This is a genomic window from Nodularia sp. LEGE 04288 (genome assembly GCF_963896525.1).
Classification (GTDB): domain Bacteria; phylum Cyanobacteriota; class Cyanobacteriia; order Cyanobacteriales; family Nostocaceae; genus Nodularia.
Window position 1 is genome coordinate 1 of record NZ_CAWQOY010000138.1, and the last position, 57,671, is coordinate 57,671.

At 40.5% G+C, this 57,671-nt stretch carries 50 protein-coding genes and 2 pseudogenes (1 of these 52 running past the window's edge); 30 read left to right on the plus strand and 22 right to left on the minus strand.

The features are described from left to right. Positions 1-95: 95 nt before the first annotated feature. From AACX33_RS19195 to AACX33_RS19215, 5 genes are all read right to left on the minus strand, one after another. Positions 96-629, minus strand: coding sequence for a hypothetical protein (locus tag AACX33_RS19195; RefSeq protein ID WP_227788699.1), 534 nt, complete (start codon positions 627-629; stop codon positions 96-98). 132 nt (positions 630-761) lie between these two features. Continuing rightward, positions 762-1,562 (minus strand): DUF2207 domain-containing protein, encoded by an 801-nt coding sequence (locus tag AACX33_RS19200; protein ID WP_227788700.1) that lies wholly within the window; start codon positions 1,560-1,562, stop codon positions 762-764. A 5-nt stretch (positions 1,563-1,567) separates the two neighbouring features. Next, positions 1,568-2,338 carry a mobilization protein gene (locus AACX33_RS19205; RefSeq protein WP_227788701.1) on the minus strand — a complete coding sequence of 257 codons (771 nt, stop codon included), beginning with the start codon at positions 2,336-2,338 and terminating at the stop codon, positions 1,568-1,570. A gap of 46 nt (positions 2,339-2,384) precedes the next feature. Further along, entirely contained in the window at positions 2,385-2,948 is a 564-nt protein-coding gene (locus AACX33_RS19210) for a hypothetical protein (protein ID WP_227788702.1), read from the minus strand. Next, positions 2,945-4,195, minus strand: a complete 1,251-nt coding sequence (locus tag AACX33_RS19215) for a ParM/StbA family protein (RefSeq protein WP_227788703.1) — start codon at positions 4,193-4,195, stop codon at positions 2,945-2,947. Before AACX33_RS19215 ends, AACX33_RS19210 begins: the two co-directional genes overlap by 4 nt. 971 nt (positions 4,196-5,166) lie before the next feature. On the opposite strand from AACX33_RS19215, the gene AACX33_RS19220 reads away from it, so the two are divergent. Together AACX33_RS19220 and AACX33_RS19225 are read left to right on the plus strand one after the other, a co-directional pair. Then, positions 5,167-5,523, plus strand: a complete 357-nt coding sequence (locus AACX33_RS19220; protein ID WP_445253334.1) for a plasmid mobilization protein — start codon at positions 5,167-5,169, stop codon at positions 5,521-5,523. 72 nt (positions 5,524-5,595) lie between these two features. After that, positions 5,596-7,104, plus strand: coding sequence for a relaxase/mobilization nuclease domain-containing protein (locus AACX33_RS19225; protein WP_227788705.1), 1,509 nt, complete (start codon positions 5,596-5,598; stop codon positions 7,102-7,104). A 56-nt stretch (positions 7,105-7,160) separates the two neighbouring features. Here the strand turns inward: AACX33_RS19225 and AACX33_RS19230 are convergent, their stop codons facing one another. Further along, on the minus strand, positions 7,161-7,841 hold the full coding sequence (locus tag AACX33_RS19230) for a hypothetical protein (RefSeq protein ID WP_227788706.1): 681 nt from the start codon (positions 7,839-7,841) through the stop codon (positions 7,161-7,163). A 302-nt stretch (positions 7,842-8,143) separates the two neighbouring features. Between AACX33_RS19230 and AACX33_RS19235 the strand changes: the two genes are divergently transcribed. Both AACX33_RS19235 and AACX33_RS19240 read left to right on the plus strand, forming a co-directional pair. Continuing rightward, positions 8,144-9,475, plus strand: a complete 1,332-nt coding sequence (locus AACX33_RS19235; RefSeq protein ID WP_227788707.1) for a hypothetical protein — start codon at positions 8,144-8,146, stop codon at positions 9,473-9,475. A 107-nt stretch (positions 9,476-9,582) separates the two neighbouring features. Next, positions 9,583-10,053: an EVE domain-containing protein gene (locus tag AACX33_RS19240; RefSeq protein WP_275973762.1), complete on the plus strand. Its 471-nt coding sequence runs from the start codon at positions 9,583-9,585 to the stop codon at positions 10,051-10,053. Positions 10,054-10,088: 35 nt separating this feature from the next. On the opposite strand, the gene AACX33_RS19245 is transcribed toward AACX33_RS19240, so the two are convergent. Then, entirely contained in the window at positions 10,089-14,684 is a 4,596-nt protein-coding gene (locus AACX33_RS19245; protein ID WP_227788806.1) for a DEAD/DEAH box helicase, read from the minus strand. A gap of 338 nt (positions 14,685-15,022) precedes the next feature. Between AACX33_RS19245 and AACX33_RS19250 the strand changes: the two genes are divergently transcribed. Further along, positions 15,023-15,214: a type II toxin-antitoxin system HicB family antitoxin gene (locus AACX33_RS19250; RefSeq protein WP_227788709.1), complete on the plus strand. Its 192-nt coding sequence runs from the start codon at positions 15,023-15,025 to the stop codon at positions 15,212-15,214. Positions 15,215-15,469: 255 nt separating this feature from the next. On the opposite strand, the gene AACX33_RS19255 is transcribed toward AACX33_RS19250, so the two are convergent. Then, positions 15,470-16,090, minus strand: coding sequence for an endonuclease domain-containing protein (locus AACX33_RS19255; protein ID WP_227788710.1), 621 nt, complete (start codon positions 16,088-16,090; stop codon positions 15,470-15,472). A gap of 336 nt (positions 16,091-16,426) precedes the next feature. Here AACX33_RS19255 and AACX33_RS19260 point away from each other — a divergent pair, with 336 nt between their 5' ends. The 7 genes from AACX33_RS19260 to AACX33_RS19290 all read left to right on the plus strand — a co-directional run bounded on the left by AACX33_RS19260 (position 16,427) and on the right by AACX33_RS19290 (position 21,516). Continuing rightward, positions 16,427-17,038 carry a siphovirus Gp157 family protein gene (locus AACX33_RS19260; RefSeq protein WP_227788711.1) on the plus strand — a complete coding sequence of 204 codons (612 nt, stop codon included), beginning with the start codon at positions 16,427-16,429 and terminating at the stop codon, positions 17,036-17,038. Positions 17,039-17,157: 119 nt separating this feature from the next. Continuing rightward, positions 17,158-17,832 (plus strand): hypothetical protein, encoded by a 675-nt coding sequence (locus tag AACX33_RS19265; RefSeq protein ID WP_227788712.1) that lies wholly within the window; start codon positions 17,158-17,160, stop codon positions 17,830-17,832. Between the two features lie 5 nt (positions 17,833-17,837). Then, entirely contained in the window at positions 17,838-18,275 is a 438-nt protein-coding gene (locus AACX33_RS19270; RefSeq protein WP_227788713.1) for a hypothetical protein, read from the plus strand. A 24-nt stretch (positions 18,276-18,299) separates the two neighbouring features. After that, positions 18,300-19,127 (plus strand): hypothetical protein, encoded by an 828-nt coding sequence (locus tag AACX33_RS19275; protein ID WP_227788714.1) that lies wholly within the window; start codon positions 18,300-18,302, stop codon positions 19,125-19,127. Then, a complete protein-coding gene (locus AACX33_RS19280) occupies positions 19,100-19,858 on the plus strand; it encodes a prokaryotic E2 ligase family D protein (RefSeq protein WP_227788715.1) in 759 nt (252 codons plus the stop codon). Before AACX33_RS19275 ends, AACX33_RS19280 begins: the two co-directional genes overlap by 28 nt. Next, a complete protein-coding gene (locus AACX33_RS19285; RefSeq protein WP_227788716.1) occupies positions 19,842-20,534 on the plus strand; it encodes a hypothetical protein in 693 nt (230 codons plus the stop codon). The genes AACX33_RS19280 and AACX33_RS19285 overlap by 17 nt, the downstream gene beginning before the upstream one ends. A gap of 130 nt (positions 20,535-20,664) precedes the next feature. Then, positions 20,665-21,516 carry a ThiF family adenylyltransferase gene (locus AACX33_RS19290; RefSeq protein ID WP_227788717.1) on the plus strand — a complete coding sequence of 284 codons (852 nt, stop codon included), beginning with the start codon at positions 20,665-20,667 and terminating at the stop codon, positions 21,514-21,516. 15 nt (positions 21,517-21,531) lie between these two features. On the opposite strand, the gene AACX33_RS19295 is transcribed toward AACX33_RS19290, so the two are convergent. Further along, entirely contained in the window at positions 21,532-22,245 is a 714-nt protein-coding gene (locus AACX33_RS19295; protein ID WP_227788718.1) for a response regulator, read from the minus strand. A gap of 440 nt (positions 22,246-22,685) precedes the next feature. Between AACX33_RS19295 and AACX33_RS19300 the strand changes: the two genes are divergently transcribed. From AACX33_RS19300 to AACX33_RS19320, 5 genes are all read left to right on the plus strand, one after another. After that, positions 22,686-23,810 carry a sensor histidine kinase gene (locus AACX33_RS19300; protein ID WP_227788719.1) on the plus strand — a complete coding sequence of 375 codons (1,125 nt, stop codon included), beginning with the start codon at positions 22,686-22,688 and terminating at the stop codon, positions 23,808-23,810. 487 nt (positions 23,811-24,297) lie between these two features. Next, the gene (locus AACX33_RS19305) at positions 24,298-27,672 is read left to right on the plus strand and encodes a hypothetical protein (RefSeq protein ID WP_227788720.1); all 3,375 of its coding nucleotides are present in this window, start codon (positions 24,298-24,300) and stop codon (positions 27,670-27,672) included. Positions 27,673-27,782: 110 nt separating this feature from the next. Next, entirely contained in the window at positions 27,783-27,929 is a 147-nt protein-coding gene (locus AACX33_RS19310; RefSeq protein WP_227788721.1) for a hypothetical protein, read from the plus strand. A 5-nt stretch (positions 27,930-27,934) separates the two neighbouring features. Further along, positions 27,935-28,630: a helix-turn-helix domain-containing transcriptional regulator gene (locus tag AACX33_RS19315; RefSeq protein WP_227788722.1), complete on the plus strand. Its 696-nt coding sequence runs from the start codon at positions 27,935-27,937 to the stop codon at positions 28,628-28,630. Between the two features lie 46 nt (positions 28,631-28,676). Beyond that, the gene (locus tag AACX33_RS19320; protein WP_227788723.1) at positions 28,677-29,186 is read left to right on the plus strand and encodes a hypothetical protein; all 510 of its coding nucleotides are present in this window, start codon (positions 28,677-28,679) and stop codon (positions 29,184-29,186) included. Here the strand turns inward: AACX33_RS19320 and AACX33_RS19325 are convergent. Beyond that, positions 29,163-29,348 (minus strand): hypothetical protein, encoded by a 186-nt coding sequence (locus tag AACX33_RS19325; protein WP_227788724.1) that lies wholly within the window; start codon positions 29,346-29,348, stop codon positions 29,163-29,165. The two genes, AACX33_RS19320 and AACX33_RS19325, sit on opposite strands and share 24 nt — an antisense overlap. Before the next feature lie 463 nt (positions 29,349-29,811). Here AACX33_RS19325 and AACX33_RS19330 point away from each other — a divergent pair, with 463 nt between their 5' ends. From AACX33_RS19330 to AACX33_RS19345, 4 genes are all read left to right on the plus strand, one after another. Next, positions 29,812-31,833: a hypothetical protein gene (locus AACX33_RS19330; RefSeq protein ID WP_227788725.1), complete on the plus strand. Its 2,022-nt coding sequence runs from the start codon at positions 29,812-29,814 to the stop codon at positions 31,831-31,833. Positions 31,834-32,080: 247 nt separating this feature from the next. Next, a complete protein-coding gene (locus tag AACX33_RS19335; RefSeq protein ID WP_227788726.1) occupies positions 32,081-32,641 on the plus strand; it encodes a hypothetical protein in 561 nt (186 codons plus the stop codon). A gap of 300 nt (positions 32,642-32,941) precedes the next feature. Continuing rightward, on the plus strand, positions 32,942-36,295 hold the full coding sequence (locus AACX33_RS19340; protein WP_227788727.1) for a hypothetical protein: 3,354 nt from the start codon (positions 32,942-32,944) through the stop codon (positions 36,293-36,295). A gap of 248 nt (positions 36,296-36,543) precedes the next feature. Then, a complete protein-coding gene (locus AACX33_RS19345; RefSeq protein ID WP_227788728.1) occupies positions 36,544-37,344 on the plus strand; it encodes a hypothetical protein in 801 nt (266 codons plus the stop codon). A gap of 77 nt (positions 37,345-37,421) precedes the next feature. Here the strand turns inward: AACX33_RS19345 and AACX33_RS19350 are convergent, their stop codons facing one another. Further along, positions 37,422-38,858, minus strand: a complete 1,437-nt coding sequence (locus AACX33_RS19350; RefSeq protein ID WP_227788729.1) for a hypothetical protein — start codon at positions 38,856-38,858, stop codon at positions 37,422-37,424. Positions 38,859-39,486: 628 nt separating this feature from the next. Here AACX33_RS19350 and AACX33_RS19355 point away from each other — a divergent pair. Together AACX33_RS19355 and AACX33_RS19360 are read left to right on the plus strand one after the other, a co-directional pair. After that, complete coding sequence (locus AACX33_RS19355; protein ID WP_227788730.1) at positions 39,487-40,830, plus strand: TrbI/VirB10 family protein; 1,344 nt, start codon at positions 39,487-39,489, stop codon at positions 40,828-40,830. Then, positions 40,827-41,420 carry a hypothetical protein gene (locus AACX33_RS19360; protein WP_227788731.1) on the plus strand — a complete coding sequence of 198 codons (594 nt, stop codon included), beginning with the start codon at positions 40,827-40,829 and terminating at the stop codon, positions 41,418-41,420. Before AACX33_RS19355 ends, AACX33_RS19360 begins: the two co-directional genes overlap by 4 nt. Here the strand turns inward: AACX33_RS19360 and AACX33_RS19365 are convergent. Then, positions 41,419-41,727: pseudogene (locus tag AACX33_RS19365) on the minus strand (Uma2 family endonuclease); the annotation flags it as partial. The gene AACX33_RS19360 and the pseudogene AACX33_RS19365 overlap by 2 nt on opposite strands. Positions 41,728-42,149: 422 nt before the next feature. Further along, on the minus strand, positions 42,150-44,924 hold the full coding sequence (locus AACX33_RS19370) for a hybrid sensor histidine kinase/response regulator (RefSeq protein WP_227788732.1): 2,775 nt from the start codon (positions 44,922-44,924) through the stop codon (positions 42,150-42,152). 404 nt (positions 44,925-45,328) lie between these two features. Here AACX33_RS19370 and AACX33_RS19375 point away from each other — a divergent pair, with 404 nt between their 5' ends. Together AACX33_RS19375 and AACX33_RS19380 are read left to right on the plus strand one after the other, a co-directional pair. After that, positions 45,329-46,702, plus strand: coding sequence for an ATP-dependent DNA helicase (locus AACX33_RS19375; RefSeq protein WP_227788733.1), 1,374 nt, complete (start codon positions 45,329-45,331; stop codon positions 46,700-46,702). A gap of 87 nt (positions 46,703-46,789) precedes the next feature. After that, positions 46,790-46,918: pseudogene (locus AACX33_RS19380) on the plus strand (formylglycine-generating enzyme family protein); the annotation flags it as partial. A gap of 45 nt (positions 46,919-46,963) precedes the next feature. Here AACX33_RS19380 and AACX33_RS19385 read toward each other — a convergent pair. From AACX33_RS19385 to AACX33_RS19405, 5 genes are all read right to left on the minus strand, one after another. Then, positions 46,964-47,272, minus strand: a complete 309-nt coding sequence (locus AACX33_RS19385) for a HigA family addiction module antitoxin (RefSeq protein ID WP_445253335.1) — start codon at positions 47,270-47,272, stop codon at positions 46,964-46,966. Between the two features lie 14 nt (positions 47,273-47,286). Then, positions 47,287-47,571 (minus strand): type II toxin-antitoxin system RelE/ParE family toxin, encoded by a 285-nt coding sequence (locus AACX33_RS19390; protein WP_227788735.1) that lies wholly within the window; start codon positions 47,569-47,571, stop codon positions 47,287-47,289. A gap of 92 nt (positions 47,572-47,663) precedes the next feature. Continuing rightward, a complete protein-coding gene (locus AACX33_RS19395; RefSeq protein ID WP_227788736.1) occupies positions 47,664-47,864 on the minus strand; it encodes a hypothetical protein in 201 nt (66 codons plus the stop codon). Then, positions 47,854-48,300 carry a hypothetical protein gene (locus AACX33_RS19400; protein ID WP_227788737.1) on the minus strand — a complete coding sequence of 149 codons (447 nt, stop codon included), beginning with the start codon at positions 48,298-48,300 and terminating at the stop codon, positions 47,854-47,856. Before AACX33_RS19400 ends, AACX33_RS19395 begins: the two co-directional genes overlap by 11 nt. After that, the gene (locus tag AACX33_RS19405) at positions 48,297-49,112 is read right to left on the minus strand and encodes a MarR family transcriptional regulator (protein WP_227788738.1); all 816 of its coding nucleotides are present in this window, start codon (positions 49,110-49,112) and stop codon (positions 48,297-48,299) included. Before AACX33_RS19405 ends, AACX33_RS19400 begins: the two co-directional genes overlap by 4 nt. A 456-nt stretch (positions 49,113-49,568) precedes the next feature. Here AACX33_RS19405 and AACX33_RS19410 point away from each other — a divergent pair, with 456 nt between their 5' ends. The 5 genes from AACX33_RS19410 to holA all read left to right on the plus strand — a co-directional run bounded on the left by AACX33_RS19410 (position 49,569) and on the right by holA (position 54,739). Further along, positions 49,569-50,000, plus strand: a complete 432-nt coding sequence (locus AACX33_RS19410) for a hypothetical protein (protein WP_227788739.1) — start codon at positions 49,569-49,571, stop codon at positions 49,998-50,000. A gap of 304 nt (positions 50,001-50,304) precedes the next feature. After that, positions 50,305-51,765, plus strand: coding sequence for a DNA polymerase III subunit beta (gene dnaN / locus AACX33_RS19415; protein ID WP_227788740.1), 1,461 nt, complete (start codon positions 50,305-50,307; stop codon positions 51,763-51,765). A 234-nt stretch (positions 51,766-51,999) separates the two neighbouring features. Beyond that, positions 52,000-52,245 (plus strand): hypothetical protein, encoded by a 246-nt coding sequence (locus AACX33_RS19420; RefSeq protein WP_227788741.1) that lies wholly within the window; start codon positions 52,000-52,002, stop codon positions 52,243-52,245. Positions 52,246-52,278: 33 nt separating this feature from the next. Continuing rightward, positions 52,279-53,781: a DNA polymerase III subunit gamma/tau gene (gene dnaX / locus AACX33_RS19425; RefSeq protein WP_227788742.1), complete on the plus strand. Its 1,503-nt coding sequence runs from the start codon at positions 52,279-52,281 to the stop codon at positions 53,779-53,781. A gap of 4 nt (positions 53,782-53,785) precedes the next feature. After that, on the plus strand, positions 53,786-54,739 hold the full coding sequence (gene holA / locus AACX33_RS19430) for a DNA polymerase III subunit delta (protein ID WP_227788743.1): 954 nt from the start codon (positions 53,786-53,788) through the stop codon (positions 54,737-54,739). A 105-nt stretch (positions 54,740-54,844) separates the two neighbouring features. Here the strand turns inward: holA and AACX33_RS19435 are convergent, their stop codons facing one another. From AACX33_RS19435 to AACX33_RS19450, 4 genes are all read right to left on the minus strand, one after another. Next, a complete protein-coding gene (locus AACX33_RS19435) occupies positions 54,845-55,129 on the minus strand; it encodes a hypothetical protein (RefSeq protein WP_227788744.1) in 285 nt (94 codons plus the stop codon). 20 nt (positions 55,130-55,149) lie between these two features. Then, the gene (locus tag AACX33_RS19440) at positions 55,150-56,043 is read right to left on the minus strand and encodes a nucleoside triphosphate pyrophosphohydrolase family protein (RefSeq protein ID WP_227788745.1); all 894 of its coding nucleotides are present in this window, start codon (positions 56,041-56,043) and stop codon (positions 55,150-55,152) included. 19 nt (positions 56,044-56,062) lie between these two features. After that, on the minus strand, positions 56,063-57,184 hold the full coding sequence (locus tag AACX33_RS19445) for a nucleotide kinase domain-containing protein (RefSeq protein ID WP_339407013.1): 1,122 nt from the start codon (positions 57,182-57,184) through the stop codon (positions 56,063-56,065). A 109-nt stretch (positions 57,185-57,293) separates the two neighbouring features. Continuing rightward, a protein-coding gene (locus AACX33_RS19450; RefSeq protein WP_227788747.1) for a hypothetical protein crosses the window boundary here: on the minus strand, positions 57,294-57,671 show its 3' end. It continues 429 nt past the right edge of the window; only the last 378 of its 807 coding nucleotides appear in the window; its start codon lies beyond the right edge, outside the window — the gene reads right to left on this strand; its stop codon occupies positions 57,294-57,296.

Consider the following 57,671-nt stretch of genomic DNA (forward strand, 5'->3'; position numbering starts at 1 on the left):
CACCCACCCTTACCCGAAGGACACTAAAATAAGGGTACGTGACCTTTTTTTTTGTGAATTTGGAATTGATTTGACCTATCGTACAACAAAAAACTTTAATTTACAGGCGCAGGTTCGCAGCCCATCCCGCCAAAGGTGGCAATTCTCCGACTGGTAAGCCGATTGGTCATTAACTCATAAATCTGCTGGTTGGAAAGTTGCGTTTGTTTGATTTCAATGGTTGGTGTAGAACCGCGATTAACCTGAATAATTGTGTCAGCCCAATAAAACTGTGCCTGGGAAGGTTGCGAGTAAACAGGATAACAGCCTTGAGAAGCGATCGCAACTTTATGATCTACAGCAGAAACAGATGGTAGAGAAATACCTGTACGCACTAATTTCGCTTCTTTTACTGGCCCCCACAAGCGCAGATTTTGGTTGATACAGCGTTGCTCATCTCGAATGGGAGCAATAATATCACCACAGACTTTCACCTCAACATTATACATTGGGGGGTAATTAGGTATAGATGAAGCTTGAGCAATATTGCTTTCACTATTGCCACTTGTATCTATGGTAGTATGAGTACAAGCTGCTACCATAACTCCAGTTGTCATCAGCCAAAACCAGTTAAGTTTGCAGTTAAACATACGCTCAACCTCTGAAATTTAAAATTTGACAATTAATCGTACTTTTCTAGGAAAATGCCTTTGATTGGTCAGCACACTTTGTTCGTGTAATCCCTTGCATTGCTGGCTGTGGATGAAGAATACAATTGTCTTCTATTGCCTGGGTAGTGTTGTAAACTTACGTTGATTTGGAGGCTGTACCCAAATAGTGCAAAAACCAGATGCGGCTTTTTTGCTGCTCGCTCCGATTTCCAAAGTTACACCCAGACGCTGGACTTCTTTGCTACAGGCAAGTTGACCACGATGATCTCGACTCAACAAATCTCGATTCCAGTCCATGAGATGTTGAGCAAACTTACCTTCGTTGCTGGTAGCCCATTTCAGAGCCTCAGCTTGTGCTTGAGTCAGCTGACGTGGCCCAGCCGGATCTAAATTGCTCGATTGATACCAAAGCATTCCCCCGACACTGAAAACTCCACCAACTGCTGCCGTGATCAATAACAGAACACCAGCCGCAATGAGCGAAGGAACAGAATGTATCGCCCGCTCAAATTCTGTGTGCTTAATTAATGTTGTCACTGCATGAGCGATCGCTTTCTGCTGACCTTTGACTGCTGCTTTTTCATAACTTTGTAGATGATCATAAAGCTGGGTTTGCCATTGGTCAAACATTGCCTCCATTTCTTTAGGATTATCTTCCAATAGCGCCTGTAACCTACCTGTAGCCACCATCATCAAAAAAGTTGGATCATCAGGGTCAACTCCAGTTTGAACGACTATTTCCCAAACCCTAGCTTTGAACGCATCATCTTTACCTCGAATTGCTAAATCTAGAAGAGTTGGGTAAGGAATCCGATTTAACCCTTTGCCTCTAGCGGCGACTGAATCCAAAAACTGATCATCCAAATCGAGTTCTTCAGTGTGAGAATTATGCATACTTACAGAAGATGTCAATGAGATTAGTTCCGAGTAGCAACTTTGCTATTGATAGTAGCATCATCAGTTGTTTTAGCAGGTGGAGTAATTGAAGCAACAGGAGGATGCCAAACTTTAGCTTTCTCAATTTCCTCAAAAGCTCTTTTCAGGAAACTATGCAATCTTTGTTTGCCTAATACACCTAATTCACTATAATTCTTAGCTTCCGAAAAGTTGATGTGGTTCGCATCTAGGATATCCCGTTCTCGATAGCTGAACTTGGGAAAGTCGATTACTGCTACTTTATAAGCCTTGATTAAATCTTGTAAATTATCCCGCCCATCTACGTGTTTCCAGTCATCGCATAAACCACAGTTGCGGACGAATATATGCTTAATTTTCTTTTCAAAGTGTTCTAGCGATCGCATAAATAATTGGACGCTATCATAACCGCCACTACAAACAAACCATTTGTATATTTTTACCTTATTTTTGCCAGTAATCTCTAGGATTTGATTACGGTCAATCCAATCTGTTACGGCTGGGTAGACTTGAGCAGGTAAATTGACAATCACCGAATTTTGTAGTGCTAAATTGAAAATTTCATCAGCATCATAAGCTTTACGCTCTGATTCACTAAAAACTGCGGTTTTATGATTTCCTGGGTAGAATATGCCCACATCTGGATTACTGGGGTCGGCTTCTACCAATTCATAAGATAGTTTATGATCAATGCAATACTGCACCATGACTCTGGCAAACAAAGACTTGCCCACTCCTCCCTTTTCACCATCTATAAAGTGAATTGCTGCCATTTTTTTTACTTCCTTGTAGTTTCACTAACTGTGGATTAATTAATACTTAAATATCTTCAAACATATCGTCTGTATGATCATGAAAAGACCCTGTACCAGGAATGAACGCATCATAATCAATTTTTGGTTGTGGTTGGCTATGACTATTGTTATTGCTAATATTTTGACTTTGGTTGCTAAAATTATCATTTGCATGGCTAGTGAAATTACCAGCATCTAAACCGAACAGAGCAGCCAAGGCTTGAGGATTACTTATGTTACTAAGAGGTACAGGCAAAATATCAGTTGATTTGTGTGGTAGTCCTAATTCCATCCGTAAATAAGCCAAGTGTTGTTCGAGGGAATGACAACAAATTAACCCTATGCGACGCAGTTCTGAATCAGTAATATCTACACTTGCATTTGCTTGTGCTTTGTAGGCTAAAGGTAACCAACACATTCGTAATGCTTGTAAGACCATTTCTTTGCTAGAACGCTCGCCATATCCCTGTTGCAGATATGCCATTAGCTTCCCATCAATAGTATTTGAATAAGGGTGGTAACAAAATCTAAAAACTTGACGCGGTTTACCATTGTGATGATTTTTGGGCTGTTTTTTATTGGTAGTCATGCTATTTTCTCCATTTGCGCTCTAAACCGCATAAACAAACCAAAAGCATCAATTAACCTAAAGGATAAAGCTTCTTGATCTCGAAAACTATGGTAACAATCATTACTACCATTTTGAAAAACCTTTTGTACCTGTTGCTGTAAGTCAGTACCCCAGTACGTGGAAATTTCTGGAAAACAGTCTTGTAGCTCTTGTTCTAAGTACAACGCTGCACCACCACTCAAAATCACCTCGTTCACCGCAGGTAAAGTTGATTCCAGCCAATCGTAAAGCCTAGACCAATACTCAGCTTTAGCCGTAGTAATGGCATTAACAATCATCTGCAATTCGTAATCAATGTTTTTTGGGTCTCGGCTTTTGACCAACGCGCGAATTGCTGGGTTATCCACGGTGATATCTGAACCAGCTGCATAGATGGCAGAGGTCAAAGCAGTGGCATCCTGCCCAGATGTACGTTCAATTACGCGCTTGACCATTTGGTGAAAGCCTAACCCATTGGTGTAACCCGCCGTCATCTTGCCCCGTTCAAATAATAAGACACTGGTATTACGATGCCCAAACATTAGTACGGCAATGGTTTGGGTATTGAACCATTCTTTACCATTCTGGCGTTGACGAATCATTGCTAATCCCGCACCTTCAGGCAGACACTCGAATCGCTCCAGTTTCACCCGCAACCTTTGACCCCGAAACTTAAAATCCTTGAGTGCATTCCGCAACTGTTGCTCAAATGCTTGGCGATTTTGATATTCACCATAGGGCAGTAGTGAGGTCAGTGATAGTGAAAACTTGTTGGGCAATTGATTCTGTTGAGCGATGGGCATTCGCGTAGCGTGTCCGCAGGACTTAGCCCCGCCTCCGGCGATTGCACTTTGCGTTTTACCCGAAGCGATCGCACTCCGCGCACACCCGCAGGCGATCGCACCAATCACTGCCAAAACTTTGTGAATTGAAGTTTCGTACTTGAGTTTATCGAGTCTGGCGGATGCAGAAAACTGTCGTGCTAAGAATCCTACCACTGTACATTGTGTATGATCATCTGCGGCACAAGACACCCAGGCTTCATCTGCTGGTTGAGAAGATTCCAGACCCTTGCGACTTGACATATAAGCGTCAATCGAACTTTGAGGCAACTTCAGCATCTCTGGTTCCATTGTCATTAGGCGTGGCTGGCCTTCAGTTGCTAGTTCGTAAACAATCTTGGTCAAGGAAGCCCCAGGGTCAAAGCTGACTATCAGGTTTGACATGACTCTAATTGTGTTATGCGTAAAAGCTGTTTTTAACTTAAATGCAAATATTGCCTGTGAACATCTTTCTACTGTCTATTTTTTTTGAGGCAAATTTTAGCCAGTTGGATATTTTTTTTCCATTGCTGTTGATCAAGTCATTACTTTTTTGCTCAGAAATTTACTTGCCAAAAGTGTGCCAATTTAGATCCAATTGCGATCCAACTCAGATCCAATTCAAATCCAATTCAGATCCAATTGCGATCCAATTCAGATCCAATTCTCTAGCCTACGTAGCTTATGTAACATTTTTATTCTCAATAAACGCTAATTATTGATAAAAAATGTGTAAATTCAGATCCAATTGCGATCCAATCCAGATCCAATTCAGATCCAATTCAGATCCAATTCAGATCCATTGCCGATTCGTCCGGCGCTTAATTTGAGAATGCAAAATCAGTTTTGGTGGGTAGCAAGCTATGTTGCTATCCGGATATTTTGTCTAGGGAGAAAAAAGTACCCCCCAAGTGCGGCAACAAACTTGCCCTCTGTTCACGGTTCCCCTATCTCAGTATGTCAATCAATTTTGGATTTACGTTAGCGAAGCGTACGCAGCGCCGCGAGTATTTTGGATTTTGGATTTACTCCACTCTAAATTTTATAGCTCTGAGGATTTTAGATTGGCGTTAGCGAAGCGTATGCAGCGCTGCGAGTATTTTGGATTAATTCCGCCCTGAAGGGGCGGGGCTTGTACCGAAAATTCCCAATCCAAAATCTAAAATCCAAAATCTAAAATTTTTCGGTCAACCATCGTGACAGAGGGGAAGTTGATCTAAAAACGATATGTCATCCGGTGCATCCTTTCAAAAAGGAAATTCGGCAAGTGGGAAACTCAATATCTTTTAAAAATTTTGCTCAACAATGTCCCAATGGTTAATCAAAAATCTTAATGCTTCCGTCAAACTAGAAAAAGTTGAGAAGCAACAGATGCAATGGGACAGAAGCGTTCTTGCAAAATAGAAATAATGCTGACTCCAGAAGAACGGCAAGCAGCATTACAAATGGCACGAGAAAATGGTCTGACCATCAGTGAACTGTTTCGTAGCAAAACTTTGAAGAACAAATTGCCCAGGCGTGTTACCAGAGTGGCAGGTCAAACTTATTGGGAATTGGGTAAAATAGGTAATAATCTCAACCAAATAGCTAAAGCAATTAATACAACGGTACTCATGGGAGAGCCAGTAGTCGTGGATAGAGGATTGTTAGAACAAGTGAAAAACTTGGTCAAGCAAGTGCGGCGAGAAATTGCTGACATCGATTTTAACAATGATATACAGGACGAAGTATAAAGTACCGGACACAAGCCTTGTCCCTACGGACATTGCACGAAGGCTGCGGAGAGGGTTTCCTGGAAGATGAAAATGATTGGCAAGCACGTCAAAGGTAAAAGTTTCCGAGAACTGTTAGACTACCTTTTTGGTAAAGAGGGAGCCAGATATATTGGTGGGAACATGGAAGGAACCAACCCACGTGAATTAGCAACTGAGTTTGGTCTATCGAGAAAATTAAACCCAAAGGTGAGTAGGGCTGTTTACCATGCGTCCCTCAGTTTGCCCCACCATGAGAATTTGGATGATGACACTTGGCACGAAATCGCTCAGAAGTATTTGCAAGCAATGGGTTTTAAGATGAATCAATATATAGTGGTGCGTCATGTTGATCGGGAACATGACCACGCACATATTGCTGCGAGTCGGATTCAATTGGATGGGACTACGGTTTCTGATAGCTGGGACAACCGCAGAAGTGAAGTCATCATCCGCAAGCTGGAGAAAGAATACAATTTACAATCTGTGCCAGCCAGTTGGGAGAAAGATAAACACAGTCCAAGCACTGGTGAACGCAGGCAATTGGCTAGAACTGGAGAAGAAAGTGTTAGAGTTAAACTTCAGCGATCGCTTGACGAAGCAACCCAAGACCATCCCATCATGCCAGAGTTAATTGGGCAATTACAACAGCAAGGGATCAATGTCCGCGTTGGCTATACTCGCACAGGCAAAGTCAAAGGCATTAGTTACCAACTTGATAGCGTGGCTTTCAGTGGTACGCATTTAGGCAAGGCGTATACTTTTGCAGGTTTACAAAAGCATCGAGGTGTCAGTTATATTCCCCAGCGGGATGACCAGCTAATCCAGAAACTTATAGAACATAATGCTGGAAATGCCATACCAGACATCTCCACAAAACGAGACGATGAACCTATCCAAACATTGATAGAGCAAAATACTGAAAATGCCACACCAACAGTCAAGCCAATACATTTATCACCTGCACCAGAACCAGCAAACTGGGAACCAATACGCCTCAAGTTAAACCAGCAGTACAATTTACCCAATTCTCTGCTCACAAAACTGTATCAACAGGGTTGGCTCTATGGCAGTCAAACAGGTCAAGCAGTATTTGTAGAACGTACACTTGATGATGTTCCCACTCAAACCAAGCAGTTAGAAATAACAGGTGACTTCACCGCTATTCCTCTCAATTCTGAACTGAGCAAAAATGGTAGTTTTTGGGTAGCTACGGATACCATAGTTAAAAGAGCGGTACTACTGAGTAACCCAATTGAAGTTCTCTCTGTAATTGCCTTAGAATCGACTATTGACAAACAAAAGCGTAAACCCACATTGTATTGGAGTGTAGGCGAAAGTCAAGAATTACCTCTAGACTTTTTGCGTTCCCTTGATACAGTGATCATCGCTTTTAAAGACCATGAGCAAAATCAGGATTTGGTCTCTGGCATACTGGCTGAATTACCCCAAGCTCAAAGAGTTTCGCCTGGTCAAGCAGGTGGTTGGAATAAGATGCTAATTGACAGCAAGCCGCAACCTGAGCATAGCCCAATCACACAGCTTCAAGGGTGGGAACTTTAGTTAGAACCTAACTAATTAATTTTATCGCCATCTGCAAAATACTTAGTCGTCTTTCATCAGATTGATAGCCCTAATACCTGCAAAATTTCTCTCACTGGTGTTTTTTGTTCCTCTAACTTTTGCACTCGTTGAAGTAACCGCTTAGGAATATACTTAGATGATTTTATCAAGCGATGGGCTACGCCCCGCCGGAGGCGATCGCCTTGAGTCCAAATCTCAAAATGATAGTAAGCCTGGGGGTAATCCTTGCCATTTTTGGTAATCACCCGCCAGTAGATGTTGCCACTGCCCTCTCCTTTATGTCGCCGCATTTTACTAGGGCTGTTTTCGGTATCCCCTAGTAAATTACTAGGGCTATTATTACTGGGGGATATTTCCGTTTTACTAGGGTTATTCTGACTAGGGCTGTTTCCGATATCCCCTAGTAAATTACTAGGGCTATTGTTACTGGGGGATATTTCCGTTTTACTAGGGTTATTCTGACTAGGGCTGTTTTCGGTATCCCCTGATAAATTACTAGGGTCTACAGAAATGCCCAAAATCAGGAGAATTTCTTTAACTGGACGTTTAGCAGCCTCAGCTTGTTGAATATCCCCTAGTAAATGCTTGGGTATATATTTGGTTCTCTTGCGACCCTTTTCCTGCCAATGGTAGTAAGCTTGCGGGTAGTCTTTCCCGTTTTTGGTGATCTTCCGCCAATAAATATATCCGTTACCCTCGCCCTTGTGTCTTCGCATTTTACTAGGGGATATCTTCAAATTACTAGGGTTTATCTAAATTATCCCCTAGTAATTTACTAGGGTTGGCGGCAACATCCATTATGAGCGACACCAGTAAACTATAAACTTTTTATACGCTACTGGACGACAGTTGATTTAAATTTTAATTGTCATTTTCCTTAAGTATGTTCCGTGTAAACCTAAAAATTAATCACTTATGCAATTCTGCTCCTACCTTGTTTATACAGGAAACCTGTAGTTCATTTAAACACAGCAGCTAACGCCACAGAGAGAAGAACAAATCTTCAGGCGTAGCTGCCATGATCTTCAATCCCAGACAAACAACAATTAAATTTCTGAGACAAATAGGCTTGATTACAGGTAGTAAAATCTGGCTGAGGATTTCCTGGGACTTGCCTACAGAACTAATACCTGAAAGTTGGAATTGCTACTGGCGCAATGGCCAACTGATTTACTCTCAGTATATTCTCTGTGGTAAAATCACTCACCAAGGATTTCAACTTTATTGCTGCACCTATGGCGGACGAGATAAACAAGGTAACACTTGCTGGCGATTGACACCTAAACATTATACTGATGGTTGGGCATTGGCATTTAAAATGTCAACTTTGGGTGCTACCGTCAGTTTCTACCCCAATCAACCAGACAAGGGCATTAGTAATCACCACGTCAGCCAATGTCAGTGTTTGTTCTACGAAATTGATGATTTAGCACTGAATGAACAGCGACAAGCTGTAAACCGACTCAAGGATGAAATCAACTTGGAACCCGCCGCAGTCGTTTACACAGGTGGGAAATCCCTGCACGTTTACTTAAGATGCAGCCATCCTTTGAAACCTGCTCAATGGCTGTGTCTCAACCGCAAACTCACGATTATCCAAAATGCCGACCCCGCAATTTGTAACTTGGCTCGTTCCATGAGATTACCGGGGATGGTTCGCAGACAGGTAGTAAATGGAGTCTTGAGTGCGACGATTCCCATTACTTTGGAGCAGTGGTCAGACTGTCAGTACAGTTGGGAAGAACTAGAAAGCTCGTTGGATTCTACAGGCTTATTTCCCTACAAACTGTCAGAACAACGTTGGCGTAAGTGGGTGCAGCTTCTCCACCAAGGTAAAAACGGAGAAGTTACCCACCCACAAACAGCGTTACTGCAACCTTCTGTAACTCTTTCTCGCTCTACCTTACATTGCCGACGCGAGAGAGTAACAAAGACTACAACCAGAGATAATTGCTCATCTCTCAAACAATTACGCGCTAGCGGAATGTCTGTTCCTTTGTGTGTTTGTTTAACAAAGAGCGATCGCACTCTTCTCGTTCACGGAGAATTTGAAGGCAACCGAAACAATGCTGGCTACAAGTTAGCACGGAATCTTCTAGGTACATCGGCTTTGCTGAATCAACAGAGTATTGTGTATCATCCCGAACCACGCCTACTATTTGACCGATATTGCGATCGCTGCACACCTCCACTTGAGATCACAGAAGCAAATACAATTTGGCATAGTGCGAATCAAACCACAGCCTTTGCTAGTCGTGACTTTAGCTCTATGGTTCAAAGCATCCGCAAGTGGAAATTACAGCGTAAATCCAAAAAAACCGTATGTAAGCAAACCAAAAAAATTAGTTAAAGCGAGCTTGATCAAAGTTTTTTCTGGTGTGGTGTGCATAATTCACCACCAGAAAAAGTCAAAATGAAGGAAGATGAAAAAGCGTTTATATATCCAATACCGTTGCCATGAATTATTGGCTCATGAAATCAGAACCATTAGTCTATAGCATCGCTGACCTTCAACGGCAGAGCGAGACTATTTGGGATGGCGTTCGCAATTATCAAGCTCGCAATTATTTGCGTCAAATGCTCCCTGGAGATTTAGCTTTTTTCTATCACTCTAACACCAATCCTCCCGGCATTGTGGGGTTAATGCGTGTAGTAAAAACAGGTATTGCTGACCCGACCCAGTTTGAGCCAAAAAGCAAATACTTTGACCCGAAATCAAGTCCTGAATCACCGCGTTGGCAAACAGTTGTAGTAGAATTTGTGGAAACTTTTGACCACGCTATTAGTCTGTCAACGCTCAGAGAAAAGTTCACCCCTGAAGAACTAATGGTGGTCAGACCAGGAAATCGCTTATCGGTGATTCCCCTTCCTGAAGCGGTGGCAATGAAAATTCAGGGAATGAAAACCTTTGATTGGGGAAAAATGTAGAAGATGGGTTCGGAACGAATTTGAGTTTTAACAAGTCACACATAAACTTTTGATGAAACTATTTTATTTTCAGTTTCAAGTGTGAAGTCATAAGTGTTTAAAAAATCAGACTGCCAATTTTCAGGTTTCTGGCACACTGCAAGCGGAAAACCTGCTAAATCAAACCATTGAATATTATCGCCAATTTCTACAGGTACTACTTTCCAATTTTTAGTTGGAGCTTTATTAAAATCTATAAGTAAATTAACATTCACTTGATTAGGAGGTTTTAGCTTTGGCGAATATCGTTTTTCAAGATTGGAGAATGATTGTTCTACCCAATTTTTGATATTTACCGCATTAAGATATTCATCTGGTTCTGTTTCTCTTTCGCTAATGTACAAATAGTAAGTTTGCGCCAATTCTTCAGCTTGTTTACGAGTTATTACCTCTTCCACTTTAGCAAGTAAGTATGCGGCTACTGGCTCTAATGTTCCCCATACAATAAGTTCTTTCATCCAAAAAACAATCCAAGGTAGCCCAGTTTGTGACCAGTTTTCAAGGGATGATTCAACTAACTCACCACCAAAAGCTTCATCTATTGCTAGTGCAATAACACTTCCTAATCCCCAGTTAAATCTATATCCAAAATTTTGACTAATATATGAATGCCAATTTGAAATTTGAGTCGGCTTTGGTTTTTTATTTACTGTATTAGGTTCAAACCACCAGCGTAATATCTCATCCCAAGAAACATTTCTTGGTGGGTCACTCAGTCGAAATTTAGATATACTGGTTAAATTACTAACTATATCTTGAACATAGTTAAAACGTTTTTCTGCTGTCCAAATAGCATAATCTCCACCCATAGATAGTTGTTTTTTAATGCTAGGATAGAGATTTAAAAGCTCATTTCCAGCACGTGGTGGTAGACTAGTGCGATACAAGCGCCGACGCTGTGAAACATCTTTATAAATTTCTGTTTTCAGCGCGATACCTCGCCTAATAAATAAATTTTCTAGTTTTTCTTGTTCCCTACTTGCATAATATGCAAAGCTTCGTTGCCAAATTTTTTGCAGTTGTTCTTCCAATTCATTAGAGCTTAAATCTTTTGCTGCTAAATTTTCAATTTCAACAATTACAGATAGTAAAAACATATCCAGGGAATCAAGAGTTTCAATGGCTGATGATTCCAGTTCTGAGAAATTATTCTCAGGAGATAGTGGGGCAGTTTTTTCCAGCCAGGTTAAAAAATTATCCTGTCTATTAGAACTAGAAATTATTTGCCATTGTTCTTCCAAACATATTAGTAATTCAGCGAGAGGACTTACAGGATTTACATTTAGGCTTGTTGCTTGTGTTTGATTCTCTAATTGTCCTATCAAAGATATGTATCTTTCACGTGCTTTTTTATCGCTCCAATCTGTTGATTGATTACTAAGTAACACCAAACTACGTCCTTCTGTGCCAAATCCAGGTCTTCCAGAACGGCCAACTAAATTACCAAATTCACGAATATTTAGTTCTCCTGTACCACGTCTTAAACTTGGAATTAATACTGTTTCAAAAGGAAGATTAACCCCTTCGGAAAGAGTTGATGTTGCCAAAACTAAATGTACAATTTTTTCATTGATGACATCAATAAGTAATCGAGCCATTAAACCTGGCATTTTTCCATGATGTACTATAATTCCTTTCTCTAACAGCTTATACTCGCGGGATTGAATACCAAAATAATCCTCACAGGAACGTAAACACTTTTGCAAAATCTCAACTTTTTCTGGCTCTACGGGTTCTTGAAAAAATGAAGGTATTTCTAATTCTATTTGTGACCATGTTTGCAATAATTTCAGAAAATCTTCTGCATAACCACCCGGTTGCTGTGTGACTGAAATAAGAACAGCACGTCTTTGTCCTTTTTCATCTGGTGCAGCTAAGTGCATAGCAGCCCAAAACAAATAAGGGCGTAAACGCTTTTCTGGTCCACCTATTTCCAATTGCGGTGCAGAGGGATGTTTTGGAAATGGATCTATAATAAAAGCTGTATCAGCTTGTCCACCTTCCTCAAATGCTAATCTTTTGCCATCAAGTAAGTCATAGTATATTCTAAATCCTCTTCCTGGTAGACATTCAAGACGGCCTATTAATTGGCGTGTACTTCTGTAATATGTTTTCGCTGGAGTTGCATTAGTTTGGTTTTCTATCCAATTTGCTAATGCACTTTCTGTTTCTGAAGCAACGGCTGATAGTGCAATAATTCGACTATTATTTTGTTCAACATAAGTAAATAATCTGGCACTTAATGACTCTAAGCGTAAGGATCTATTTTCTGCTTTTTGTAAAGAATTTTTATTACCATCAAATTGAACTGCATGGGCTTCATCTATAACAATCAGAGAAATTCTACGAATGAATAGAGGTCCCAAAAATTTCATCAAAGCTTCTGCTTTTTCATAAGTGCAAATTAAAACTGTTGGCTTGTCTGATGTCAACCATACATCTGTTGGACCCCAGTCAGTCCCTCCATATAAACCTGTAACTATGACATCTTTATGAGTAGTCTGCTTTAAAACACGAGACAAACTGGATTCAACTTCTGTAGCAAGCGCCCTGCTTGGAACTAAGTAAATAACTAAAGGAGCATAGCTACTTAGATTGTTAGAATTTGTAGTTTCAAAAAATAGACTTTGCAGAATAGCAATTTCAGCTATCGTTGTTTTTCCTGAACCTGTAGGAGTACAAAGTGCAAATGACTCTGCTCTTGCGAGTCTTTCAATTCCAGAAATTTGAGAAGGCCATGCTAAAGCTTTACGGTTTTGATATTTTTGGCGTAAATAACGTTCTAAAGAATTTAGACCATTTTGGGTAATCATCTGAGAAAGTGCTTCTAAATGATGTCGTAAAGAAGTTTGTACATATACAGAAGCAACTTCAGCACACAATTTACCTAAAAGCCAAGAATAATTGTCATGTCCGTGAAGAAGTACCTTAGCAATATCAGAAAGCTTTTCAATAGCTTTTTCTAATCTAGGTTCGTTTCCCCAGCGCATTTTTGCACATAAAATTCCTAAAGAACTAGCAGTTTCTTTAACAATCAACTTGTTAAATCTATCAGCAACTGTATCAGTTTCATCCCAAAGAAGACTGGGTTCAATTTGTAAATTTGATGATGTTGCAGTTGCCCAATATTCTGTTAGTTGTTGTAATAAACTAGGAAAATCTCCTTTTAGTAAAGAACCTAGAATTTCCGACTCTATTCCCTCAGTTGTATCTTCATTAAGTAAACCTGCCGCTCTAGCAGGATAACCAGCAAGTTCATACACTGCTGCTGCAAGTAAACGAATTGGTAAAAGATCCGGGTTTAGTTGGGGATGAGATAGCCATTCAAGCAACTCACCAGCCCGTAACATTGCATTACGCCAGTTGGTATTTCCATCTTCTCGTAAGATAAATGCAGCATCAATTAGGCGCATAGCATCATTTAATCGTTCACTTGCTTCATCTTCCCGCCATCCTTTTAATCCCTCTCCTCCTGCGCGAAGTCTAGTATGTTGACTATAAAGTTTTGCAATACTTGGTGTTAGCCTGCCACCTGCTAGACTATTTTGTAGTTCTGTAGCTAAACTAATGACTTCGTTACTTGGTTGAGTCATGTCATCTTGCAGAACTTCTCCCTCTATTATGACATCAGAATTTACTATTGCAGCATCTAAATCATCTGGTTGTTGAACTGTATGGGTAGAAATATTTACTGAAGGAGTTGCACTGGCTGACTGAATATAAACAGTATTAATAAGATTTTCAACGTTATGAAGATGGATCTCAACTGCTTCGAGTCTTCTTTTTGCTGTATATTTTTCGTGTGGCTTGTTGGGAGACATCCATGTTGGATTTTGGATAGGATGTTGTCCACAAATATAACTAACTAAATCGTAACGATCATAATTTTTATCAACCTTCCCTAGCCACAAAATCCTTAAAGAATTAATCCATTCAGATGAAAATAAATTATCATCATCTTGCAATATTTCAATAATTTGTGGAATATCAATTGGTTTGATATTGTCCGTATTGGCTTTTTCATGCGCCTCAGATATCATCTTTTGATAATGATTGGTTGTGCATTTTGCTTCACCAACTAGAGAAGCAATAATTACTCCTTCACTATTACGCCGAAATGCAAGACAGTCATCCCCAGTACGTCCATGTCTTCTTTTTGCAATCTCTTCAGTTTGATTTAGATATTCTAAATGCTGAAACTCAACTAAATGGAATCGAAAAAGGAAAGCAGGAACTTCCCAATCATCTTGATCAAAATGAGAAAAGTTTTCAGCAATTATTCCTGCAAATATCTCTCCAAAATAACCCTGAAGAGTTATAATATTTAGACGTTCAGGATAGCCATTGCATGGATCGGTTTCTGGAAAATTATTAACTGGAGCAAGAGAATTTCCTGCTAATTTCCGAAGCCGAAACCGAGCATCTTCATGAGCTTTTTGAACGATTAATATTAATTCATCGAGAATTACATTTCGTTGATTTTTATCTTCTTTGAGTAGACGATGTATATATTGCTTATCTTCAGATTCAGTAACTGAGTTAGATAACCAGTTTGATATACCATGAAATTTAGTAAATTTACGTCGTTCCATCACAGTGCCGAATTTAACTTAATTGTTACCAAATGTTTTGCAATTATAGTGGGGTGTAAAAATTTTTACGGCTAACATTACATACCATTTTGTTTAAGCTTATTATTAATTAATATCCCGTAGAATGAAGTGATCTATATCACCAAGAGTGTAACAGCTTAGTTTTGAGAATTGGCTGATAACTCGCTTCTAACTAGCAACTGGCGTGATTAGAAAATATCACTGAGTAATTATAAATGCTGCTGTACCGCAGCGATCGCTATCCTAAGACCAACTATCAATCTACCATCCCATAAATTACCCTAAAATTAAATTACCACTACAAAGGAAAGAGCATAATGAAATGGCGTGTTGTGCTGGAGGCCGATGCTGAAACGGGAGACTGGTCTGTTTGGTGTCCAGAATTACCAGGTTGCGTTTCGGCTGGAGAAACCGAAGAAGAAGCCTTAGAAAATATTCGTGAAGCGATCGCACTCTATCTTGAACCAGAACCCATCAAACTTCTTAACAGCACAATTACTACCCCCTAATTTACCCGAAAATTATATAGACTAAAGATTAAAAAGAAAGTGAGATGATGAATTATCAAGACATTAATTTTGGGAGAGCTAATAGCTATCAGCAGTCAGCTTGCTTTCCTAAAGTTTATGTAAGTCTGTGATTTTTTGGTAAATATTGTTGTCATTCCCAGAAAAATTGATTAGCTAAAATTAACCGAATCACAAAGCTATCAATTAAGTAATATAAGTTAATAGTTGGAAATTGAGTTGTTAAATTTATAGGCTTTATTGGTATCTACTTTGCAGATAAGACTGACGATAATTATTCTTTGCCATCAGCCTAGCCTCACGCCTTGTCCAGCATTTTTGTAAAGGAACATCAGCCAAATTCTGTAGCAACATAAACACACTATTATCTCCTGTCAATCTAGCAATTATTTGGGCAATTACCTTACAGCAACCCCAAGGATGAGACACCACCTGAATTTCTGCAAACCTGACTACACCCCAATTGCGGGTTAAGAAAAAACGGTTACGGATTTTATCATCATCAACATCAGTACAGTGATGAGGTTTACCCGTATCTCCAGCATAAGGTTCGTCAATCTCAATATCGAGAGCCAACCCGGACGAGTGATGATAAAGAATAAAATCAGCCGAGTAGCGGAGAGGATAACCAGGAATTTCAAACTCCACCGCTTGGCAAATTAAATTTCCGGGAAATGCCGAGAGTAGATGCCGAAAAAAATTCTTTTCGCTCACACCTTGCTTGGCTGTACCATTTCCATCTGGTAATGTAACACATCCTTGAAACGAAGCTTTTAAATGTTCTTGTCTTTCATAACCCTGAGCAAATTGCCTTGCTAGTGGAGGATACAGAATCACCGGATAATAGCCAGTAGACATAGCCACAGTATTGATGAAAATTCTATAATTGAACCTAGCATAAATGGAAGTAAAATTAGTGTAATCAAGAATAATGAATTATCCCAATCCATGCATCAAATTTTAATCCCATCGCTCTACCAAAACAGAGAGATGCGCTATCGCGCTGAAATTGATAGCGTTACGTAACCAAAACTATGCAAAAATTAACAGCAAGTGTCACAACACTTCAACCTAAATTGATAGCAATATATCAGCAAAATCTTCACACCACACAAAAGGGCATTTCAGATTTATATTTCGATAATAATTCAGATGCCAGCACTATAGATATATTAGAGCAAATTGGATGCGAACATGAATACTATCAAACTTGTGGAAGGTGGTAGCATGAATTTAGCACTGGCTCAACAATCTTTAGCAGGACTATCCCAAACTGCTGCTGAACTTTGGGAACAACTAACCAATTGCCAGACTCCTGAAGAAGAAGCTGCTATCATTACCGCGATTTGGGAAACACAGGAAGTTCAAGAAGAAGCTGTAGACATCCAAGCTGAATTGGCGTTACAACTAGATGCAGAGATAACATCTGTTAAACAACGACTAGAACATCTCAAAAATGTACATCAATCAGCACTCTTAAGACTAGAACGCTGGCGACAGAAATTAGATGAAACCATTTTAGAACATAATGCTACAGGGATTCTATCTGAGCAAATGATTGGTAATTCATTGCGGATAACAATTAAACAAAACCCACCCAGTTGTGATGTTCTGGTAGATGCTGAACAATTACCTTCAAAATACCGGAGAAAGAAAACTGTTTACTCAGCAGACAAGAAAGCGATTATTGCTGCTTGGAAGAAAGGTATTCCTGTAGACGGTACTCATGTTGAACGTAAGCGTCGGGTGATTTATGCTTTAACAGCAAGTGCAATTCAAGATTTCAAAGATTCTCTGTTAACTTAGCAATCAACTACTCATTTTTAGCCAAGCAAATACCTGAGTCAACACAATTCAAAATTCAAATTTTGCTTCTGGCTACCGCCACAATCGCTTGCACACCAATTAACAAAGCCAAAAAAGCTATGACTGTAAAATGGCTCACACCAGAACAGGCGATTGTGGCAGCCAAGCTAACTGTTACATCTGAAACCTTAGAATACTACATACAATTGCCAGGAAAAACAACTACAGAAGCAAAATTCCAAGGTTTAGGGTTGCTGTTTGACCGAGAACGTTGGCTTGCAGGCAAACCTGACTTTTTACAACTTTTGCCATCATTGACAGATGATTACACCATTACCGAAGATGAAACAGACTTTCATGACTTAGATCACGAAGGTACAGAAACATTTGCTACCAACCACACAAATCTACCAGAACCATACATTTTCGAGCAATGCAAAGTTCAAATTGTCATCACTCTACTACCTACAGAAAAAGCAACGAATAGACCTGTAATGATTGCTGCTAGCAGTCATGGTGATTTCCCTGTAGTTGCCATGTTCAACCAAGAACAACTTGCTGATTTACTTCCTGTGCTTGAGCAACTACTTGATGAACTCAAAGCCGATTTCCCTAATCGCCAAATTCGCCGCAACATAGCGCAGACTCAAGCTAAAGGTAAACAGCATACTTCCCAAACTCAAGCAGCAAGAACCAATAAATTATCTATTTCTCAGACTTCAACAGGTACTCAAACTGCTGACTCAGATTCCACCAAATCAACCAACAATTCTACGCAAATTACTTTGTTTTAAATGTCATGAATAATTCAACAAACCACAAACTACTTGTCATTTACGAAGGTCAACAGCATTGGATTCCTCAAGCGATCGCGCAAAATGACCAATTGCTGCGTGATGCCTTTACACCCCTTTGTGCTGAACTAGCCAATGCAGAAATAGAACGCAAAGCTGGACAACCCATTCAGATCATCAAGAAACCCGGTAAAAAAGGTTCTTCTCCCTTAGAGTATCTGATAACAGCCCCAGAAGAAATCAATCCCGCATTGGCAATGTGTTATCAACTGCGTCAACGACAGATTTGCACTGGTATCGATTGGCAAAATGCAGAACAGCTATCAGCCGAAATTGAGCAAGCGATCGCATCTGGAACAGCATTTTCTGAATTACTTAACCAAACTCTCAAATCCTTAAAATCTTCCTCTCCCACCTCTAGCCTCATCCCTGAAGGTTTTTAAGTACACACAACAGATTGAGTATGTATGTCTCATTTCGTACCCACCAGCATGGTAGAGGCCATTTACAGCCTGCAAGAGTGCCAATTAACCTTAGATACCAGCGCAGCACTCAATTATCTGGAAACCCAACTCAACATTTATTCCTTACTAGCACTCTACCAGCAATACTTCCCCATTGAATGGTCAAGCAGTCAAGCCACTATCTATCCAATTGCAAATCAGATCCATCGCCACAGTCCCAGAGAACTAGAATTTATTGTCCTGATTTACACTCACCTATTTCCAATATCACACTGGACTGTAGAAACAGCCTACGAAGAAAGATTGCACAGCATACCCGTTACCCCAATGGGTATTAATTGGACAATGGATGACGAAATAGAACATCTCAAACATTCTTGGCAATTACTTTTACCATTGAGCCATAACGGTCGTCGTTGGTTAGATGAGCTACATCCAGAAGGTAGTGATTGGTTTGATGATGAATTTGCCATGTACGGAATTAAGTACAGCGACATCGACCACCCGGACAAAATTGACCACAAACAACTGCAACGCCAGTGTAATAACTTAGATAGTCCGTTAAAGTTTCTGCCTTTAGCTTTAAAGTTGCTAGATCATCAAACCAAAAACATTTGGTTAGACGAATACGCAGACGATTTTTACTACCAACCTGACCACACCACTCTACCTTGGTCAAAAGCATCTATTGATTTTCTCACCAGAAAATGGCAACAAGCTAGCCGGATGCTTGACCATGCAGACAACCTAATTTATTGGCTAGAAACAGACTTAAAACCTCACGCTCAAATCCTTCTGCAACTATGGAAACAAGCATTGAAACCACATTAATTGAGACTAATTGTACCGCAGTTATCTCTGGCGAGATTTTACGAGCGATTTTAACAGATCCTCCCCGAAAATCTCCCGCCATTTCCGCAGAACTGCTATTTTTGGATGGCATTTACATTTTACACCACCGAGATCAAGAAAATCCCGATGCTCATGTGTACAAATTTATCTCGCCAGCAGCTTTGAGAACTGCATTCAGCCATGAACCAATTGATACAGGCTGGATGGAACCAGGAATTGTGCGCTGGGGTACGGGCAGTACAGACACATATTTGGTAAAATTTATCCCACCTGCCATTTATACAATTAACTGCGACCAACTCGGTGATTTAACAGTTACTCTACCTGCAATGGTGTTTGCAGGCAAAAAATTCAAGTATTGGGTTTGGGCAATTAAAGACAAAGAATTTACCCCTCAAGCACCAGCTTTTCATGTGCCGTTACCCAATATCTACAGTTCTGGACAAGTGTGCTGGGGAGTAAATGAACCACCTGCTGCCAATAGTGTATCTATTAACCAAGCTTGGAAGTTGTTTATTTCCAGTGTTTTCACTAACCATTTCACAATAAATAAATCACACAAATACCGTAAAGATGTTCGCCAGCAGCTTTTAAAACTGCACAAAAGATACAGACGTTCAACCTATCCTGTCTCTGACCTTATGCCTATCGGCAATCAGAAAAGCGTTGCTATGCTTGTGCAGGAAATCCTCAATGAACCCATTGATTGAAAGTATTATTGGTTACAAAATTGTCACAACTTCATCTCTGCCAACACACACCAGCAGTGGACTAGAGTACCTTTATGCTGGAAATGGTATCTTTGCTAGAGCCATTCGTCCTGGGATAGAGGTATTAATGCCCATTTGCTTGAGTGAACAAACTATCAAAGGGCTACCTCACCTCACACCGTATCTCAAAATCACTTCTTTAATTCCCAAACCGTTGCTGCTGGAAATGTGGCGATTGAGTTATCAAGCTGGTAATCAAGTTCAAGAAATTCTTTTTCATTTTCACCATACTCATCTGGGCTGGCATTTGCAAATCCCAGAGCAAATTCAAACTTCAAGCAGTTGCCAGCCCACTCGTTACGGTAGTGATTCTTCATACCAGAACGCAATTGTGGAGATCCATTCCCACGGTTCCTTACCTGCGTTTTTCTCTACCACCGATAATGCTGACGAATCTGGTTTTCGCATCTATGGGGTACTGGGTAAAGTCAATACCCTGCAACCAGAGATTAAATTACGGGTGGGACTGTTTCGCCATTGCTGGGATGTACCTGCTAGAGCAGTTTTTGACATTGACTCAGACTTCTTTATGTATGATGTCTCAGTTTTATCTAACTATCAGTTCTACAGTACGGATATATTACCTACAAATTTTATGAATAAGCTCTGGAGGTGAATGTGAATCTAGGAAATGCCTGTTTCTTCATTTATCCAAAAATTAGGTTTTCACCCTTGCTTTACAAGGTTTTGATACTCGTTTGCGGATATGTCTATGATTACCCTAGCCAATCTCACCAACTCATATTATGGAGCTAAATCTTGATTTGGCAAATGCTTCGCCTGTAATCACTGTTAATTACTCAAAAATAGAACTGTGGCTAGTAGGATGCGGCGGTACTGGTTCTTGGCTAGCTCCTTCTCTCGTGAGATTAGGCAGAGTTCTTTGTAATCAAGGTAAACAGGTAAAACTCTACTTTGTTGACCATGATCATGTTGAATCGGCGAATGTTCTCCGCCAGTGCTTCTGTGATGCCGAAATTGGACTGAATAAAGCCAAAACCTTAGCGCTGCGCTATTCACTGGCTTGGAAGATGGAAATCACAGCGATCGCTCAACAATTCGCTCCCCAATGGATTGTCCCCAGTTACAATACTTTAACTATAATTACTGCTTGCGTAGATAATGCCAAAGCTAGACAATCCATTACCCAAGTCCTTCAGTACAACAATCATCGTCCTACTCCTGACATTTGGCATTTGGATTGCGGTAACTCCCAGCGTAGTGGTCAAGTATTGTTAGGTTCGCACCTATCAACCAATCCCAATGACTACCATTTTGCAACATTAGGCTGCTTGCGTTTACCAGCCCCAACTATACAGCAACCTGAGCTATTAATTGCACAACCAGAAGAGTTGGCAGACAACAACTTGTCCTGTGAACAACTAGCTTTAATCAACAGCCAGTCTTTGAGTATTAACCAGCGAGTTGCATCTGAGGCGTTTGATTATTTGTTACAGTTGATAACGGGAAAATTACGGCGATTTGCGACTTATTTTGATTTAGAGAGTGGTAGCGGAAAATCGCTGTACACAACGCAAGCTTCTATTATTGAAGCGATTCTTCAAGTCCAGCACGGCGTAAATAACACAACCATTTGAAATCAATGAACGACTTCAATTTAGCAACCCAGCTCGTAATGCCAAGACAGCTGCCTGAGTGCGATCGCTTGCACAAAGTTTGTTCAACACACCCCGCACATATACTTTCACAGTCCCCAAGCTGATATAAAGTTTATTGGCAATCTCTTGATTCGTATAGCCTTGGACAATTAACTCCAATACTTGCAGTTCCCGATTTGTGAGTGGGTCTGCTTCCAGAATAGTTGCTTGCTCTGGGTCGATAGCAGAGATAGTCACTGTTTGAGCAGCATTTGGTTGAACCATAGCCGATTGACGAGTATGCTTGAGAATAATTCGAGCGATCGCCGGATCAATCCACGACTGACCTTCATAAGTCACATATAACGCTTCTAGCAATAACTCAAATTTAATCGTTTTCACACAATAGGAATCTGCACCAGCTGCAAACGCTGCCAGCACGATTTCTTCTTTGGCAAAGGAAGTCAGCATAATTACTTTAGTCTGATCTGCTACTCCTGACTCTAGAGATTTACGAAACTGCTGCACCAGCGATATTCCGTCTTGATCCGGTAAGCCAATATCAACAATCGCTATATCTGGTTTCGTACTTTGCAGCAGTTTCAACCCATTTTTAGCTGTGCCTTCATCACCTACAACTTGAATACCTTCTTGCTCGTTGAGAGAACTACGCATCCCAATCCGCGTTAAGTTGTGGTCTTCAATAATTACGACTCGGATATTTCCCATAATTCACAGCTTGGTAACTATACTTTTTTCATTGTCGAATATGGTTAAAAACAACGGATTACTCCATTGGACGAAAATTTTGAGCTATTCAGCCAAAATGTGGCTATTGAGATCCAAAGCCACATCTCAATGTTCTTAACCTAAAAACTGCTGTAAAAAATCTTCCTAAAGTATTAAAACAATATAAAACTACTGGGGTTAAACTAAACTCTACACAACTTATACTAACCTATGTCTGCAACCACGCCCATAGGAGGATGTAACTTTTGCCTAACTGACAATTTTAGCTGAAAGTCATAAGCGAATTAACTACAAAACAAAGGGAAGCAACACGATTTTGTGGTCAGCATGGCAATGAAAATCCCACTTTTGCCCCGAAATTTAGCTAAATTACTGCTTTCTCCTCGTCTGACAAGGGTATTGTTTCACAGAGGCGTTTAATGAATACATTCTCTTGCGATACAACTTTAGAAGCTAGAAAACCCAGTATTTTGCTAGTGGATGACTCAGCCGACAGTCTCCGCTTACTGCAAATCACCTTGAAGTTGAAGGGATATAACGTCATCGTTGCCGAGAGTGGCGCGGAAGCATTAATGCAAATTACCAAATCTCCTCCCGACTTAGTAATATTAGATGTGTTGATGCCGGATATGGATGGCTATGAAGTCACACAAGAAATTAAGCGAAACTCAAATATACCCTTTATTCCAATTTTACTGGTAACAGGATCGGAAAAATCAAATGTTGTCAAAGGTTTAGATGCAGGTGCTGATGAATTTATTCGCAAACCAGTAGGTAAGGATGAATTACTAGCCAGAGTCAGAGCCTTGCTGAGACTAAAACACAGCATGGACGAACAGCTACTCCTTTGTCAACGACGTGAGGATTTTGTCACCCACTTGACTCACGACTTACGAACTCCGTTGATAGCAGCTGACCAATACCTGAACTTGTTACAAAGAGGTGTTTTTGGTGATACTTTATCAGCAATGAAGGAATCTTTAGAACACATGGCTCAGAGTAACCAAACTTTGTTGTCAATGGTCGATACTTTGTTAGAAGTTTATCAGTATGAAGCTGGATGCAAAACTTTAGATTTCTTTGTGGTTGATTTGTGGGAGTTGTGTCAGCAGGTGGTACAAGAACTCATGACTTTGGCTGAAATCAAACAGTTAACTCTGCAAGCTGTATTGGCAGAGGGTATTGAAGCATCTGCGGTGAAAATAAGCGGCGATCGCTTGGAACTCCGCCGACTGCTGACTAACTTAATTGGTAACGCTATTCGCTTCACTGATACTGGTTCGGTAAAAATTCGTCTCAATTCCACTTGTAAAGGGGTAACAATTGAAGTAGAAGACACGGGCATTGGCATGAGTCACGCAGAACAATTACACTTATTTGAGCGCTTTCGACAAGGCAAGCATCAGCGTCGAGGAAACGGTTTAGGATTATATTTGTCACGTCAAATCATATCAGCCCATCAGGGAATTATCTTGGTTTCATCTATTACGGGACAAGGCAGTATTTTTACAGTTTACTTACCTAGACAAACAGCTTGTTGCTGATGAGTTGATCAGTCTATACTCCTCTTATTTGATTATCAACGACGCACAAACCACTTGAAAAATTATTTCTGGTTTTTATTCTTGGTTGGTAGAAAACAAAGCTTGTGCTGCCAATTTTTCATGAGAATAATTCTCTAATGCCTCAGAGATAGGCACTCTAGGTATTTACTGTGATCACTCTCGTTTTCGGTCGCATCGGTCGCAATGTGACTCAAAACAATGATTCGCTGCTCTCAGTTTTACACTGGTGGCCATTCATCTCACCATCAATCCTTGCGGATGTGACGGGAGTCCTCTAGCTACATTGGGAATAGAAAACCATTTTTAACCAATTTGTAAAAATATCCACTTGGATAATTGCGTATAAGCTGATTTTATAGCAAGTTAAAAAAGAGTTCAGCAATTCACGATGTCTGCGGCTGCGAAAAATCCTGTTGACTAAACAAATAATCTCACGCTTTCTAGGCAAGCGCTCACAAATTTGGCAATGGATCTGACTACTAGAGTCTTAGAAGGTTCTGGTCTGAGCATACCTATCTTTGATGGGTCTTATAATAACGGCAAGGGCAAATATTTATCTGAACCAGAGATTGTCAAAAATTCCTTGCTAGAACAGATGTTTCCTGCCGAAGATTTACAATCTCTACTACTGGTGAAAATTGATAGCAAAACTCCAGATGCGAATCAGTTAAAAAACAGAACATTTGCAGATGGTATCCCACGTAAATTAGCTTTCAATTCTGGCAATAATTATTACTTTGCTGATGATTCACTGCGAAAGAAAATTAGACGCTTATTCGCTACAGAACCGGATACTGCTTGTCGCTATGGTTCTTTATTAGTCAGTAATTGCTACAAAGCCGCAGAAACATTTACAGGGTTACGCGTAAAAATCGTGGACTTTAAAGATCCACAATACGCTGACTACAAAACCGGAGACTGTCATGGTAAAATTTCGCCTCGACTCGCCAAACAACTAGGAGGAGAACGCAATTGTCCGCTACAATTTCGGTTTGCCTGGATGAAATGTTGGGCTAACGCTGATGACTCGCAATGTCCAAAAACCAGCTTTTTGTCTAAAGGCACTTTCTTACCTGATGCCCAGTTGACTGATGCTGAGGGCTACGACATAATTATGGATCGTTCCTCAATTAAAGGCATTAAAAAATCTCATCTGAAAAATTTAATTCCTTGTGGTGACTATGAATTGCCTCAAGCGGTGATTGGTAATCGAGGTAATGCCAAAGCTACCAGCTACGATAATAGTTGGCAATTTACCATTTGGTACTCAGAAGCCGCAGTTAAGCAAGATTTAAGTCTACCCACTGAGAACAAGGCTAGAGAACTAGCCCAATTGCAGAGTCATCCCTTGGAATTGGCGAAATACATTATTCAAGAATATGACAAACAACAGCGAGCGCAACCAGAGCAGTCAGAAGAAGCTGTTGACCAAATTGAAGGTAACACTAACAACCAAGCACAGGAATCGCGCTGGATTTCTCTACTCCGCAACGATAAATATGGGCAATTGATTGAAACCCCCAAATTTCGGAAATTTGCGACAGATTACATCGCTAACCGATGGCGTGACCTAGCAATTAAGAGTGGATACAGCCATAATTCCGGTATGGCTATGCCGTGCGATCGCCTGACTCGTGGGACAATTTGTGTACCCCATCTACCAGAAGGAGATGTAATTCTCACCCGTTACCCCATCGTCAACTCAGACAACATTCGCCTCTACCAAAATATCCACGAGCCAAAATTAAAAAAAACTCGCAACGTAGTTTGGATTCACCCCAAAGATGCCGAAGAATACCACCAAGCCGATTTTGACGGAGATCAATTAATGGTCAGTCCTGCCAGTAAACTGCCTAACATTGCCAGTGAAACTCTGCGCGCAGGTGAACCAGGACGATTTGAGCCAGTTAAACAACGTCCCAAGCTGCCATATACGGAAATCACAGATGAGGAAGGCAACTTAAAATACCGTAGCTTGTCTCAAATTGCTGCTGTGGTCAACCAAAATAAAGTGGGCTTGGTGGCGACCAACATTGGACGTGTGCAGTCCTCAATGCCTCATGAGGGGGAAAATCCTCAGCGATTTGCCCGCCGTCAGGGAAAGTTGCTCAATCGATTATTTCAGGCACTGCAAGTAGAAGTAGACTCGCCCAAAAGTGCCGAAAGACTGGAGGACATCACAGAAATTGATGGTGCGAATTTATTAGCCAATGCGAAACAATGGTCAGAATCTCATCCCAGTTACTTTTTTGACTTTAAAAAAGATGAACGGCTTTATCGCTCCTTTGCTATGCCTGCGGATGCTCCCGGCTCAATTAATGTCATTGCCAGAGAAGTAGTCAATCCCTTGTGGGAACCAACACGCATTCGCAGCCGAGACAGACATGAATTTCGCTATTTATTTCCCAAGGAGACATTATCTGTAGATGCCTTGGAATGGGCAGAAGAATTGAAAACCAGATTTCAGGAAGCTAGAGATGAAATTAAGGAACGGGTGGGAGATGACAGAGATGCTTTTAATGAGGAACTAGGGAAACTCTACGAAAGCTATCGGGCGGAAATTGATGAATTGTTTATCACACCAGAGGAAAGGTTTGCAGGTGCGGCGGCACTATGGCACACACAACACACTCGTCCAGAAATAGATAGACATCGCAAAGACTGTTTGCAATTAGCCGCAGACATGGAAATTACTTTTGCGTTTGAGCAAGATTATCAACTTCCCAGTGCTGCATTACCGCAAGATACTTATGTTTTGAGTGTTCCTTTTGGGGCAGGTGCTATTAAATGGAAGCAATCTTTAGAGCAAAAAGCAATTAAATTTGATGCTACTATTCATCCTCAATTACCTGTGATTGAATTTGCTTTCCAGGATTTATCGCCTAAATTAGTTGAGAAATTAGCAGCTAAATTTGGTGACAATGTTAATGATTTTGATGAATTGGATATCCCCAAAGATTTAAGAATTATCCCACCAGCCGATCACAATTGGGCAGAATCACGTCATGATTCCGGTGTGGGTGCTTTGGCATATAACTTGTTTACTGAAGAAGTCTGTGAGCAACTTGAGAATTTTCAGTTTGATGAGATTAAGGTATTGGGGATCAAATACAATGATTTTGCCCATGAAGACTTTGCTAGTAAGCAGTGGAAAAAGCATAGCGTAACTTTGGAAGTAGGAATTTTTGAGTTACCTGAGTCACACCCAGAATTTTATCGTTACAACGGGACACCAATATTACAGATTGATGGTAAAAATTTAGGCACTTTTGCACCGGATAGTCCGAAGCTGCCGATTGGTGCAACATTTGCTGCTACTCTCAAACCAGATGGTTCTAGTATTATCCTCAAGGTTAATCCGGAATCGATACATTTGCCAGAGGTAGTATTACCAGAATCGGAAGCTGAGGTGGATACGGCTGGACAATTTGGAAGTCTCAACCAGGATGTTTGGCGGAAGGAAATGTTTGAAAATTTAGTAGGCGCTATTGCTATTACCTACGCACAGCGACAGGCTAATCAATCTACAACTAATGAAATTGAGCAGTTTAAAATTGGCGAACGGTGGACAGCTTATGTGCAGTCTAGTGGTGATTTTATTGTGCGGAATCAGGATAAGCGGACGATTTGTCGAGGGAATCTGCACACGGATGAGGAGATATTTCCGCTTTCAGAAGCAGCCGCAAGTGAATTAGAGGAGATGATTTTGGAGAGGAAGCAATTATCAGCTAATACATCCTCTAAGCAATCGTTGTACTCAACCCAGGTATCGCTAAATAGGAAACAGGAGATATTAAATAATAGAAACCACAGTCGCAGTCAAAATATAGAATTGAGTTAATGGTATCAATCATGGTTAATTCCTAACTGAAAATCTGAAGATTAGCTTCATCAAGTTTATTTAGAATCACACCGCTTGACATATAGTAACATATAAGTTACTATATCAGTATGTCTGTGATAAAAGTTCAAGAATATCTTAAAGAAGATGGTTCAAGTCCTTACCAAGAATGGTTTGATAGCTTAGATGCTCAAGCATCTGCGAAGGTAACAGTTGCTAAGTCTCGCTTGGAATTAGATAATAGAGATAAGAGGTAGTTATTATGGCACTAACTAGAGACTTTAAAGAAACCGTTAATGCACGAGTGCAAAGAGATTCTGAGTTTGCGATCGCTCTACTTGATGAAGCTATTTCTCTTTTCCTGAATGGTGAACCAGAAACAGCAAGACTGATTTTGAGAGATATCGTCAATGCAACAGTAGGTTTTGAACAGTTAGCAATTGAAACTTCTAAACCTAGTAAGAGTTTACATAGGATGTTATCTGCAAAAGGTAATCCAACAATGGATAATTTGACTGCTATTTTCAATGTTTTGCGGAAATTTTTGAATAAGGACAAAATAATAGTCATGAGTAAAAAAATAACCGGACTAGAAATAATTAATGAAAGTAACAATATAGTAGCTATCCTTGTTTATATAACTAATGAATCTATCGATATCAAAGATGTAATTGTTGATTCTGAAATCGGAGACTTAGAAGATATTGAAGATAGAGCAGTTTGTAAGTGGGGAGTAGTCAACATTATTGAGGAAATAGAATACGACCAATTATATATTTTTGCAAAAGTGGCTGTTGGGCAAAGTGCCAAAGATTATGATTATTGGTCTGGTTATGAAGCTAAAACAGATTTCAATATAATAAAAGAAAATGTAAAATCCATACTTGCTCTGAAATTTGAATCAAAACAAGAAAGTGACTACGAACAGCAAAAATTGTTCAACTTAGATAATTACTAAGATTTTAGATTGCTATATTGATAAAAAAAACTATCCGATTTACTTTATGAATAGAGAACAATTCAAAGATTTTGTTAGTCATTTATTTGATTTAATTACTGATTTAGCTAGTGCCGAGAAATTTATTAATGACAATGATAGTAAATTTTCTCGAAGAACTTATACACGAACGCTATTTGCTACTATTGATGGTACTATATGTGTACTTAAACAAATAGCCTTAATAGAAAATTCCAAGAATCCAGGATTATTACAAGACTCAGAAATTAAGTTTTTAGAATCTAAAAGACAACCAACAAAAGAAAATGTCAAAGATACTATAAAAATAGTGGAGAAAATCTTTATTTTTGAATTATTAGAAATCAATGGAAAAGAATGGGGCTTATTTTGTCAATCAATTGATATGAGAAATGAAGTAACTCATCCTAAAAACAAGGATAAATTCGTAATTGATGATGATCAAATTCAAATTATCCGTGGAGTTGGTAAATGGTATCTTAAGTTGATAGTACAAATTTTAGAAGCAATACGTTTAGAGGATGTTTGTAGAGTTTAATATATTGTATAGAAATATTAATCTTAAAATATTTTTTAAAGCTTGGCGTAATTCAGCTAATGCCATTTCTTCTTTTAGTTCAGCTGTTTGAATAGCAATTTTAGCTTTTCTTTTTGAGGATAAATCTTTAGTAAGGTTGCTAAATTTTTGATGTCCTGTCATATTAAACTTATTCGTATATTTTCTTTCCCAGTTTACGTTCTATTATATTACGTCGATGTAATAAATTATCACTCTATTTTGTCAATTTTATTAAAACTAGGACTTACGCAGACTCTGCGTTTTCTTGGCGTTCTTGGCGACTTGGCGGTTCAATAAATCAAGATTTTTAGAAATTTTTGCGTAAGTCCTGAAAACTAAAAATTTTTTGCCTATATTTAGTGATTCTTTTAATGACCGTAGCGATGGGCGATCGCAAAGCGTTCCGTAGAAAAGCCCCGTGATTCCTCCATTAAGGTTACATATACGCATTTATTCTGTATAGTGGTAACGATGTCACTTTTGGCTCAACTAGCAACTGACGTTAATAGCCAAATGGACAACAGATAAATAGCCATTAGGTATATGCCATCTTATACAAAGCCTTGTTACCTTAACTGCTAAGGCAATCAGCTTTGAGTAAATAATGGCTACCAAAACACTAACCAAACTCAAGCGCAAACAAAGTTCTCAAACTCGCTCCTGGGAAAACCTCACAGACCGCCGTAAACTCCGCCATATTGAAAACACACTGGATAAAGCGATCGCATCCTCGATTCAAGATGATGCTATCCAGTCTCACGAAGACTTTAAAACCTGTGTAGAAAATTACAGCCAAGAATCGGGGAAAGCCCCTATCACAGTAGAACTCTGCGTAGGAGGTGACGATGATCAAGAGATTAGAGGCTATCGCTTCTACCTCACCAGTGATCCTGGACACAGAACCAGTGGCAAATACCTAATCAAAAACCTGGAAGGAATTACCAGCAAGGATGAAAACTATTTCACTCCTTCTAACATTGCGGAAATCTGCGGTTTTGCTGAGACTGAACTTGATGATCTCGATGATGAATTAGAAGATGACTTGCTCGATTTAGATGAGGAAAATGAAGAAATAGATGATATTGACGACGAACTGGACGACCTGTTGAATGCAGATTTCAACACTGAACTTGATGAACTTGATGATTTAGATCAAGAAGACGAGCCTTCAATTAGTTCTGTTCGCACCAGCCAAACTAAAACTTCAGCCAAAACATCAACAAAAACCCAAAGTAAATCCCCTCCAAAAGCACAAGCTAAAACTCAGGAGAGAGCGAAAACCAATAAATCGGCAACTAAAAACGCCAAAACCAGAGAACCTTTAGACGAAGCTTCGCGTTTAAGTGCCACAGCAGCAACCAATGGACGAGAAGTAAATGGGGTGAATGTAGTCGGACTAGCAGGACAACTGGGAACTCTAGGAATTGCAGTGGGACAGGGTGTTTTGGAGCAGCTAGCAGCCGAAGCTGATGCAAAAAGACTCCAGCGCATTCTCAAAGAACTGCAACGACAAAATGACCGCGTAGATCATATATCCAGTCGCTTGCAAGCAGCCAATCCAGACTCATCCCAGTCTCAAAAGTCTGAAGATAATCAAACTATATCTGAAGAACCAACCGCAAACAATCCATTGGCTGTAGCTGCTACCAAAATCGGCTCCAAAGTAGACAATATTGGTGTCAAACTCGACCCCAAATACCAATCTCAGCCATTTAAATTAGATAAAGATGCCACTGTCAGCGAACAACTTGACCAAATTGAAGCATACCTAAAACTTCTTGACAAACGACTTGACCGTTTAGAAAAGGCAATTGGCCGATTAGAAAAACAGATGGCAACACAACAAAGCCAGGCTGATGTTGAGCCAGATGTGGAAGAAAATAATGTTCTACCTAATTCTACCAGCCAACCACCAGCAGAAGTTGACATTTTAAAAAATTTAGAGCAACGCCAAGGGCATCAACAACAAGTTGCTTGCGCCGATGCTTTGGTGGGATTTGCCAAGGTTGCTAGTGAGTTATTTGATAAATCTGCCAAAGATGGTATTGCCATTTCTAGTAATAAAACTTTATGGGTAGAAACACAAAACAAACAGGTAGCGATAGCTTTAGAAAATACCCAAGGTGAAACACTGTTTGCGGCGACTCGGACTCGTGGACAATGGGCGATCGCGCAAGATCATCTGAGTGCTGATGAAAAAACTGGCATCTGTAAATTGCCACAATCGAAAGCAGAATATGCCCACAAAGCCAGCGCTCAAGCATTAATTGACAAGTTTCAAGAACAACTACCTCAGCGATTTAACAGCAATGGCGAATCGAGCTTCACCTGGACGGAAAAGGGTAAAACAAAGTACGAGTTTGAAATGCTCAAACTGCCCAATGGCACACAGCTACTTCAAGGATTTAACCCTAATCGCAACGATGAACAAGTGCTGGATGCTGTTTTAGTGCCGGGACAACCTCCAGAGATTTTACAGTGCAGCATCCCCCAACGCGAGATGGAAGCCTTACTGAATAACCAGCAATCAACTCGCTCTACTCCAGATGTCGATCAGCAAGACACTGGAAAACAACGCCAGAAGCAAACTAAAACCAAAGTAAAAAAACCAGAAATGCAAGTTTAAATCAATCAACTAATCAATTCAAAATTCAAAATTCAAAATTCAAAATTAAAGACAGTTAGTGGAGGTAAAAAATCAAAATTATTAATTCAATAAAAGGTCAGTAGCATCTCTCAATGGCGCAAGAATTGGCTACCCAAATGGTTTTTTAATCAATGAACTATTCCAGGTATTTGCAATGATGAATCACCAAAAATTTCCAAGTTCTCAATTAAAAATGCAACCATCTCGCAATTCTTATTCTAAATTTATGAATACCACAAAAAGCAACCGCACCGACTTACTCTTCATTTTACTATGTCTGGCGATGGGGATTTATTTGTTGGTTACAAAACCCATATTTGTGACGATTTTGGGATGCGCCAGCATAGTATTTTTGGGTATTGGCTATGTCATGCGTACAGTACCCATTTTAGAAAAATATTTAGGGAGAAAAATCCGTTTTTGGCACATTGTTGCGACCATTATCACTATCACCGCATTACTCGACACCTTTGCCACTCCAGCCCATGCTATTTTCTTAAACGGGTTGGAAAACTTCTTCATCAATCTAGCTCAACAAAGTTCACAAGCCGGAGGTGGTTCTACAGCCACCCTAGATGCCAACGTTGTGGGCTTGACATTTAACCTGATCCGAGGTTCGTTCTTGTTGCTAGTTGCGGCGGCTTCTCTATTTGCTTATAACCAAGCCCAGCAAGGTAATGACTGGCGACCAATTGTGACTCAAGTTGGTCTGGCTTTTGCTATTGTTATCGCCATCGATGTAATCACTTTCATCTTTATCGGTAACGGCACGGGAGCAATCACCTAATACAACACCTGTTTTGCGTTAATTTTACCTGTTCGAGTTATCAATCAGCAATCCCATCTCAATCTGTTTCTTTGATTTGTGGCGCGATACGTGACTGTAGCCAGTATTTGCGTAGTGTTTACCGAAGCTGTGACGCAAGTATACAAGTATAGGACAATATGCGATCGCTTTTAGCGGGCGCTCCGCGCCATCGCCCATCGCTCAATCCGCCAAAGACATTGCACACACCTGACAAAATCAGACTGCGCCCCCACCTCAAAAGTAATTGTCATTGAACAAACGCCAAAGAATCAGACAAACATGGCACAAGACAATCAAGAATTCATCAAAGTCAACCGGATTCTAGGTAAGCAAACCAGTATTGGGCCAATTCCCTCAGAACAATTAGTTCCTTGGATTGCCATCATTATAGTTTGCTATGTTGCCACCAATGGTTTCCTCAGCTTGGGTATGGGTTGGTTTTTCGCCACCTCGTTTTGGCTAATTGTCAGTTGGTGGATATTAACAGGCAACCAACCCCATGAATTTTTGGATCGATGGCGTAACCCACCAGGGACAGAATGGTGCAACGGGAATAGCATTTACATCTCACCAATTCCCCAATATCGACCACCTTGGATGCGTCGGCGCTACGAAGACTCGCAAGTGCGAATCCGACTTAAACCACTGATTGTACCGAAACAGTATGGAGGCAACAGTAAATTTATGCCCTTCCAAAATGAGGTAAATATCTGTTGTATTGCAGAGATAAAAAAGGATGAGCGTGAAGTAGCTGCCCTGTTGTTAGATAAAGGCAAATCTCAGTATCAACTCGTGTTTGGGTTTCGCATCGCTGGACTACATGATCTACTAAATGAAAATGAAGTCAGTGAATTTGCCCACTCGATAGAAGAAGGTTTAAAAGAACTACCCATCGGTGAAAAAATCACCTTTTGTACTGGCTGTTATAGTGATGATCCTGAGTCACCCATCTTAGGGACAAACTCCGCCCCAGGCATTCCTCGCCAAACTCAACTCACTTCCCTCGCAGACAATTGCCAGATTAAAGCAGTTTCAGTATTGTTTCGCAATGAGCAATTGCGCGTAGAACAACTTCAATCAGCAGGTTCTCGCCAAATCTGGAGCCAAATTGCTTTTTGTACTTGGACGAGTGAAGCTGATTCCAGCCACCAACAGAAAGACTTTGTAGGCGGATTAATTGCCAAATTCAGCCAATTTGGTACTTGGACAGTGGAAAAGATTACAGGAAACAAGCGCCTTTATCAAGAAATATTTTTCAAAAAGCTGTTACTGCAAGGATTTCAGCAAGGATTCATCCAGTGGGAATTGCTACTGAATACCAAAATTGGTTTAGAGGTTACGCCTTGTAATGCGACAGATTTGTGGCAAGTTTGCTGGAATCGATTTAATCAAGGTACAGCCCCGCCTATTCCCCAAGTAATTACACTGAAAGAGACGGAAACGGGACTGGAATTAACGGAAACCGTAACCACAGATAAGCACATTTGTACGCTGCTGATTGAAGGACAACAAGGACGTTCTGCTTGTCCAGAACATCGAGGAGATCATGACCGAGTTTACTTGACTGGGAAGGACAAGGTGTGTGGAGTCATGGTTGTCACAGATCCCCCCGTCGGTTGGTCTAATACCCAAGACCAGCTCAAGTGGATTTGGAAAATCCTCGCTTCTAGCTACGTCCATGATACAGAAGCATGGATTGAAATTAGCCGCAGCAATGACTTTTTCATCCAAGACAACCTGGCACGTCAGGCGAAACAATCGAAGACAGCCCGAACTTTAGCTATCACCAAAGGACAGGGCAGGGATATTGGCGCAGAACTCAAACAAGAGGAATCCTTTGAAGCTCAACGACGGCTTTATCAAGGCACGAAAGCGCTGCATTGTGCGCCGATATTTTTGGTTTATCGCCACAGCACCCAAGAGTTAACCCACGCTTGCAACTTGTTGGCGAACAGTTTTGAGACTGCCAAAGTAATTCGAGAGCGCAATATTGCCTGGGAAATTTGGCTGCAAACTCTGCCAATTACCTGTAAATGGTTGCTGCATGGAGGCAATCTCAGTGAACGCCGGATGACGTTGGATACTCATACTGTTGCCGGGATCATGCCTCTCACTGTTCCCAAGGACATTGACCAACAAGGTGTAGAATTTCTGACCGGCCGTGGTGGTAAGCCGATTTATGTTGATTTATTTCACCAACAGATTGGACGGGCTTTGATTACTGGTACTTCCGGCTCAGGCAAGAGTGTTTTGGGTTGGCGGTTTGCTTTAGAGGCATTAGCTAACAATATCCCCGTGGTGGGGATGGATATCTCTGCTGGTGGTCATAGTACTTTCAAAACGGCGATTGAGCTTTTGGGGGAGCAAGGAGCATATTATGATATTTCCAGTGGTAGTAGCAACCTCATGGAACCGCCAGACTTGCGCCGGTTTGACAAGTTGGAACGGGAACGACGGATGGAATCTTGGAAGGATTTTATTCGCAAAGCATTAACAGCGATCGCAATGGGTAAAGTCCAAAATCCTCATTTGGCACAACGGGTTGATGCTTTACTGGTAAAAGCGTTGGATATATTTATCCGAGACTCAGATATTGTGGCTCGCTATAACCAAGCATTTGAGAAGGGCTGGCTTTCACCACAATGGCAGCAGATACCGACGTTACCAGATTTCGTCAAGTTTTGCACCAGAGAGCGTTTAAATCTGCGGTCTTTTGAAGACATTGATCGGCAGGCACTTAACCAAATTCACAGTCAAGTTAGTGCTTTGTTAGCATCTCGATTGGGAAAGGCGATCGCACGTCCCAGCACATTTTCCCCAGCCCCAACCATTAAATTCTTTGCCCTCAGTGGATTAAGCAACGAACAGGATGCTTACTTGATGGCGATTAATGCCCATACTGCCTGTATTCGTAACGCTCTATCCCACCCGAAAAGTTTGTTCATTGGTGACGAGCTTTCAGTGCTTTTACGTAAAGAAGGTTTTGCACAAGTTATCGGTGAAACTTGTGCCACGGGCAGAAAAGAAGGTATTGCCGTGATTCTACTGTCCCAAGACCCAGACACCATTTGTGAATGTGCAACAGGCGCTCAAATCATGCAAAACATGACTTACAGAATTACGGGACGGATTACCAGTAGCGGTGTTGCTTCTTTCCAACGCTATTTGGGCTATCCCGTCAATATGATTACTCATAATGCCACTGATGCGTTTTTGCCTCGTACCAGTGACCTTTATTCCTGTTGGCTCGTTGAAACAGGTGGGAGATTTTGGCGTACCCGTTTTTACCCTGGAGAATTAATGCTTGCTACTGTTGCTAATAACCAGGATGAACGCGAAGCCAGAGAACGGGTCATGGCTCAGTATCCAGACACCCCCAAAGGCAAACTATTAGGACTCAGAACATTTACTGATGCTTACATTCCGGCTTTGAAAGAAAACAAAGGCTTTCACCATATTGGTCAAGAGCGACATCAAGCTACGCAGCAAGGCGATTTACCTCCAACTACAGAAGGTGATCATGATTGGCAAAGCCGCAACGAAGGCGATAGCGCAGAGCGCTGTGCCGGAGGCAATCGCCTTACCCCAGCCCTGAGTGCAAAGCACACGTTTCGCTATTCGCCAAAAAACTAACGATAACCAACCTTCTCAAGAATGCCTAATTGTCAAATAACTTACGCAAAATGTCTCACTTCCACAAGCTCCCTGTCTGTAGCGAGACGCTACGCGGTCAGTGCAGCTATGCCAGTCAGGGCTTTAAGGCAAACTCAGAGCAAAGAGCAGTGACCATTCAAACTCTCATTTCTCAGTGTCCTCTGCGGTTCTTAATTCCGTAACTCGTGCGTCAGACCGATAAATTACTGAATTTAGGAGATTAAATCATGAAATTTCAATTGCACACTATCAGATTAGTAACATTGATTTTAGTCTGGGAACTTGGCTTTGTCGCCAGTCCAGTTATGGCTCGCACTCAAGACAATGGTCGAGATCCACTAGCGGCGGCTGTACAAAACCAAACTACTGGTAATAGTATTTTTACTTCAAATACAGCAGATCAAATCAATGATTTTGTCGGAGATGTCAAAAATTTTGTGCAGAATGACATCTTTAATCCCCTGGGGAATCTGCTCAATTTTGCCTTGGGTGCCGTTCAAATTCCCGACTTAAACCAGATATTGGCAGGAATCATGAACGGTGCTGTCAACAATGATCCCGGTGCTGTGCTGTCAGAAACTTTAGAGAACAAAACCAATGGTCAAAGCTCTTATGGTATCCGTGAAGACCTTGGTAAATTCGCTACTAGAACAGTTGCTACTGGTGTTGCGAGTCAGGCTACCTTGAGCCAAACCGCCCAAAATCAAATGGCTGAAATTAAACAAGCGACTCGGCAAGATACTCAAGCAAGTGTCAGCTTGGGTGAGGAATCTCAAAACTTAGATGTCACCCAACAAATTTTACAAAATCTATCCCAACAAACTGCCCTCAACAGTCGCGTCAACGAACGGATGCTTGAAGAGTCCCAGCAAGCCCGCATTGACAGGGCATTAATTAACACCATAACTGCTCAAACAGCCAAGGAACTTTCAGCTATTAATACCGCAGATCGTCGTAAGACTATTGCCGCCGGTAATGCTGCTACTCAACAGATGGGGTTATTGATCATGCCTGGTGGAATGACCTAAAAGAACTACCGCCTTTACCAAGAAATATTTTTCAAAAAGCTATTACTGCATTGCAATTTGAATTACCCTAATTTTAATTATTTGCTTTTGTTATACTCTTTTTTTGTCCATCCCTTTTCGCTATAATCAGTGTAATTCCCTGTATAGTCAATTGCGATAAAGACTAAATGGTTAAACAAAATAGTAACCTGATTACATAACTTTATATACTTTCCAAATTTTTGAGGATGTAAAACATATCCATGAGCAGCACGATTCCGAATATATTTCCAAGCTGCTATCAACTTTTTATCTAATAAACCTTTATTTTCTAAGTTCCATAAGCGATCTATGGCTCTGAGATCATTTCCAGACTGTATTTCTCCTAGAAAACCTTCTAACCTCTTGTTTAAGTTATCATCAATATCTAAGTCATTAATTGCATTTTTAATAATGTCTATTTGTGATGCTAGATCATTAAATTTATTATTATCACTTCTTACGTCTGATATTTCTTTAAGAGGGGCTATCTTCAGCAAACTTTCTACAGCAACTGTAATTGTTAACATTTCAGATTCTAAGTATAATGCCCTTGCTTCAAAAATACGCCTGACCCACCCTGATATAGGATGTAATGACTTTTTACTATGTTGCAAAATATATTTTAAATAATGTTCATAAAGACACCAAATATCTTCTGTAGTATCTGATTTTTCAAAACGTATTGGAGGTTTAAACTTGGGTTTATAGTTTTGATTATATAAAGATTGAATACGTATAGTTTTGTTACCTTGCTCATTAAGCTCAAGCGTAGACCATTCTATAAATTCACCAAGTACAAACTGTAAAGCCTCACAAATTCTAGTTTCTATCATTTCTAATAGCTTATCACAATCAGACTTGACTTCTATAATGGTAAATTCATCTTTATGTTTGATCAAAAATTCATAATTACAAGCGAAAAAATGTGCGGCAGATTGGAAATGTGCATATTCTAATTTTTCTTCTGTTGATATTAAAGGATTTTGTGCAATTTTGGAGGCTAAAAAAATATTACTAGGAAACTTAACTCTTCCATATATTTGTAGATATAATGAGGCTTTTTCATTCTCTTTTATAGAGTAATTAGAATATATTTCATGAAGTTGCGCTATTAAAAATATTTGATTCCCATTATCCTTTCTCTCACCTATTAGAACTCTCATACTTTTCCATTCTCTTCCTTGAACATCAAAAGCAGATAGAGAAAAATATTCAGATTCTTCTGTAATAGATCCTATTTTTGCTGTTGTATCATCTAGTACGGTTAAATTTCCTTGCTTTTCGCCTATTGCTTCAATATGTTCACACAATGACATCCAAGGATTATCATCCAAATAAAATAGTTCTATTTCTAACTCTCCTTTGGAATTTCGAGTAATAGAACCTGTACCTTCATATATTTTTGGTTTATTTTTATCGTTGCGAAGGATTATTTTGGAGCAATCGATATGTAGATTTTTATCTAAAAAATCAGAAAAATCTTGAGAAGTCATAAAAATAAAAAACTTTTATTGCATTTAAAGTATACTATCTTCTTATAAGAAGAGTAATAGTTGGCAGGTTATGACCCTACCTCAAATCAGCTAATTTCCGCAGAATATCGCTTGCAACAAGGTCAGAAACCTCAGCCTAAAGGCATGAAGCTTGAAAGAGAAATCTAGCAAGCCATCCTGACCAGCCTAAGCACTTCATGTGCTATGTTTTTTGAGTCACGATACCGGAGGATGCGTAGCCAGTCTTCCGCTCTATCGCTAGTGGTTAAACAGTCTTAAGGTCACTGAGACAGTGCTTCTAGCCTAACAAGCTCTTAAAACTTTGGCGAGGCTAACATTACCCCGAAAGGGAGGCTCTTTTAGAGCAACTTACTATGCGTACAGGGTTGGAAAACTTGAAGCAGTCACTGTCCTGCCGAGAGTACAATACAAAAGTACACCGAGTTTCTCAACCCCAAGGCAATAGTAAAACAATTGTAAAGCCGTCCTAAAAGCAGCGCACTGAGCTTGCCGAAGTGGACGGGGTTTCAGACCCATTTTTTTTGATGAAGAAGGAGCAGTAGAGCGACCGTTAGCAGAAAAACCCAGTGTCCGACTTGGCTCGGTCGTCGCCTTGGTGGGCATTGTGATGGGATCTGGCTCACTACTGTGGTTTGGTTTTCTGCAACCCAAACCGCCTGTCCCACAAGTTGTGCAGAATCCTCCTCCATCTCCCAACAGCGAACCTATATTGGATGAATCTGCGGAACTAAAAAGCCGATTAGCATTTCAAGACCAACAACAACAACTCAAAGTCGAACCTGTTGCGGCTAAATCCCCAACTCCAAGCCCAGAAAACCAACCTAACCCAACCCCATCGCCAACTCCATCACCACCTCCTCGCACAGTACCACCAGTACGTCCAGTTTCACCACGCACAACTACTGCCAGAATTGAACCTGCACCCATAGTGAGGCGGTCTCCTTCTCCTGTAAATTCTCCTGTGAGTTATTCTGCTCCACGAACAATTCCACAACCAGTAGAACAGCCTGAAAGCAATGCTGATCCTTTAGAACAATGGAATCAACTGGCCAGATGGGGACAGTTACAAATCAGTAACTCCAGCATCGCCCAAACTCAGGAAAAATCCACACTCACCAATCCAAGTTCCTTGAACTCTAGCACCGGAGCATCCAGTCCCCAAGATTCTGACCTGCAAACAGTTTTAATTGGCTTCAACAGTGTTGATAGTCAAGTTGATCACTTAACTCCAGGAATGCTAGGTATCCTTAATCGTAACTCTGTAAATTTGGTTGATATCAATGCAGGCAATACGAAGAATGTCGCACTGGGAACATCTGCCCCAGGTAAGCTGATTATGCCGATGATTTGGGATGAGGGCGGTAATAATCCCCATAATCGATTCGCTGTGGAGTTAACCAAACCTCTCACAGCTACTGATGGCACTGTGGCGCTTCCTGCTGGGACTGTTGTTGTGGTTGAAACTACAGCCGTAGGTCAAAGGAATCACTTAGTATCTGCTAGTGCGATCGCTCTGGTTTATCCTGACTTGCAAGGCACTATCAAACAGGAAATAATCCCAGCTAATACGTTATTAATTCGCTCTCAAGACAAGCAACCATTGATTGCTCAACAGCTCCATGATGTCGGCAAAGAAATTGCTCAACAAGATTTATTAGTGGGATTACTCAGTAGTTTAGGAAGGGTGGGCAGCATCGTGAATCAGCCCCGTAGTCAATCTAGCACTGTGGTTTCCAGTGGCACTTTTAATCAAAGTACTATTACTAGTAGCTCTAATCCTCAAATTTGGGCGGCGGCATTAGAAGGATTTTTCACCCCAGTTAGCGATCGCCTATCTAGACGCTCGCAGCAGGCACTACAGGAATTACTCCAACGTCCTCATATTCAATTTATACCTGAAGGTACAGAAGTCTCTATTGTCGTCAATAATTTTTTGACCGTTGAACGATGAAACAACTTGTTACTTTTGTTATTAGCACTACCACCATGATGTTTGGTGTCACAGCCCCTGTTGTACAGGTACTAGCCCAAACTCCGGCCTATCGCTTAATTGCAAGAGATACAGCTGCCAGCGATCGCATTCAGGTTCCAGTGACTCCAGGACGTGCTACGCCTATCAGCTTTAGTCAGACCGACGAGGCGATCGCCTACATTTTACTAGCAGACGCTTCACGACTGACTTACACCACGGATACAGATATCAACAGCGGACGTGCTACCACCATCTTTCTCCGAAAAATCCAACCGCTAAAGTTTCCAGGGGCTACCACCACTGCTATGACTAACTTACTTGTTCAAACTCTAGACCAAAAGGGACAAAAGCGATTGTACAACTTTGATATCGTTCTTCAGCGTCATCACACTGAGTATATTGGTATTCAGATTGCCAATGCTATTGCTGGTCAGCAGACAATCTTAGTAGATACAAATCGTAGAGTCACAGTAGATGACATTGAAACTGGACTGAGAATTGCTTTAAATCGGGGTTACACGCACAACAGTGATCCAGTTGTCCTGAAAGTCCGCCAGGCTTTAGCCTAACTGGTTCTTTTTGCCAAAGGGGTTCTTGACTCAGTTCTGCTTGATCTAAAACAACTACATCAGGACGCAGCGCTGTCGCTTCAGCATAAAGTGGTTTTATTAAACAATTTTTGGGAATTAACCAGTTGAAATTAGCACGAAAAATTTCGACATAGATTCTACCAGCAATACTCCCGGCAACAGCTTCGTGAGGACCAGTAGGTTCCATATCTCTAAGTTCACCATCAATTAGCTCATAGCGTGTATTATCCCCATATTGGGCGATAAACTCCTCAAAGCTCAGTAGTTTGGGTGGGGTATGGGACATAGATCGTGTTTTAATGGGAGGTAGCTTCATTATCAAACAATAGTTAACGAACAAAATTTCAAGAGCGTAGCATTTCCATTAATTGGTTTGGGATCTGGCAATCGCGCCGAAAATTTGTCGCTAAATGTTATGCAAAATACTTTCTACAGTATTAGAACCCAAGCAAAAGTTCAAATTTTCAAATATACAAAATAAATTTAATAAATTTGGTTAAGGTTCAGAAAACCAACACAAGCTCATGATTTGATACAAAAATTTCCGTTGCTATTGGCTATGTCGCCTGAAATTACCTCTTGCTCGGTTAATAGTTCAAAATTTTGCTCAAATTATAATTCAAAGATTCAAAGCACAGTTTTCTAGACATAACGCAGATTGACAAAAGAATACTTCTGTGATTACGTGCAATATTTGAATTGTTATAGTCAACTTTTTAACACTTCAATTACTTTTTCCAAAAGTTCCATTGGCTCAATCGGCTTGGCAATAAAAAATTGAAACCCTGCTTCTAAAATTCGTTGCTCATTTTTAGCTCCAGCAAACGCAGTCAGAGCGATCGCACGCAGAGAATTACTATTCACCAACCTTCTTTCGGGTGGAACACTTTGCGAACAAAAGCGCTTCCCTAACACCGAAATTTCTTCTTCTTGTTCTAAACTGCAAGAGCGAATTTGCTCAATTAATGTAAAACCATCCTCAACTGGCATACTGATATCACTAATTAGTAGGTCAGGCTCTGTGTGTGCCAAAAATGCCAATGCTTCTGCAACTGATGCCACCACTAATACATCTGCCCCTGCACCCTGGAGAACCGTTTGAATTAACCTCCGAGCATCTGGATCATCATCCACAACCAGGATACAAAAGTTTTGTAATGCGGCAGTTTTTTTGCGAGTCCAAACTCCTGCTACTATTGGCAATAGTTCATCTTTGCCTAAGTCTGCGTTCATGGTGGTTATAGGTAGCCTCACCGTAAATGTTGATCCTTGTCCTAATCCTGGACTGGTTGCTGTAATCTGGCCATGGTGAAGTTCTACAATGTGACGAGCTATCGCTAATCCTAACCCCAATCCAGGCGCAGAACGAGTAGTAGAAGCGTCACCCTGACTAAACCTGTCAAACACATAGGGTAAAAATTCTGATTCTATACCCCTCCCCCTGTCAATAACTGTAATCTCAGCTTGAGATTTAACTAACTTCAAACTAACCACGACACTTTCATTCTTGGGACTAAACTTAATGGCATTGGCAAGCAAATTCCAAACTACTTGTTGTAGGCGGATAAAATCACCTAAAACTGGGGGTACAGCAGCATCAAAATCTAACTGAATTTGAATATTCTTGGTTTCAGCTGACAAGCGAATAGTGTCGGCGGCTGACAGAATCACATTTGCTAAGTCAACCAATCCGATTTCCAAATTCATCTCGCCCTTCTGTATCCTCACCAAATCTAACAAATCATCAATTAAGCGAACTTGCAGACGGGCATTTCGTTCAATCGTTTCCAGTCCCTCAATTTTTAGGGATTCATCCATCTCTGATTCAGTTAACAGTAATTGCGCCCAGCCGTGAAGATTATGTATGGGGGTACGTAACTCATGAGACAAGACGGCAACAAATTCATCCTTGACACGATTGATTGTGGCCAGTTCCTCAGTCTTTTGTCTGAGTTCCTCCTCTACACGCTGGCGTTGTGTGATATCAATACCGATTAAAAACGCGGCTTTGTTCTCGTCATATTTTTGAGCCACGATTAAATAGCTGCGGTCTCCTTTGACCAATTTCAACTCATATAGTGCTTCTGATTGATTTTCAGCAAAGAACTTTTCTACAAACTCACGGAATCCATTACCATCACCTAAGAAACCAATATCCTCACCGACAAAAGCTTCGGGAGGCAAATTAAAATTATCAGCCAAGTGCCTGTTTACACCTAAATAACACAAATCAGAACTAACCCAAGAGACAATTCCTGGTACTGCATCTAGTACAGTCTGCAACTGATCTCTAGCTGCTTGCAGTTTTCTTTCCGCTTGGTTACGTTGGGTAATATCTAAAAATATACTGACACACCCCCGCACTTTGCCATCTTCATCAAATAAAGGGGTAGCATACTGCAATAGGTTAATTCGGATACCATCATCACGAACTACCTCAATCTCATAATCTAGTATTTCCACACCATGAGTTGTAGCATTTTGCATCGCCAGTTCTTCTGGAGCTAGTTCTTTGCCATCCCGGAAAATTTTAAAGTTCGTGGGACGTTGATCAAGAGGAGCGCTCAGAGAGGCATTGGCGTTTACGGGTATACCCAGCAGTTTGGCAAAAGCCGGATTAACTCTAATCATCTGGCATTCTGGATCTTCGGCAATCCCAATACCAATGGGAATCACCTCTAATAAGGTTTGTAGTTCTCTAACTCGTCGATTTAAAGCTTGGTTAAGTTTGATAATTTGGGCTTCGGCTTGTTTGCGGTTCGTGATATTTTGAAAGACTGCCAAACCAGTCATGCTTGTGCTATTTTCATTTTTAACTGGAAACGTTTGTACTAGATAAACCTGATCGCCATAAGGGATTTCAATACACGTTGGAATTCCTTGTAATGCACTACGGTAAGCTGGTGCTATCAACTCGTAAGTCTCAGTGAGAACAGTCTCATCTAGGGTTTTACCTTGGAACTCTTCTATTGCTAAACCGAAGATATGCGCTTCTGTACCTTCAGCCAGCGTAAAGCGCATATCTTGATTGAACAAAAAAACCACTCCATTGGGTAAATTCTTTGTTAGTGTTCGGTAAAATTCTTCATTCTGACGTAGCGATCGCTGATTCTCTAATAAACCTTCCAGATTGGTTTGAGCTTCTGTTTTATCGATATCTGACTGCTGTTTGCTTGACTGGAAGTTAGCAATTAGCGTATTTATTACTAGACCTTCGACAATAAATAAGACAAATTCGAGATGATTTCGAGTAGAAAATGGATCTGTAAAAAAGTAATGACTAGCTAAACCCGCCAACAACACTGATATCAGTCCTGAAACTATGTTGCCGTACCAAGTACTGATAGAAACCGCAATCAACCACAAGCTAAAAGAACTCGTAATTCCAATTAGATACTCTAGTCCTAGTTTTACTAGCAAAGTTACTCCGACACTGAGAAACGCCATCCTGTAGGGCAGATATTTTTGTCTGATGAATAACATAGAGGTTCTTTGGAGAGACAGAACAGTTGAGATTTATTAAGTTGCAGACAGCCTCAAGGTGATTTAACTACATTTACAATTGAGCTATTCTACAAATAATTGAGAAACTTTTTCAAGATATTGGCGATGCCTTCTCTACGAGACGCTCCGCGGTAAGCGCAGCTATGCCCGTCAGGGCTTGACGCGATACGGCTTTAGCCGTTAGCTACGCTATCGCAGCTAACGGCTAAAGCCATCCATTACCGAAAACCAGGGGTTTAAAGCCTTTTCAAACGCGGTCAGGCAGTCCCTCATTTAACTTCTGTTGAGTTTTGCTCCCAGAAGGATTGTTGTTGTGCAGTTAAGAAAAACCAACAGCTATCGCTGCATTGAGTGGATTTTAAAATGAAATTAGCGCCGCAATTATGATCCACACCCTTTCAACTTTCCCCACAACAAGTTATTTTCCATTTCAACTCACCCCACAGCAGCATAAAGCTTTGGATAAAATGTGGAAATTTGTGCAGCCATCCGTCGCAGCTGCTTTGTTTCTGCTAGTTGGATATGCCGGCACTGGTAAGTCAACTATAGTTTTCCAACTGGTTAAAGTTCTTGTCACTATGGGTCAGCGAATTGTATTGACCGCACCCACAAATAAAGCTGTCGGTGTACTGCAACGCATGGCGGCAGAAAATGGCGTGACTGGCGTAGAATTTTTCACGATTCACCAGTTATTAGGACTGGGTATGGTGACTAGAGGTAAAGAAAAAGTCCTTGAGCAAACTGGCCCTTCTTACATCAATTTGTTTGATGTTGTCTTTATTGATGAATGTTCCATGATTGGCAAACAACTCTGGAACTGGATTGAGAATCTTGCTCACCAATCATCCATAAGGACAAAACTCAAAATAATTCTCATGGGTGATCCTGCACAATTAAATCCAGTGAATGAAGGAAAATCCCTGAGTTTTCAAGTGCCAAATAAAGCCATATTAACTCAAGTTGTGCGTCAGGGAATTGGTAGCCCCTTGCTAGAGTTTGTCACGGCTTCTCGTTATGCAGTTACTAAAAGCCGGATTCCATTTGAGCCTTATGCCAAATATCTGCCTGATAAAAGTAATGGAGCGCTGATGGTTAAACGCCAAACTTTGCTGCGATATGCCTACAAAAAGATGTCTAGAGAATTTGTCAACAACCCCGATTGTTTGCGGATTCTGTGCTGGACGAATGCTCAAGTTGACTTTTATAACCAGCAAATTCGTAGCCATTTATATGGTGAAAATATAAATCGATTTATTTCTGGAGAACGATTAATAACCAGAGACCCGGTAATGGCTCCTGATAGTAAAAGTGTGATTCTTTCTACATCTACAGAATTCACTGTTTTAGATGTTTCTGAAGACCGTTATCACAATTATCATGCTTGGCGGTTAAAGATCAAGACAGATGACGGAATTGTTCGTCAAATCTACGTTTTACATGAAGACGAGCAAAAACGATTTAACCAAGAAACTAAACACTTACTCAAAACTGCCAAGCGTAATCCCTTTTTGTGGAAGCAGTATTACAGACATTTAGAACAGTTTGCCCATGTGAGAAACTGCTTTGCACTCACTGTTCACAATAGTCAAGGTAGCACTTTCTTAGAAGTGGGTATTGACGGTAAGGACTTAAGTAAGCGACTTCATTCAGAACGAGGAGATGACGGTCAAGCGGTTGTTGCTAAGTTTAGAGAGTTTAATCGTTTGTATTATGTTGCCAGTTCACGGGCTAGACAACGAATCTTTATTATTCGTTGATGCGTGGTATGCTCCTACCCTGCAATTTTTAATTAAGGGTAGGCTTCCAACAGCCCGATGAATGGTATGGTATGAAGGATTTCCTAAGCACAAGAATTTTGCGCTCGAATTTCACAAAAAACAGGACGAATTTACCGTTTACCTAGTGAAGCTGAATGGGAATATGCTTGTCGTGCGAGAACTTCAACACCATTCTATTATCGAAAAACGCACACGTGAAACATCTGAAATAGAGCGATCATCTCATGATTTGTATGAATTTTAGGCTACATCATCAGAGAGACATTTAGGAATTTGATTGTAAACTTCTGAATTTTCTGCAAATGCCTGACGTAAATCATATTGTGTTTGTAAATTTAACCAAAACTGGGCAGTGTTGCCAAAATAGTGGGATAGACGCAAAGCTGTATCTGCTGTAATACTGCGCTTTCCAGATAAAATTTCGCTAATTCGTGTCTGAGATACACCTATATCTTTGCTTAATTTATAAGGTGTGATATTCAACGGTTCTAAAAATTCAAGTTGTAGGATTTCGCCTGGATGAATGTTTGACAAACGGTTGTTATTCATCATGATTTTTATACTTAGTGGTAATCGACTATTTCAACTTCTGAAGCATTGTTTTCATCTGTCCAAACAAAGCAAATCCGCCATTGGTCATTAATCCGAATACTATATTGCCCAATTCTATCGCCAACTAGCTTTTCTAAGCGATTTCCAGGTGGAACACGCAAGTCATTAATTGATACTGCTGCATCAAGGAGCAGTAGTTTTCTTAAAGCAGTCTTCTGAATATTCGGTGGGTATTGAGAAGATGTAAAGCCTTCAAAAATTAGCTTTGTCTGTTCAGACTTGAAATTTACAATCACAAGAATATCGTTTTGCGTTACTATCGTCAACCGTTAGTATACATTTCCAGTGGTAAATTTTGATATTGCCCAAGCGATTCTGAGCGATTCTCCTAGAGAAAATATACAATGCTACGGTCAAACACAGGAACACGCGATCGCTCCGCGCCATCGCCGGAGGCGGGGCTAAGTCCTGCGGACACGCTACCTACGCGAATGCCCATCGCTCTATCTAGACGACGACTAGTGCTACCTAAATTTACTTTGGCTGCAAAATCGAGCCTGTCACTAGCCCTGAAAATTTCATTCCTCATAATCAATTCCTTCAATTTCTTGTTTACGTTGCTGCACTTCGCGGTTGTCGTTTTCGCTACGTTCGCCACTTCCAGGCATTTTCCGTTTTTTAGCCAGTTGGCGGATGTTAACTTGTTGTTTTACACTATTACGCCACTGTTCTCGATTAATTAAATCCAACTTTTGACAAATACTGGGAATAAACCGGGTATCAAAATTTTCAATGGGTACGTTCTCCCAGCGTTTCGATGCGTCACAGTGGCCTGCTTGACAAAGTACCCACTTATCTCGGTCTGGGTTGTACTGCGGCATGATTAAATGAACTAAATCCTGTGAGACTAGACCAGAATCTTGGCAACAAAAACATCGCCACCGGGGATAGAAAATTTCCTCCTCTTGGTTTTCCTCTTCAGATCGCAAAGGAATTGGTTCAAATTGGGGTAAGTCATCAATCATGTTTTTTCACCCCAGATTAAGTTATTAGCATCCGCCCACTTGAAAAATTCCCGTCGTTCTTTTTCTTCTTGACGGTTCTCAGCGTAAAAACCAAATTGTCCCAGAGAGCGAATTTTTTCGATCCACTCATTGCGACAGGGGTGATTTTCCCATTGTTGCTGCTCAATTTCGGGACTTCTACCCTGCACCTTCATCCATTCTGCTGATATCTCTTGCCAGTGTGCTTCTATCCACTTGTGGGGAAGTTCTGGGGGATGAGGAAGTTTTTGGGCTTTTTCTAAACCAAACTTCAAAAAACTCTCTCTCTGGCTCTTTGAGAGAGAGTCTTTAAAGTCTTTAAATTCTTTATTAATCTTAGGGTTTTGAAAACCTTGCTGTTTAATCGTTTCAGGCGGCGATTGTAACCCTGGGGTGACAACTGTCACCTGTGGGTGAATCTTGTTACCTGGAGGTGAATCGTGTAACCCTGGGGTGACAACTGTCACCTGTGGGTGACAGCAGTTACCTGGAGGTGACAAGTCTGTGACACTATGAAAAGTGTCATATTTACATCCTTTAGGAATGACTTTTAAGACATACTCTGCATCTTCTAATTCAATGTACGCCTTCTGCTTTAGAACTGAAATTGACTCATAGACAGTTTTTCTGGAAATACCCAATTCTTTGGCAATTACAGATGCTTTGATTTTCAGTCCATTACTGTAGGGGTCTACAGTTCGTAAGTAGTAAAGAATGCTTAACTGAGATTTGGTCAGATCCTTACAAGCACTTAGCCACTCATCAAGCTCTAGAGGATAAAATTTCTTATGCATCGTTTTGCCCTGATTCTTGATTAAATGTGACTAAAACACCAAATTCTGAGTAAATAGACTTTATTAGACCAGCTTTTTGCCCTGTGCAATCCCCAAACAGGTGAATGCGCTTTTGAGGCTCTGGGTAGTACAGAGCAGTTTGCTTTTTGGTTGGGAGTTGGCAGCAGTCTCTCAGCCATTCTTCATGTAGGCGAGGGTAGAACACATCCTGTAATTTTGAGATTCCCTGTGTCATAATTTTCTAAAGAAATTTTCATCCCTAGCTCCTGTTCACCTCAACAGGGGCTTGTTTTTGCCGTAGTCAGTCATCATTGCTAAAGGACAAAAAATGACTAATGGCAACTGATGCTGATTTGTTGATATTGCTCTAACATTAGATAAGGAGGTTACTAATCTGTAAATTAGCCTATCGCTGTATAAAGTAACGGTCAATTAGCCAACTAGCTAATTTTAGTAATGAAAGTTAACAATTCTGTCTCAGCTATTTCTTGCCCAGTGTCCCCCCTGTCTCAATCTTTTGATGCGACAATCAAGCGGTATAGGATTAGTGCCAAACGTTTGTCTGGTGAAACGAAGGTGTCAGAAAATCATATTTCTGAGTTTCGCCGGGGAAAATGCGACGTTAGCACTACCACCTTGTCAAGGTTGTTGGATGGGATGGAAGTTTTAGCTCCTGGTTCCAAACAATTCTTTTATCAATTGGTGTCAGGTAAAGAGAATCAGTCAGCCACATCCTTGAAGCGATCGCTCGTGGAAGTAATTCAGACTGCGGATGAGGATGAACTATTAGATGCAATGGCTGAAATTACCAATCGATTTCGTTCTCTCCGTAACTTTGGGACTGTTTCTTCGGCTCAATCTTTGATGAATATCAATCATTGCGCTTAATATACAGATTTATATAGAAAAATTTAATCTAGGCATAACAATCCCAATCCAGATAAAATCAGCTAAAAAATTGGTAAATATAGGTTTAAATCATAAAAACAGCGAAATTTTGGATGGCTCAATTGGTTTCGGCAATTGAGCTTTTACTTTTCTTAAACACACTCAGCCAACACCCTGCCCCAAGGAGATTTCGGCTTATCTTCGTGCCATTCGGTAATGGATAGCTCTTACCTCTTTGTTGAATTTTCTTTTTCTGCTATCGCAGTCACCCGGATAGTAGTGACGCAACCAGAAATTAATCATCATGACTCAAACAGCGCCAAAACAAAGGCTGAATTCGGTAAAGCAGAGCAAACAAACCAATGCAGCTACTTCTAAAATTGAGCCAAACGAAAATGAAGGAGCAGTAAATGGCGCGGAAACGCCTGTAGGTAAGAAGAAAAAACCTGCATCTCCAAATGCTGATACTCTAACTGCATCCTCAAATAAGCGTACTAAGAAACGGTCTACCAAATCAAAGTCAAAATCGCAACCACTCATCGAATCAGGGATGGAGGTAGTTTGTGAACAAACTAAATTTTTCGATGCCCTCTTTTTAGTTAGTTGCGCTACCCCAGCTAAACCTACCCATCCTATTCTTGCTAATGTCCTGATGATTGCAGATGTCGCAACACAGCAGATACATTTAACTGTCACCGATTTAGCCCTAACGATTCAAGCAAGTTTTGAAGCACAGGTTTTATTAAAGGGTGAAATTACTGTCCCAGTGCAAATTCTCTTGGAGATAGTCAAGCATTGCCCTAATGGTCATATCTCCCTGAATAGTCAAATTCAAATGACACAGCTTGCTGATGACGACCAGCAAAGTAAAGTCTACTCACTGGGCTTATCTGATGCAGATGGGAAGTATGAAATTAGAGGCATGGGTGCTGAAGAATTTCCTCCTGCTCATACAATTGATGCTACTCCCATTTCTCTGCCAACCACCGGGTTCAAAGATGGTTTGAAAGGTGTGATTTATGCCGTCAGCACTGATGAAAATAAATATATTTTGACCGGAGTGCATCTTCAACTGGCACAGGAGAAATTAAAGTTTATAGGTACTGATGGGCATCGAGTGGCCACCACTGAAGTTTCAACTCAAGGAATTGGCAGAAAATCCCGCAAACAAGTAGCATCTCCAGAGGTCATCCAATTTACTATTCCTGGTCGAGTCCTGAAGGAACTAGCGCGGAACTTGGATGATGCTGTCGAATGCATTCATCTGCTCTATGATGCCCAAAGTCATCGTTTAGGTTTTGCTTGGCAGGATATCATGCTCAAATGTCAATGTCTAGAAGGAACTTATCCTGATTGCGAACAGTTATTAGCCAAATTTAGCTTTGACCAAGAAGTGGTAATCGAAAAAGCACTTTTAGTTAAGGCTCTGGAACGTTTAGCTGTGTTGACAGATAAAAAAGAGAAAGGTATTTACTTGCAGTTTGATGGAGCGTTGCAGCAGCTACGGCTATCAATCGAACGGGAATTTGGCAAAGGTGATCAGGTGATTGTTGCTCATTTACCACCAGAAATGTCATTAAATATCCAGTTTAACCTCAAGTATTTAGTAGAAGCGGCTAAAGCCATTCCTAGTTCGGCGATTAAAATCCATTTGCAGCAATCAGATCATCCTGCCATGTTAGTTCCTTATGGAGATCGACCCAATCCAAAAGCGCAAATGTCGATGCGGCAATTTTTACTGCCATTGTACAATTCAAATGGTTAATAGCTGCTTACACAGATTAGAGCAGAACGGCTGACCGCAGGGTAGTCCAGCGACTTGGACTAATGAAAAATTAAGGTTTTTAACCTGTGTTCGCGTAGTGTTCCGTAGGAAAGGCAGGTTTTGTCTGTGTATCCCTGACTTCTAGTCGCCAGTTGACACTGAGCGCAGTCGAAGTGGGCAAGTAATAATTTAGACTTTTCAAACCACCTCTAAGCTTGGCGGTAATCTTTGCCATTGACCTCAATATCCCCTAGTAAATTACTAGGGCTGTTGTTACTAGGGGATATTTCCGCTTTACTAGGGTTAATTTTGGTATCCCCCAGTAATTTACTAGGGTTGTTATTACTAGGGGATATTCCTGCTTTACTAGGGCTAACTTTGGTATCCCCTAGTAAATTACTAGGGTTGTTATTACTAGGGGATATTCCTGCTTTACTAGGGCTAACTTTGGTATCCCCTAGTAAAATCTCACCCCCTTAACAGGGGTAAGGGCGACGAATTCAGATAAAGCTTATGTCTACAGTCGCCCTACATCACAAATATCGACCCCAAACCTTAGCAGAATTGGTGGGACAGCCATACATCAAAACTGCGCTTACAAATGCTGTGAAACACCTGCAAATTGCACCTGCTTATTTGCTCACAGGTTCTAGAGGTACGGGTAAAACCTCAACTGCACGCATATTTGCTAAATCTCTCAATTGTCTCAATACTAAAAAACCAACCGACCAACCTTGTGGTATTTGTCAATCTTGCCGTTCAATCGAAAGTAGCAATAGTCTGGATGTGAGCGAAATTGATGCTGCTTCTCACAATGGTGTGGATGATGCCCGTGCTTTAATTGAACGTTGTACTTTAGCACCAGTGGTAGGACGTTACCGAATATTTATTCTGGATGAGTCGCATCAACTCACAACCCAGTCCCAAAATGCTTTACTCAAATGTATTGAAGAACCACCACCTCATGTGGTTTTCATTCTCTGCACCACCGAACAACACAAGGTGTTACCTACTATTATCAGTCGTTGTCAGGTGTTGAACTTTCGCACTTTGTCTGTGCAGGCAATTGTGCAGCATCTGCGTATTGTAGCCGATGCGGAATCTATTACTATTAATGATGAGGCATTAAAAGCGATCGCTCGACTCAGCGATGGTGGTTTACGCGATGCACTGCAATTACTCGGTCAGGTGAGACTTTTGGATACAGCTATCACTGCCCATCATGTCATGGAAATGGCTGGCGGTGTTACCGAAACCGAACTAATGGCAATTTTCCAGGCCATATCCACCAATAACACCTTTAATCTTTTGCAAGTTGCCAGAGAATTGGTAGACTCTGGTAAAACGCCCAAATTGATTCTGGCTAATTTACTGCAAACATACCGAGATTTACTGATTATCAAATCTGCACCCCAATCACAAACTTTGCTCACTGGTTGTCTTAGCCATACCCAACTGACGGCTTTAGCAAAGCACTGGAATTTTGATACCCTGAATTTGTCTTTAGCAGAGTTACAAAAAGCAGAAAGCTATCTGCGGTCTGCGGTAAATGCTGCGGTATGGCTAGAAGTTTGTTTACTGAACCTGATGCCCGGTTTATTGCCTGTTGCTGCCACCAAAACGGTAAATAAACCGATGTATGACAAAGGACATAGTGGCAAATTGTTACCAACATTTGGAGTATATACCACAAACAAGGTGACTGCTAAACCTGTGGATGACCAAGGAGATAATCGCAAATTGTTACCAACCGTTGCCGCCAATAGTAGTAACTTGGCTCAAATTTGGCAGCAGGTATTAGATACAGCTAAACCGAGTAGTCAAAAGCTGTTGAGTCATGCAAAGCTGGTGAAGTTGCAAGATGACAAGGCAATTTTAGAGGTGACACCAGTTTACCGCCAGAAGTTTGAGGGCAATAAACAAGCGATCGCTAAAATGTTGCAACGAGCTACCCAAAGTCAAAAACCCATCACTGTGTTGATTAAAACTGCCAATTACAGCAATCATGGGGGGTGAGAAGATGATTGTTTTGCTCACAGGTGACGACCAACACGCGATTCAGGAACAGCTGAACCAATACAAAGCAGAGATTGATTTTCAATGGCTGACACTATGCTATCACCGATTTCCAGCGAATCACCTTGACCGAGCCATGAGTGTAGCCCGCACTCGTTCGCTCACAGGTGGTAAAAAACTGGTGATCGTGGAAAATTGCCACCTCAAACAGTGGGGCATGACTGAGTTAGAAACTTTGCAGCAACTTATGCAAGTGCCTGAATCTACAATTTTGGTGTTTGTTGCTACGAATATAGATAAGCGTCTGAAGATTTACAAACATCTGGTCAAGTATGCCAAGTTGCTGGAGTTGCCATTAATACCACCTTGGCGGACTGATTTGATTGAAAAGGCTATTAGCACTCAAGCTGAAAAAATTCACCTGCTGCTGTCACCGGATGCAGTGGCATATTTAGCAGTAGCAATTGGTAATGATATCACCCGTGCAGCCACTGAGTTAGGCAAACTGTCTATCTATGCTCATGGCAGAAAACTCAAGTTGGCAGAGGTGAAAGAGTTAGTGCCATGTCAAACCCAGAATAGCCTACAACTGGCAGCTGCTATGCGTCAAGGTGAAAGCAATCAAGTTTTGCAATTGCTCGATGATTTGCTGTCTCGCGCCGAACCATTAATGGTGATTGTTAGCACCCTGATAACGCAGTTTAGAACTTGGTTATGGGTTAAATCTGCGATAGTTTCTGGGGTGAAGAAAGATAGTGAATTAGCTCAACTGTGCAGAATCAGTAATCCTCATCGCATTTACTATTTGCGTCAGGAGGTAGCAAATACAAACATCAATGCTTTAGCTAAAGCGGTGGCGATGATGTTGGATTTGGAGATGTCTATTAAGAGAGGTGCTGAAGGTAAGGAGTTATTACCAGCAATTCTTAGTGTTAGCAGGTTATTCAAGTTAGTTTAATCAGCAGAAAATTAACTGATGATTTTGGATTTTGGATGGGATATTTGATTTCTCTCTAAAATCCAAATTTACTAATAATGATATTAGTAGTATCAAACAAAATTTTTACAGGTTATGTTTCTCCTTTAAATATTCCCATTTAGCTTGATCTGCATCAAAGTCTGGTGGCACAGGTGGGGAATTTTCAAAGAAACTCTGCAACGCTTTGATTCTAGATTTTCTCTTTGGCGTTTCTGGTGCTGGTTCACTTGCTGGGGTTGTCGTATTATCAAGCGTTTCTGTAGCTTGCCAGACTATTAGTTCGACATCTCCGGGAGGTAAGTTTACGGGTTCGGTAATCACCAAGTTACCAGATGAATCAATTTTTCCTTTGAGTTTGTATGCTTGCATAATATTTTTCCTTTCTACATTTATTTTGCTTGATAACCTATGAAACTTGCATCCATATCAATAACTACCATACCACCCCGATTCTTCTCTATTTGTCTCCAGACTTCATAGCCCATGCAGATTGCTTTCTCCCAATCACCAAGTGAACATCTAGAAACTTCTAAATCCAAGGTCATATTTTTGATAATCTTCAACAGTTGTTCATCTATTTCTGAAACTCCTTCCAAGAACCCGTGAGCTTTAGCATAGCTAAACACGAGTGCTGATATGCCCTCTTCAATAGCTGCTGCCCGACCGCCATCTTCAACTTCGTCAGTGCGGGGGTTGCTTTTTCGCTTAAGTTTTAGGTTACTCCGAATAACTGGCGACCAACCTAAAACGGCAACATACGATAGATGAAAAACATCATGAAAGCGGTAGCCATCACTGGAATATGAGTTATCGGTGAGGTAATTTCCAATCTGTTTACCATTAATAAATGCTCTCACCTTCACAGAATTATCTTCGATTTCTTCCGTAAGATTTATTTCAAATGTTCGTGGAAAACGCTCGTATTCTGGAAAGTCATTATCAAATAGGTATACTGTACTTTGACTATCTGTTTGTTCTAAATCTCTTCTTCCCCAACGGTCACAACATTTATTCAAATTGCTTTGTGCAATTTCTGTTAAATCCAGATCAAACTTACTTGCTACGTTAGCAATGTACCAAAGTAAATCTCCTAACTCTTCTGCAACACAATCTTTGAAAAGTTTATGGGCATCTTTATCACGAAGACGTTTTTTGTATTCAGTGAGGAGTGAACCTGCTTCGCCTACTAAACCAAGCAGGGGTATGATTAATCCATCTCCATTTTTCTCAGGAATTTGATCAGTTTTCAGTGCTTGTTGTTGATATTCAGAAAAATTCATCATTACTCCTTAGCTTGAAATTCTATTTAGATTCAGTCCTATCAGTTTTAATTTTTGTATATTCTTCAATAGCTTGATTAATTTTCCATTTAGGTGGGTACCAATAATTAATTGGTTCTACGTTAACTGAATACTTTTGTTTGATACGAGTTCTTCCTGATATTCCTGATATTTCAGGATGCTTCATACGAGAATATTTATCTACCTCACAAAATAGATTTTGGCAGTCAATTAATTGCAGCTTACGTCCCCAAAGCGACTGATAATTGAGTCCTAATCTCTCAAACTCTGATTCTTGTTGCTCTGCCATAAATTTAATAATTTCTGGTTCGTTTAAGCCTCCCAGATCAAGAAAACATTTGCGGATACCATCAAGCGCACCGGGTCCAGGAACGACAAATGCCATCTCACTATAATTAGTAATCTCGCTATAGTTAACATCAGTTATAAACTGATATGCCAAAAAATCGCCAATAGTTGGATAACTATGTAGTAAATCGAAACCCTGGTGCATATTTCGTGAATCTGCAAGTTTCTGTGGCAGATTATCCGCCATCATCTTCTCAATTAATTTAAGATTATTGCGATGTTTTGTAGTATATCCAAATGTTTTACCACCCGATGGCATGATATATGCCGCAGAATAGATAGTCTGACCTGACTGCATGGTTTCTGTGAGAATTTTATCGTAGCGTTCAAATGAATAGTCAGCATAAGTAATGTGACCAATATTATTTTCTAGAAGCTGCCAAGTTTCAATCTTGTTAAAAATCTTGAAGAGGATTATTCTAAAGAATACTTCATTGATTGAAGATGGTAGATCATCCCGATAAATAACATTGCGTATTAAATACTGGCTGGTACGATCACTTGCACGATAAGCGTTTGTAAACTTGTATGTAGAAAGAATTGGATCATTAGTCCAAGGCATTGGATCATTTTCTATTTTTTTGAAAAAAATCCTTTGTCGTTCCGCAGCGAACTGCCAATAAGTATTGAATACAACTGTAGGTTTGATGGGTGAAATATGTGAAATAACGATTGGTGATGAGATTGATTTTTCACCTGTATCGCCAATATCAAGACTTAATTGTTTGTCCTGCCCAGTATTTTTGCTGGACTGTTTCTGATGTTTTATTACCATTTTATTTCTCTCAAGAAACATCTCTGTTTCCTTAAATTAGTAAACGACTCTCATTCGTAAAAATTTTTTGTTAAAACTGGATACGAAAAAGATATATTTTATCTATATTTTATGTTTGCCACTTGCTAGTTGTATTTCTAGCAGCATCTATAACTGGAGTGAGAATTGACGATGTTTTCCCAATTTTTTTTGTACCAATTTTCTGTAATTTTTCTACACCTACAAAGCAGTTCATCCGGTCGAGTGTCAATCCCATTTCATGAGCCATGAAATGACCTAATCTGCATAAGCCTAAGTAATTACCATAGGCTTTATTAATAAGCTGTTGAGTGGCGTAGAAAGCATTTATAACAAGCGTTTTGTCTTCATTATTAGGTACAAAACTGACGTGTTGCAGACAAGGGAAAGGAAGGTATGGATCGCAAACATGATCTTGTGCAGGATCAAAAATTGAAGCTTGAAGCATACTTTTTCTAACATTCGAGCG

What these genes read in the sequence shown, in the direction of transcription:
- AACX33_RS19290 (WP_227788717.1), top strand. Translation starts at nt 20,665, where the DNA reads ATGGAGCTAAATCTTGATTTGGCAAATGCTTCGCCTGTAATCACTGTT.
- AACX33_RS19280 (WP_227788715.1), top strand. Translation starts at nt 19,100, where the DNA reads ATGGAAACAAGCATTGAAACCACATTAATTGAGACTAATTGTACCGCA.
- AACX33_RS19410 (WP_227788739.1), top strand. Translation starts at nt 49,569, where the DNA reads ATGAAAGTTAACAATTCTGTCTCAGCTATTTCTTGCCCAGTGTCCCCC.
- AACX33_RS19225 (WP_227788705.1), top strand. Translation starts at nt 5,596, where the DNA reads ATGATTGGCAAGCACGTCAAAGGTAAAAGTTTCCGAGAACTGTTAGAC.
- AACX33_RS19245 (WP_227788806.1), bottom strand. Translation starts at nt 14,684, where the DNA reads ATGGAACGACGTAAATTTACTAAATTTCATGGTATATCAAACTGGTTA.
- AACX33_RS19370 (WP_227788732.1), bottom strand. Translation starts at nt 44,924, where the DNA reads ATGTTATTCATCAGACAAAAATATCTGCCCTACAGGATGGCGTTTCTC.
- AACX33_RS19215 (WP_227788703.1), bottom strand. Translation starts at nt 4,195, where the DNA reads ATGTCAAACCTGATAGTCAGCTTTGACCCTGGGGCTTCCTTGACCAAG.
- dnaN (WP_227788740.1), top strand. Translation starts at nt 50,305, where the DNA reads ATGACTCAAACAGCGCCAAAACAAAGGCTGAATTCGGTAAAGCAGAGC.
- AACX33_RS19350 (WP_227788729.1), bottom strand. Translation starts at nt 38,858, where the DNA reads ATGACTTCTCAAGATTTTTCTGATTTTTTAGATAAAAATCTACATATC.
- AACX33_RS19250 (WP_227788709.1), top strand. Translation starts at nt 15,023, where the DNA reads ATGAAATGGCGTGTTGTGCTGGAGGCCGATGCTGAAACGGGAGACTGG.
- AACX33_RS19325 (WP_227788724.1), bottom strand. Translation starts at nt 29,348, where the DNA reads ATGACAGGACATCAAAAATTTAGCAACCTTACTAAAGATTTATCCTCA.
- AACX33_RS19405 (WP_227788738.1), bottom strand. Translation starts at nt 49,112, where the DNA reads ATGCATAAGAAATTTTATCCTCTAGAGCTTGATGAGTGGCTAAGTGCT.
- AACX33_RS19270 (WP_227788713.1), top strand. Translation starts at nt 17,838, where the DNA reads ATGAATAATTCAACAAACCACAAACTACTTGTCATTTACGAAGGTCAA.
- holA (WP_227788743.1), top strand. Translation starts at nt 53,786, where the DNA reads ATGATTGTTTTGCTCACAGGTGACGACCAACACGCGATTCAGGAACAG.
- AACX33_RS19285 (WP_227788716.1), top strand. Translation starts at nt 19,842, where the DNA reads ATGAACCCATTGATTGAAAGTATTATTGGTTACAAAATTGTCACAACT.
- AACX33_RS19340 (WP_227788727.1), top strand. Translation starts at nt 32,942, where the DNA reads ATGGCACAAGACAATCAAGAATTCATCAAAGTCAACCGGATTCTAGGT.
- AACX33_RS19220 (WP_445253334.1), top strand. Translation starts at nt 5,167, where the DNA reads ATGGGACAGAAGCGTTCTTGCAAAATAGAAATAATGCTGACTCCAGAA.
- AACX33_RS19375 (WP_227788733.1), top strand. Translation starts at nt 45,329, where the DNA reads ATGATCCACACCCTTTCAACTTTCCCCACAACAAGTTATTTTCCATTT.
- AACX33_RS19315 (WP_227788722.1), top strand. Translation starts at nt 27,935, where the DNA reads ATGGCACTAACTAGAGACTTTAAAGAAACCGTTAATGCACGAGTGCAA.
- AACX33_RS19330 (WP_227788725.1), top strand. Translation starts at nt 29,812, where the DNA reads ATGGCTACCAAAACACTAACCAAACTCAAGCGCAAACAAAGTTCTCAA.
- dnaX (WP_227788742.1), top strand. Translation starts at nt 52,279, where the DNA reads ATGTCTACAGTCGCCCTACATCACAAATATCGACCCCAAACCTTAGCA.
- AACX33_RS19255 (WP_227788710.1), bottom strand. Translation starts at nt 16,090, where the DNA reads ATGTCTACTGGCTATTATCCGGTGATTCTGTATCCTCCACTAGCAAGG.
- AACX33_RS19345 (WP_227788728.1), top strand. Translation starts at nt 36,544, where the DNA reads ATGAAATTTCAATTGCACACTATCAGATTAGTAACATTGATTTTAGTC.
- AACX33_RS19195 (WP_227788699.1), bottom strand. Translation starts at nt 629, where the DNA reads ATGTTTAACTGCAAACTTAACTGGTTTTGGCTGATGACAACTGGAGTT.
- AACX33_RS19360 (WP_227788731.1), top strand. Translation starts at nt 40,827, where the DNA reads ATGAAACAACTTGTTACTTTTGTTATTAGCACTACCACCATGATGTTT.
- AACX33_RS19205 (WP_227788701.1), bottom strand. Translation starts at nt 2,338, where the DNA reads ATGGCAGCAATTCACTTTATAGATGGTGAAAAGGGAGGAGTGGGCAAG.
- AACX33_RS19235 (WP_227788707.1), top strand. Translation starts at nt 8,144, where the DNA reads ATGATCTTCAATCCCAGACAAACAACAATTAAATTTCTGAGACAAATA.
- AACX33_RS19395 (WP_227788736.1), bottom strand. Translation starts at nt 47,864, where the DNA reads ATGAGGAATGAAATTTTCAGGGCTAGTGACAGGCTCGATTTTGCAGCC.
- AACX33_RS19320 (WP_227788723.1), top strand. Translation starts at nt 28,677, where the DNA reads ATGAATAGAGAACAATTCAAAGATTTTGTTAGTCATTTATTTGATTTA.
- AACX33_RS19440 (WP_227788745.1), bottom strand. Translation starts at nt 56,043, where the DNA reads ATGATGAATTTTTCTGAATATCAACAACAAGCACTGAAAACTGATCAA.
- AACX33_RS19305 (WP_227788720.1), top strand. Translation starts at nt 24,298, where the DNA reads ATGGATCTGACTACTAGAGTCTTAGAAGGTTCTGGTCTGAGCATACCT.
- AACX33_RS19435 (WP_227788744.1), bottom strand. Translation starts at nt 55,129, where the DNA reads ATGCAAGCATACAAACTCAAAGGAAAAATTGATTCATCTGGTAACTTG.
- AACX33_RS19385 (WP_445253335.1), bottom strand. Translation starts at nt 47,272, where the DNA reads ATGAATAACAACCGTTTGTCAAACATTCATCCAGGCGAAATCCTACAA.
- AACX33_RS19300 (WP_227788719.1), top strand. Translation starts at nt 22,686, where the DNA reads ATGAATACATTCTCTTGCGATACAACTTTAGAAGCTAGAAAACCCAGT.
- AACX33_RS19335 (WP_227788726.1), top strand. Translation starts at nt 32,081, where the DNA reads ATGAATACCACAAAAAGCAACCGCACCGACTTACTCTTCATTTTACTA.
- AACX33_RS19240 (WP_275973762.1), top strand. Translation starts at nt 9,583, where the DNA reads ATGAATTATTGGCTCATGAAATCAGAACCATTAGTCTATAGCATCGCT.
- AACX33_RS19230 (WP_227788706.1), bottom strand. Translation starts at nt 7,841, where the DNA reads ATGCGAAGACACAAGGGCGAGGGTAACGGATATATTTATTGGCGGAAG.
- AACX33_RS19275 (WP_227788714.1), top strand. Translation starts at nt 18,300, where the DNA reads ATGTCTCATTTCGTACCCACCAGCATGGTAGAGGCCATTTACAGCCTG.
- AACX33_RS19445 (WP_339407013.1), bottom strand. Translation starts at nt 57,184, where the DNA reads ATGGTAATAAAACATCAGAAACAGTCCAGCAAAAATACTGGGCAGGAC.
- AACX33_RS19355 (WP_227788730.1), top strand. Translation starts at nt 39,487, where the DNA reads ATGGGATCTGGCTCACTACTGTGGTTTGGTTTTCTGCAACCCAAACCG.
- AACX33_RS19260 (WP_227788711.1), top strand. Translation starts at nt 16,427, where the DNA reads ATGAATACTATCAAACTTGTGGAAGGTGGTAGCATGAATTTAGCACTG.
- AACX33_RS19295 (WP_227788718.1), bottom strand. Translation starts at nt 22,245, where the DNA reads ATGGGAAATATCCGAGTCGTAATTATTGAAGACCACAACTTAACGCGG.
- AACX33_RS19210 (WP_227788702.1), bottom strand. Translation starts at nt 2,948, where the DNA reads ATGACTACCAATAAAAAACAGCCCAAAAATCATCACAATGGTAAACCG.
- AACX33_RS19265 (WP_227788712.1), top strand. Translation starts at nt 17,158, where the DNA reads ATGACTGTAAAATGGCTCACACCAGAACAGGCGATTGTGGCAGCCAAG.
- AACX33_RS19310 (WP_227788721.1), top strand. Translation starts at nt 27,783, where the DNA reads ATGTCTGTGATAAAAGTTCAAGAATATCTTAAAGAAGATGGTTCAAGT.
- AACX33_RS19400 (WP_227788737.1), bottom strand. Translation starts at nt 48,300, where the DNA reads ATGATTGATGACTTACCCCAATTTGAACCAATTCCTTTGCGATCTGAA.